This is a genomic window from Sphaerobacter sp., from assembly GCF_019683595.1.
GTDB lineage: Bacteria > Chloroflexota > Chloroflexia > Thermomicrobiales > Thermomicrobiaceae > Sphaerobacter.
Genome location: NZ_JADGHZ010000005.1, coordinates 1 through 50,537 on the forward strand (window position 1 = coordinate 1; position 50,537 = coordinate 50,537).

Below are 50,537 nucleotides of genomic sequence, written 5' to 3' on the forward strand. Positions count from 1 at the left end.
CACGCAGCGGGGAGATCCTTCGCTGCGCCGAGGGCGGCTGGCCGCCGCCCCCGGCTCCGCTCAGGATGACAACGCGGGGGCGCGGACGGCTGTCGCGTTCACCGGATTAATTCGACACAGTTCATCAGCCCCGGGCCCATGCCGGGCGTCGGGGACCCAACGCCGTAGTGCGAGCCCATTCCCCGAGCCGGCTGAGGCGAGCGGGAGACGGGGCGCCCGGCATACGAGCGTCGTCGGTCAACGTCCAGCACGTGTCTGCCTGAGTTGGGTTGGACACGTCCCGCAGGGATGGACAGAGAACCCCGCCCGTGGCGTATACCGCCACGGGCGGGGTTTCGTACGCAGTGCCATGTGAGAAAGCGAGGCCCGCACTCCCAGAATGAGCCTTCCGGGTAGTGCGAGCCTACGCCGTCCCGCTGCGGCGGTCCTCGACCATCCGCCGCACGCGCTGGTAGGCACCGGTCATCGCCCGGCGCACGCGCTCCCGCTGCTGCGGGTTCAGCACGCCGAAGTACACCACGGCGCTCAGCGCACCGGCCCAGAAGAGAATCAACGCGGACTCGGTCGTCGCCGAGACGACACTAGCGCCGGCCCGCTGCACCGCGGCGCCACTGCGCTGCCGTACTCCCGGCTTGCGCGCTCGCTGCGACTGCCGGCGGCGCGACTCGATCGCTCCACTCAGCCGCGCCCCCAGTTGCTGCGCCGCCGCCGTGGCCGACCCGGCGGCCAGCCCGGCGAGCGCCGCGGCCCGCGCCCCGACCTGCGGCAGGTATTCCTCTGCTGACTCGCTCAAGTCGGCGGCCCGCTCCCGCGCCGCGGCCAGGATTTCCTCCGCCTCCGCGACGGCTTCCTGGGCCAGGGTGCGTGCGGCTGGCTGCACGTCGGTGCGCAGTCGCTCCGTCCCCTCTTCGCGGAGCCGCTCGGCTGCCCGCAGCGCTCGCTGCGTGGCCTCTTTGGTCAGCGGCGGCAGGTCCGTCCGCGCCGCCGCCACCAGCGGCTCCACCCGCCGCGCCAGCTCACGGCGCATCGCCTCCCGATCGGAGGACTCCACCGTCGCTTTCGCCTGCTCTAGCGCGGTCCGCGCCGTCTCCGCCACCGAGCGGACACGCGGATCTTCCATGAGCGCGGCCATGGACGGGATCGTGGCCGCCGGTTTGGGCTTGGGGCGCCTGCGTCGGAGCATGGCGGCGACCAGGCTCCCCACCCCTGCAGCAGCCGCAGCGGATACCGCCACAACCGCACCAATTGCCAGTGGATCAGGCTCGCGTTGCCTCATTGATGCACCTCCACTCCCGTGGGCGTCCCGCCGCGCTGCGGTCCCGGCCCACGCCTCCCATGTGGAGAGCGCTTCGCCAGTCCCAGTGCCCCCAACGGGCAGCCGCGACGGTGACGGCCGCCGCTGCGACCGCAAGAAGCGTGCGCGGCCGCGGAATTAGCACCAATGTCGATTGTCAGCGACCGGGCCGCACCCTATACTTCGCTGGCATAATGAGCGGATACACTGAACAGTTCGATGTCATTGTCATCGGAGCCGGCCACGCGGGCTGCGAAGCCGCGCTCGCCGCGGCGCGGGCGGGCTGCACGACCCTGGTCCTGACCCCGAACCTCGACCGGATCGGCTTTATGCCGTGTAACCCGTCCATCGGCGGTCCCGCGAAGGGCCACCTGGTGCGTGAGGTCGATGCCCTCGGGGGCGAGATGGGACGGGCCATCGACCGCACCGCCATCCAGATCCGCATGCTCAACACGAGCAAGGGCCCCGCGGTCCAGGCGCCACGGGCGCAGGCGGACAAGATGCTCTACCCCATGGCCATGAAGGAGGCGCTGGAGCGCCAGCCGCGGCTCACCCTGCGTCAGGAGGCCGTCACCGACATCGAGCTGGTCACCAACGGGGGACGGCACCGCGTCCAGGCCGTCCGCACCGACGCCGGGAACCGCTACCTGGCCGGTGCAGTCGTCGTCACCGCGGGCACCTTCCTCCGCGGCCGCATGATCGCGGGCGAGTGGCGCGCGACAGGCGGCCGGGCCGGCGACCCGGCAGCTACCGCCCTCTCGGCCTCGCTGAGCGACCTCGGCATCCGCCTCCGCCGGCTCAAGACCGGCACGCCGCCCCGCATCGACGCGCGCAGCATCGACTTCAGCAAGACGGAGCTGCAAACCGGGAGCGATCGTCCACTCTGGTTCAGCTTCGACGGCGCCAACGGCCAGATCGAGCGGCTGGAGCTGCCGCCGCTGCCGATCTACCCCGGCATCACGGACGGCTGGCGGGTCCAGATGCCCTGCTACCTGATCCACACCAACCCCGCCACCCACGACATCATCGCGGCCAACATCGACCGCGCGCCGATGTTCAACGGCACCATCCAGGCGGTCGGCACGCGCTACTGCCCCTCGATCGAGGACAAGATCGTCCGCTTCCGCGATAAGCCGTCCCACGGCCTCTTCCTGGAGCCGGAGGGGTGGCGGACGACCGAGGTCTACGTCCAGGGCGCCAACACCAGCCTTCCCCAGGACGTCCAGCTCGCGTTCCTGCGGACGATCCCGGCACTGGCCGAGGCGACGATTACCCGCTACGGCTACGCCGTCGAGTACGACGCGATCGACTCGTCCGAATTGACCCGTACCCTGGCCGCACGACGCGTCGACGGCCTCTTCTTCGCCGGGCAGGTCTGCGGCACCTCAGGCTACGAGGAGGCGGCGGGCCAGGGGATCGTGGCCGGCTTGAACGCCGCCTGCTTCACCCAGGGTGCTGAGCCGCTTGTGCTCCGACGCGATCAGAGCTACATCGGCGTGATGATCGACGACCTGACCACCCAGGAGTTCGTCGAGCCGTACCGGATGCTCACCTCTCGTGCCGAGCACCGCCTGCTCCTGCGCTGCGACAACGCCGAGGCCCGCCTGTCGGGCATCGCCTATCGCTTCGGCCTGATCTCGCGCGAGCGCTGGGAGGCCGTCCAAGCCGAGTGCCGCCTCATCACCGAGACCCTGGCGCGATTGGCCGCCTATCACCTGTCGATGAATCCACGCACCGCGGAGGCGCTGGAGCGAGCCGGGTTGCCGCCGCTGGCGCGGAACCAGACGGCGCTCGACTACCTCCGGCGGCCGGAGGTGCATTACGAGGCGCTGGCGGGCGTCCTGGAGGCGCTCGGCGGCGAGCATCTGGCCCTCCCGCCCCGCCTGGCCGAGCGGGTCGAGGTCGAGGCGCGTTATGAGGCCTACATCGAGAAGGAACTGGCGCGCGTCGAGCGCATACGCCACCTGGAGGAGCGTCCGATCCCCGATGGGATCGATTACGCGGCGCTGGCGGGCCTGCGCAACGAGGCGAAAGAGAAGCTGGCGCGCTTCCGCCCCGCGACGCTGGGCCAGGCCAGCCGTATCGCCGGTGTGACGCCCGGCGACGTGGCGGTGTTGATGGTGCACCTCGAACGGGGTGCGGCGAGCGTCGAGGAGCGACCTACGGCCTTCGCGCGGTAGCGTTCGCGGGAGCACAAGGATACCCGCATGCGGATCCTGATCATCTCAGACGTCCACGCCAACCTCGTCGCGCTCGAGACGGTCCTGAGTGACGCCGGGCGAGTGGACGACATCTGGTCCTTGGGTGACATCGTCGGCTATGGGCCGCGGCCGCGCGAGTGCGTGGAACTGGTGCGGGTGCTGGCGCCCAACATCAGCGTCATCGGCAACCACGACTGGGCGTGCATCGGGCGCCTCTCCCTGGACGAGTTCAACCCCGTCGCGCGTTTCGCCAGCTACTGGACCACCATGCAGCTCCAGGCCGAGCACCTTCAGTATCTGGAGTCACTCCCCAATCGCATGATCGACGGCGACTGGACCATCGTGCACGGCAGCCCGCGGCACCCGATCTGGGAGTACATCTACAACGCCCGCATCGCAGCACTGAACTTCTCCGCCTTCGACACGCAGTTGTGCTTCGTCGGCCACACGCATGTGCCCCTCTACATCAGGGAGGATGAGGCCCTGGCGAACATCGCGCCGCACCACCCCGACGACGGCGAGGTCCTCGATGTCTCTAGCGGCCGCTACATCATCAACCCGGGCGCGGTGGGGCAGCCGCGCGACGGCGACCCCCGCGCGTCGTACGCCATTTTCGAGCCGGAGGCTCGGCGGGTGACCTTCCACCGCGCTGAATACCGCATCGCCGACACGCAGGCGCAGATGCGCGAGGCGGGCTTGCCGGAGTCGCTGGTGATGCGCCTGGCCTCGGGGGTATGAGCCATGCGTTTACACGACATTACCGCCGTAGACCGCGTTGCGTAGCGTCGTGTAGTGGGGCATACTACCGGTCCACGGCGGCGCGAATTCTGCCGGCGCGGCGTTGACTGGTCTTGTGGAGGGTACACACCCTGGATCGCACCGTGGTCGTCCCTGTTGATGGGGGACCCGCTGACTTTCCCAGTATCGACCTGGCCTCGGCTCTAACGAACCGAACCGGCCGCATCCACCTGATCCTGGTGTACGTCGTGGAAGTTCCTCAGCGTTTTCCGCTCGATGCCGACCTCCCAGAGCTGATCGCGATCGGCGAGGAGGTGCTGCAGCGGGCTGAGGACCATGCCCGGGAGCGCGGGGGCCACCCTTGGGCGAGCGTAACCACGACGTTGCTCCAGGCCCGGTTAGCAGCAGCGGCAATCGTGGACGAGGCCATCGAGCGGGGCGCTGATACGATCGTTCTGGGGACGACCAACCAACGTCGCTACGGCCAATTGACTCAGGGGGACGTGGCACCCTACGTCCTCGACAATGCCCCGTGCGATGTCATCCTGCTGCGCATAGCCGGGGAGATTGGGGAGGCACGATGAGGATCCTCATCGTCGGCTGCGGGCGCGTCGGCTGGCGCCTCGCATCAGACTTCACGACCCGGGGACACGACGTCGTGGTGGTCGACATCAAGCCACATGCGTTTCGGCAGCTACCCGAGGAGTTTCCAGGGCGCGTGATCGTCGGCACCGGCATCGATGAGGACGTACTGCGCTCGGCCGGCATCGAGCACGCGGACGTGTTCGTCGCCGTCACCGACGACGACAACACCAACATCATGGCCGCCCAGATCGCTCAGAAGATCTACCACGTTCCCCGCGTCGTGCTGCGGGTCTATGACCCCGTGCGCGCGGAGATCTTCCGCGAGCTCGGGCTCACCGTGGTCTGCCCGACGACGACCGTCGCCAGCCTGATTGAGGAGCAGGTCCTGGCGGGCGCGGCGTCGCCGCAGGGCTAGCGCCGAGCGCGCAGACAGGCACAGGAGCGACACATGTACATCATCGTCGTCGGGGGCGGGAAGGTCGGCTACTACCTCACCAAGACCCTGGTGCACGAGGGCTACGAGGTCTTCCTGATCGAGAAGAACCCGATCAAGTGCCAGATCTACGCCGAGCGCTTCGGCGCCGTCGTCATGCAGGGCGACGGGGCCGAGGCCGCGATCCTGGAGGCCGCTGGAGCAGGGCGCGCCGACGTCGTCATCGCCGTCACCGGTGATGACGAAGACAACCTCGTCATCTGCCAGATGGCCAAGGAGCGCTTCGGCGTCGCGCGGGCCATCGCCCGGGTCAACAACCCCAAGAACGAGGAGCTGTTCCGCAAGCTCGGCATCGACGTGACCGTGAGCCAGACCAACGTCATCCTCAGCATCATCGAGCAGCAGATCCCGGAGCGACCGTTCGTCCACCTCCTCGCGCTGCGCCACGCCGACCTGGCCATCGTCGAAGCCAAGGTGTCCGACGACTCACCGGTGGTCGATCAACCGATCGAGCGCATCCAGTTCCCGCCGGAGGTCAACGTCACGGCCGTCCTCCGCGCCGGCGACCTCATCATCCCCACCGGCCAGACCGTCATCCGCGCTGGCGACGAGATCATCGCCGTCACCAAACGCGAGCGCGAAGAGGAACTCCGCCACCTCCTCGTGGACTGACGTGTCGGCTCACGAGCCCCAACTGGCGTCCGTGCCCGGCCCCGTGCGGCGGTACGGAACAACACCTCTCTTGGTCTGGGGGCTTGAGCGACCGTTCTGGCGGCGCGGCCCGTGCAAGGGGGTCATCGAGTTCGACGAAACATGAAATGTGTAGGTGTTCGCCGGTTGGCGCGTGCCCGGGGCTTATGGAGTTTGACGAATTACCATGGTACATGTACCGGTCACCGTCGTCTCGTCTTTGTCATCCTTCGCTGCGCCGGGTGCGGCTGGCCGCCGCCCCCGGCTCCCCGCGTGTCATCCTGAGCGGAGCCGGGGGCGGCTGGCGGGTTTACCGGGTTAATTCGTCAAACTCCATTAGCCCCGGGCACGTATCTGGACGTTGGCGACCGTATTGCCGAGATCAATGCCTCGTAGGGTTCCAGCCGGCTTTAGCCGGCTTTCCTTGTCAGCCCGGGGCTTGAGCCCCGGGCCCATGCCGGTACTTCAGCCCCACCGAGGCTCCTACCAGCCAGACCCTCGCTTCCCCGGCTACTCCGACACCACCGGCTCCGCATCGGGCGCCGCCAGGGCCGCCCAGGTGATGCCGGGTTCGAGGAGGTGGTCGATCTCGCCTGGCCGGCCATAGCGCGCGAATTGGGTGACGCCGAGCCAGTCCGGGAACTGGCGTACCAGCGGGTTTGGCCCGTCCACCTGGAGGCGGCCCGAGCGCATGGCCGCCCGTGGCTCCAACTCGCCGAGGATGATGCTGGCCAGCGTCGGGGTGTCCGCAGTCACCCACAGGTCGACGGCGAATCCCTCATCGCGGAAGCACAGCTCGACTCCCGTCGACCGCAGGATCAGCCACCACGCGTGCAGTGGGTCGTCGCGCAAGTCGACCCGGACCACAACCGTCTTCGCGGGGAGCCGGTCGACGCGGATGTACCGATGCAGGAACCACAACACCGACGGAGGATCCAGATCTTCGCCACGCAACTGCCCGAGCGCCCAGCGATAGCCCCAACCTCCCAGTAGCTCCACGACCGTCCCAAGTTCGCGCCCGGCCGGGGTCAGGTGGTACTCCGAGCCGCGACCATCCCGAGCCGGGCGGCGCTCGATGATCCCCTCCCGCTCCAGCGATCGGAGCCGGGTGGCCAGCAGGCTCTGCGACATGCGCGGTATCCCCCGCTGAATCTCAGCGAACCGGTGGCTGCCGCAGAGCAGCTCCCGCAGGATGAGCGGCGTCCAGCGTTCCGCGAAAATCTCGGCCCCCTTCGCGATCGGGCAGAACTGGCGGTAGCGCGTCATCGCTGGACCTCTCTCCCACCGCAGGCAGGACTTCAGAAATCGTACTAGTGTCCGCTCTAGTCTACTGTTATCACCACCATAGCCGCAATTCAGTTGCTCGTATTGAAGGAGAGCGTGCCATGACGACGAGGCGTGCAACTACCAGCGCTGACACGTCCCCGCCGAGTACACCGGCGACCAGCGCGCCCTGGGCAGTGCTCCAGGAGCACGTTCGGGGCGACGTGCTCCTGCCTGCGGCCCCCGGCTACGATGAGGCGCGCGCGCTCTGGAACGCCATGATCGACAAGCGACCGGCCGCGATCGTCCGCTGCACCGGGGTGGCGGATGTGCTCGCCACGCTGCGCTTCGCCCGCGAGCGGGACATCCCGCTGGCCGTGCGCGCTGGCGGCCACAACGTCGCTGGGACCGCCCTGCGGGACGACGGCCTGGTGCTGGATCTCTCACGCATGAAGGGGATTCGCGTGGATCCCGTGGCGCGTACGGTTCGCCTGCAACCGGGCATCCTCAACGGGGATCTCGACCACGAGACACAGGCGTTCGGCCTTGCAGTCACCAGCGGGATCGCGTCGACCACCGGCCTCTCGGGCCTGACCCTCGGCGGGGGCATCGGCTGGCTCATGCGTGCCTTCGGCCTCACCTGCGACAACCTCCGCGCCGCAGACGTCGTCACCGCCGATGGTGCCTTCATCACCGCCAGCGAGGAGGAACATCCCGACCTCTTCTGGGCACTCCGGGGCGGCGGCGGGAACTTCGGAGTCGTGACCTCGTTCACCTTCGACCTCCATCCGCTCGGCCCGACAGTCCTCGCCGGCGCGATCCTCTACCCCGCCAGCGCGGCAGGTGAGGTGTTGCGCTTCTACCGCGACTACATCGAAGGCGTACCGAATGCCTTGGGAACGATCGTGCTGCTCAGGTACGCACCGGAAGTCCCGTGGATCCCCGCCGCGCACTGGCGCCAGCCGGTGGTCGCCATTCTGGCATGCTACGCGGGAGACATCGCCGCGGGTGCCGAGGTGCTCAGGCCGCTGAAGGCATTCGGCTCACCCATCGCCGACATCATCGAGCCGAAGCCCTACACGCTCCACCAGCGGATGTTCGACGCATCGGCACCGCCGGGATTGCGCTACTACTGGAAGTCGCACTACCTGGGCGGCCTGAGCGACGATGCGATCGACACGCTGCTCGCGCGGGCGTGGCGCACGTCGTCGCTCCGCTCCTACACCATCATCGGCCGAATGGGCGGGGCGGTCGGCCGGGTGGATGCGTCCGCGACGGCCTTCGCCCACCGCGATGCGCAGCACGTGCTGAACATCAACGGGGTTTGGACCGAACCGGCGGAAGACGAGGTGCATGTCGAGTGGACGCGCGACCTGTTCACCGCGATGGAGCCTTTCTCCACCGGCGGGGTCTACGTGAACTTCCTGGGGAACGAGGGCGAGGATCGCGTGCGCGCCGCCTACGGAGCGAACTACGACCGGCTGGTTGAGGTCAAGCGGCGCTATGACCCCGACAACGTGTTCAACAGCAACCAGAACATCGTGCCGGGGTAGCGCTTGACCGCCCAGGTGGGGATCGGCTCGGCCAGGGAGGCGGCCGCGCCGCCCGGGCGAACGGGGGCGGCGCGGCTGCGGGATTCCTAGGGGTAGATCCCGCGGACGCGGGTGAACTCGGCGACGCGCTGGATCGCCCGGACCAGGGCCGCGGTGCGCAGTGGCACGTGGTACTGTTCGGACGCCTCATGGATCGCCATGAACGACTCGGTCATGATCCGCCGCAGGCGGTTGTTGACCTCGTCCTCCGTCCAGAGGAACGATTGCAGTGCCTGGACCCATTCGAAGTAGGACACCGTCACTCCGCCCGCGTTTGCGTAGATGTCGGGCAGCACGATGATGCCGCGGTCGTGGAGGATCCGGTCTGCGTCAGGCGTTGTCGGGCCGTTCGCCGCCTCGGCGATCAGGCGGGCCTGGATGCGCGGCGCGTTCTCCTCGGTGATCTGCTCCTCGAGCGCGGCCGGAACCAGGATGTCGCAGTCCAGCTCCAGTAGTTCCTCGTTCGTGACGTTCTCGGCTTCGGGGAAGTCGACCACGGACTGGGTCTGGCGCTTGTACGCCATCAGCGAGGGGATATCCAGCCCGTTCGGATTGTAGATCCCGCCGTGCGAGTCGCTCACACCGACGACGCGGCATCCCATCCCGTGCAGGATCTTGGCGACGGTTGAGCCTGCATTGCCGAACCCCTGGACGACGACCCGCGACGAAAGCAGGTCGATGTCGTAGGTCCGGCAGGCCTGCTCGATGGCGAACACGCAGCCACGGCCGGTCGCCTCAAACCGCCCGGCCGAACCACCGAGCAGCAACGGTTTGCCGGTCACCACTGCGGGAACCGCGACGCCGCCGTGGTGCATGCTGTAGGTGTCGAGGATCCAGGCCATGACCTGGGGGTTGGTGTTGACGTCCGGGGCCGGGATGTCGCTGTGCGGCCCCAGCATCATGGAGATTTCGGTGGTATAGCGGCGAGTCAGGTTCTGGAGCTCGTTCTGCGACAGCACCTTCGGGTTGACCTGCACGCCGCCCTTGGCACCGCCGTACGGCAGCCCGACCACGGCGCACTTCCAGGTCATCCACATCGCGAGCGCCTTGACCTCGTCAAGGGTGACATCGGGGTGGTACCGAATCCCGCCCTTCGACGGTCCCGGCGCAATGCTGTGCTGAACGCGATAGCCGGTGAACACCTGGACGGTCCCATCGTCCATCTCCACCGGGAAGTTGACCACCAGCTCCCGCTTGCACACGCTGAGGATGCGCCTCATGTCGTCATCCAGCCCGATGACATCCGCGGCCGTATTGAACTGCTCGACCGCGATGTCGAACAGGCTGGGAGCGGGCTGGTCGTGTGCGGGACTGTCAACTAGCACGTTCGTCCCTCCGTCCTTATGTCACAGCCTGGCACCGCACGCGACCTGCACCCGGACCCATCGGCAGACCGGATCACCGTCATCCCGACCGTCTGCGAACCATCACGCTTTGCGTCGGATCATGCGCTCCGCTGCGCCCAAGATGACAATGGCCCGATCCGTCCTATGTCCCGGTGCTGCTCGCCGGCGGGTCCAGGAGTTTGCCCCGCCGGTGCGTCCGGTCTGCGCGGTTCTTCCCCGTCCACTTATGCGGGCATATCCCGCACCGGCTTCCAATACGAAAGGCCGGGAAAACCCGGCCTTTCTAAACCCTATCCCTCATCCTCAAGAGCCTGCTCGAGCAGTTGCCTGGCTACCGCCGGGTTGGCAGTGCCGCGCATATGGCGCATGACCTGCCCGAGCAGGAACCCGATGGCCGCTTTCTTCCCTTTGCGGTAGTCCCCCACCGCCGCCGGGTTCTCGGCCAGGACGGTCTTGACGACCTCGGCCAACTGCGCGGCATCGCTCACCTGAGCCAGTCCCCGCTCCTCCACGATGGCGTCCGGATCCCGGCCGGTCTCGTGGATGGCGATGAGCACCTCTTTGGCCGACCGCATGGTGATCGTGCCGTCGGTGACCAGTGCGATCAACCGGCGCAACTGCTGCGGGCTGACGTTGATCTCGTCGATGAGCAGGTTCCGGTCGCGCATCAATGCGAAGATCTCGCCCGTGATCCAGTTGGCCGCGTCCCGTGCCAGGGATTGATTCCCGTCGACTACGGACTCGAAGTAGTCAGCGACCGCCCGCTCCTCCGTCAGCAGCGCCGCGTCGCTCTCGGAAAGCCCGTACTGCGCGACGAAGCGCGCCCGCCGCGCCGCCGGCAATTCCGGCATCCGCGCGCGGATCCCGGCGACATCGTCCTCAGTCAGGTAGAGCGGCGGCAGGTCGGGCTCGGGGAAGTAGCGGTAGTCTTCCGCGAACTCCTTGGTCCGCTGGGACACGGTGATGCCCTGGTCATCGAGCCAGCCCCGCGTCTCCTGGACGAGCGTCTCGCCGTTCCGGAGCGCCGCGCGCTGGCGCTCGATCTCGTAGCTCAGCGCGCGCTCGACCGCCCGGAAGCTGTTCATGTTCTTGATCTCGACCTTGGGACCGACAACGGTGCCGTCGGTGCTGCGCTGCGAGATGTTGGCGTCGCAGCGGAAGGCGCCCTCCTCCATGTTCCCGGTCGATACCCCAAGGTAGCGGAGCACCTGACGGAGCGCGACCAGAAAGCTCCGGGCTTCCTCCGGCGAGCGGAGGTCGGGCTCGGTGACGATCTCGATGAGCGGCACCCCGGAGCGGTTGGCGTCGACTAGGCTGTAGCTCCGCCCGTTGCTCGCACGGTGCACCAGTCGTGCCGTGTCCTCTTCGAGGTGCACGCGGCGAATGCTGACCCGGCCCGTGCCGTTGGCCGTCGGGAACTCGAAGACGCCGTTCACACACAGCGGCAAGTCGTACTGCGAGATCTGGTACCCCTTCATCAGGTCGGGGTACATGTAGTTCTTCCGGTCGAACTTGCTGTAGGAAGGGATGGAGCAGCCGAGCGACAGACCGGCCATGATCGTGTAGGCCACCGCTTCGCGGTTGATGACCGGAAGGGCGCCCGGGAGTCCGAGACACACCGGACAGACGTGTGTATTCGGCTCGGCCGCCTGGTACGCCGCCGAGCACCCACAGAACATCTTGGACCGGGTCAGAAGCTGCGCGTGAACCTCTAACCCGATGATGGTCTCAAATTCCACCTGGATCACCCCGCCCTGTTTGCGGTCCTGGGGACCACACCGGCGCGATTATAACACGGCCAATTCCACGGCAATGCGGCCTCAATGTCAAACTCCACGCCCCCCGGATGGCGGCGCACCGGAGCGCGGCGCCACCCACCGGTGATGCGCCCACGCCGCATCCGCGCGGAACTCGCCGGAGCCAGGAGGAGGTTCGCAACCCGCGCTGACGATGGCCCTGGTCGATCTCGTCAGGGGCTCAGGTCGAGGAACGGCCTAGGATCGACCGGGGTGCCGTTGATCCGGATTTCATAGTGGACGTGGGCACCGGTGGACCGGCCGGTGTTGCCGGAGAGCGCCACCACCTGGCCGCGCTCGACGCGCTGACCCGGACTCACCAGCACCGAGGAATTGTGCCCGTAGTAGGTGCTGATGCCGTTGCCGTGGTCGATCACCACCAGATTGCCATAGGCACCGGACGGCCCGGCGATCCGCACCACTCCCGGCCCGGTCGCGAGGACTGGCGTCCCCTGCGGGACGGAGAAGTCGATTCCGGTGTGCATCTCGGAAACAGCCTCGCTATCGCCACTGGCGAAGGGATTACTACGGACCCCGAAACCCGACGTAACCGGGCCGGACACGGGCTGGCCGCGCGGTACATCGGGAGAGAACGCGGCCACGGATGGGGAAAGCCCCACGCTCAACACGCCGCTCTGCTCCACCGCCGCCAACCGCGCCTGCGCGCGCGTGCTGATCTCGTCGAGGACAGCGTGCAACGCCTGCACCCGCTGCTGGGCGTACGCAATCCGAGCGCGGGCCGCCTCACCGGGATCACTCGGCAAGTCGGCCGGTACGGCGGGGCCACCCGACGCGTCATCGCCGTCGGGTGGCCCCACGAGTTGACGCATTCGCGCGGCCAGACTCTCGACGGTGTCGATTTGCTCTTCCAGCGCCGCGATCCGGCCCTCCAGATCTTGCACCTCGTGCGCGCGCGCCTGCTCGGCCGATTGCAGCGCGGCCTGGGTCTCCGACAACTCCGCCGCCTGCTCTCGCGACAGGTGGAACAGCATGCTGCTGTCCCGTTCGGCCTGCTCCAGGTCGGCGATCAACGAGGTGAGTTGCTCCTTCAACGCCGCGGCTTCCGCCGCCGCGGCCGAGGCGTCCGCGCTGGGGGCCGACGTGACCGCCGACGACTCGCTCGCCTCCGCTGCAACGTCGGGAGTGCGAGCTGTATCCCGGCTCGTGGCATGGACCAGGAGGCCGGTCGTACCGATCATGGTCAGCAGGAGGACAGCCAGCAGCCAGGAGGGCACGACCTGAGGCGCACGCAGCCACCGGAGCGCGGCGGCGATCGGATCTGCCGCCGGCGTCCGCTGCGTAGGCGACAATCGCCCCGCCTCCGCCGGTGAGGGCGGCGATAGCGGCCGGAATACGGTGGTGGAACGCGGCGCGTACGCCGGATCATTCACGACCATGACTTGACAATACGAAGCGCGCAATTTGTGAACAATGGTACACAGGTACCGGCTGGCTCACGGCCGAAAGCCTGTGGCGCCGGGACGCGCGTCCCACATCCACCCGGACTGCTGGGCTAACCGATGAGTCACGCCAGATCGCGGACTGTATTGCAACGCCGAGATTGTGAAAGCTTGCGCGTTCCTATGGTAAGATCAGGCTGCCGCTGGCCCGGACAATGCGGTCGCAGAGCATACGCGGCCGCACCGGTCCCGACCGGTGACCGGAACGGCGGCACCGCGCGACCGGACCCAGTCCGAGGCCGCGACTTCGGGGGACTGGGCAGCGAGGAGGCGAGACCAACGCCGTGGTCGTGAAGTCTGAAGCGAAGCTGGTCACCCTGAAGATCAACGATCAGGAAGTCACCGTCCCGGAGGGCACGACGATCCTCCAGGCGTGTCAGGCGGCAGGGATCGAAGTCCCCAACCTCTGTTATCAGCCGCTCCTGCGGCCCTGGGGCTCCTGCCGTATCTGCACCGTGGAGATTCTGGGCAGGCGGGGGGGCCTCGTCGAGTCGTGCGCGGCCCAGGTCCGCGAGGGCATGGAGGTCCGCACCCACTCGCCCGAGGTGCTGAAATCCCGCCAGTTCATCCTCCAGATGTACCTGATCGACCACGCACTCGACTGCCCCACCTGCGACAAGTCGGGTGAGTGCTACCTCCAGGACAACACCTACCTGCACAACGTCCACCTGAACCCGTATCGTCGCCCGAAGCTCGCCAAGCCGTACACGCACCTTAGCGACCTCATCGACTACAAGTGGGACCGCTGCATCATGTGTGCACGGTGCACCCGCGTCTGCGACGAGGTTATCGGCGTGACGGCGATCGGCGTGCTCAACCGGGGGCTCGAGGCCGAGATCGGGCCCGCCTACGGCACCGACCTGCGCGAGGGCACCTGCACGTCCTGCGGCATGTGCATCGCGGTCTGCCCGGTCGGCGCGCTGACCGACCGCCGCTTCGGCATGCACCCCTGGGAGCTGGACGCGTCGGAGACGATCTGCGGGTTCTGCGACGTCGGCTGCACGCTGAACGTCGAGCACAGCCGGGGGATCGTGCGGCGGGTGACCCACCTGTGGGACCGCGGCGTGAACCACGGCTACACCTGCGAGCGAGGCAAGTGGGGCTACGCGCAGGTCCAGCACCCGGACCGGCTGGAGAGCGCCTATATCCGACAGGGCGATGAATTCGTCACCGCCGACCTGGACGACGCGCTCGACCGCGTGGCCGAGGCCTTCCGCCGTTACCAGGGCGACCAGTTCGCCGCGCTCGCCTCGCCCGAGAACACGAACGAAGAGAACTACCTCCTGCAGCAATTCACCCGTGCCGTGATGGGCACCAACAACATCGACCGCCTGCGCCACAAGGGGCAGAGCGCGGTCAGCCAGGCGCTGCGGGATTCCTTCGGCCGCCCGGCAAGCACCAACTCGATGCAGGAGGCATTCACCGACACCCAGTGCATGCTGGTCGTCGGCCCCAACATCGGCGAAACCGCCCCGGTCGGGAGCTACTGGCTGTACTGGTCGCGGAACTACCGGGACGCGAAGACCGTCGTCATCAGCCACGACCACTTCCCGCTCTGCGACCGCGCCGAGGTCTGGATCAAGCCGCCGCGCGGTGCCGAGGCAAAGGTCATCGACGCCATGGCGCGCATCATCCTCGACGCCGGGCTGGCGCACCCGGCCAAGGACGCCAGTGCCGGGTTCGATGCCTGGCGGGAAGGCCTGGCCAAGGTCGATCCGGAGCAGGTCGCTGCGGAGGTCGGCATCGACATCGCCACGCTCCGCCGCGCGGCGATCCTGTACGCCACGGGCGGGGTTGGCGAGGTTGACGGCCGCGATCCGGCCGACTATCCGGCCAGCGCGATCTACCAGACGCTCGGCACCGACCGCGGTGCCGACGCCCACCCGGCCGCCGTGGCACTCAACAACCTGGCGCTGCTGACCGGCAACGTCGGACGCGCCGGTGGTGGCGTGATCGCCTTCCGTGGGTCGGCCAACTTCCAGGGCGCGACCGACATGGGGTGCGAGGCGGGCTACTTCCCCGGCTACCAGCCGGTCGACGACCCGGAGATCCGCCGGAAGTTCGAAGCGGCCTGGCTCCTACGCTGGAACGACGCGGCCGTGCCGCAGAACGGCTTCAAGCCGCTGCGCGAGCTCCCGGCCACGCCGGGCCTGGATCTCGACGGGATGATCGCCGCGATCGAAGCGGGCAAGATCAAGGCGATGTACATCGCCGCATCGAGCCACGAGTACAGCCCCGGGATCGACGAGCGGCTGCTGGCGGTCTTGCCGAAGCTGGAGTTCCTGGTCGTCGAGGATAGCTTCCCGAGCGATCTGGCGAAGCTCGCCCATGTGGTGCTGCCCGGCGCGATGTTCCTGGAGAAGGACGGCTCCTACACCAACGCGGACCGCACCATCCAGCGGCTGCGCTACGCCGTCGCCCCGCCGGGCGACGCCCAGCCGAGCTGGTGGTTCCTGCAGGAGATCGCCAAGCGGCTCGGCTACAACATGAACTACCGGCACCCGTCCTTCGTGCTCGAGGAGATCGCCCAGCTCACACCGATCTACCGCGGCGTTTCGCTGCCGCGGCTGGAGCGCGGCCCGCTCCAGTGGCCGGTGCAGCCGTTTGGCGCGGAGCCGTCGGTGTTCCTGGAGCTCGGCGACGGGCTGGCGCCCGAGGCGGTCCGCTTCGTCGCGGACTAAGCGACAACGAGCCGCGCGCGGGGCGACCGCGGGCAGCGGGCAAGAAGAGGATCGGCATCGCGATGCTCGACGAAGTCAAAGGTTTCTGGGTCACCTTCCGGCGACTCTTCACGCCGAACGTGACCATTCAGTACCCCGAGGAGAAGCGGCAGATGGCCCCGCGCTTCCGCGGGCTGCCGTCCCTCCGCGCCGACCCGGAGACGGGCGAGCCGCTGTGCGTCGCCTGCGGCCTGTGTGCCCGGATTTGTCCGACGAGCTGCCTGGAGATGACCGTGGTCCCGTCCGAAGAGGGTGATCGCGAGCTGGCCGAGTTCATCCTGCGCTCCGGCCGGTGCCTCTTCTGCGGGATGTGCGCGCAGGTCTGCCCGGTCGACGCGATCACCATGAGTGGCGAGTACGAGCTGGCCACCCTGCAGCGCGACGGGCTGATCTACACCAAGACCGAGCTGGCCGCCATCGGCGCCCAGAACCTCGGCTGGTGGGACGCGGACGCGCAGGACGCGCAGTAACCGCCCATTCCGGACATCACGCAACGCAACGTCACCGCCGGCCACATTGTGGCCGGCGGTTTTCGTTCGTCAGGCTGCACGGTCCATCCCACCGCGCCGTGGCCCGTACGGTAGTGGGTGGCGCGAGGCTCCCCGACCGGTGGCGGGATCCTTCGCACCACACATCTCGCATTTCAACGTCGGCGCGGAACCAACCCCGGCGCGCGGCCGCAGCCGCGCGATACCACAGCGGCGGTTCGGGCCGCCGCACTCCACAGCCGGCGTCAGCCGGCTTTTCTTGTCAGCCCGTTGGCTTTATCCCCGGGCACACGCTGACTGCGTACACTCACATTTTTCGTCAAATTCCATGATCCCCGGACACACACCGAACGATGGACACGGTCCCCGGGCCAGCACACGGATTGGGGAGCCGGGTCAGGGGACGGAAACGCCGGCCCGCGTCGGCGCGTTGACCCGTGCTAGGCCGGGGCATATCATCGCAGGCATGAGGTGCGCCGGGGGCGGCTGTGACCGCACACGCATCCCGGCTACCTGCGCGATGGGAGGGCAAGCGATGGCCAAGGAATATCGTTTCTACTGCGCCGGTGAGTGGCGCTCCTCCGACCAGCCACTCGACGTGATCAATCCGTACAACGGCGAAGTGGTCGGCACCACATCCTTCGCCACCGACCAGGACCTGGAAGACGCCATCACCGCCGCCGAGCGCGCCTTTGACGAGACTCGACGGCTTCAGAGCTACGAGCGCGCGGCCATCCTGGAGCGGCTCGCCGACGGGCTGGAAGCGCGCCAGGAGGAGTTCGCCCGCCTAATGGCGCAGGAGGCCGGCAAGCCGATCCGCGACGCCCGCACCGAGGTCGCCCGCGGCGTCTTCACGCTGCGGACAGCGGTCGAGGAAGCCAAGCGCATCGGCGGCGAGCTGATCCCGCTCGACTGGATGGCCAGCTCTCAGGGCCGCTTCGGTGTGACCCGTCGCTTCCCGATCGGCCCGATCGCCGGCATCTCGCCGTTCAACTTCCCGCTCAACCTCGCCTTGCACAAGCTGGCGCCGGCGATCGCCTCCGGCAACACGATCGTCCTCAAGCCGCCGACGCACGACCCGCTGACCATGCTGACCTTCGCCGAACTGGTGGATGAGGCGGGGCTCCCCAAGGGCGCGGTCAGCATCATGCCGATGGATCGCACGGTCGGTGACCGGTTGGTTACCGATCCTCGCTTCAAGATGCTATCCTTCACCGGCTCGCCGGCCGTCGGCTGGGACATGAAGGCCCGCGCCGGTAAGAAGAAGGTCGTGCTGGAGCTGGGTGGCAACGCGGGCGTCGTCGTCGACAAGAGCGCGAACCTGCCGCTGGCGGTCTCACGGGTGCGCGTTGGAGCGTTCGCCTACGCCGGGCAGGTGTGCATCTCGGTGCAGCGGGTCTATGTCCACCGCTCGCGCTTCGACGAGTTCGTGGAGAAGTTCGTGGCGGCGGTCAAGGAGATCAAGATCGGCGACCCGCTGGACGAGGCGACCGAACTCGGCCCGATGATCGACGAGAAGGCCGCCGCGCGCACGGAGGACTGGGTCAACACGGCCGTTTCCGAAGGCGCGCGCGTCCTGATCGGCGGGAAGGCCGAGGGGCGCTTCTTCCAGCCGACGGTGCTGGTCGATGTCCCGCCGAAGAGCTTCGTCTGCTCCCGCGAGGCATTCGCACCGCTGGTCAACCTCTTCCCGTTCGACGACTTCGAGGAGGCGCTGGCGGCGGTCAACGACTCCGAATACGGGTTGCAGGCCGGCGTGTTCACCAACCGGCTGGAGCACGCGCTCCGCGCCTGGGAGGTGCTGGAGGTCGGCGGCGTGATCATCAACGACATCCCGACCTACCGCATCGACCACATGCCGTACGGCGGCGTGAAGGACTCCGGCCTGAGCCGCGAGGGGCTGCGCTACGCGATAGAAGACATGACGGAACCGCGGCTCATGGTCGTCAATCGGGTACCGGACGAAGACTAGCGGCCTGTCGGGCCCGGTTGAACGGAACGGCCGGGCCCGACGCCTTGGCATACTGCGCGCGAAGACATGCCGCCGGGCAAGCTTGAGCACAGGCGGCAAGGAGCATCACCAGTATGGAGACAAGAACCCGGAACCGTGCGGCGCTCATCGCCGCGACGGGCGTGCCGTTAGCTTTGCTCGCGGCGCGCCGCCGCCGTGCTCCGCACCGGGCACAGGCCACCGGCGACCGACGTGCATCCGTCGTAGTCGCCGGGGCGGGCTTCGGCGGTATCGCGGTCCTGAACGCGCTGCGGGATGCGGGGCTGGACGGAGCCGACATCCTCCTGATTGATCAGCACAACTACCATCTCTTCACCCCGCTGCTGTACCAGGTCGCAACCGGGTCGGTGGATGACCAGCACATCGCCTACCCCCTGCGCCCGTTCTGTGCCGGGGTGCCGGCCGATTTCCTCTGCACCGCGATCCGCGGGGTGAACCTGGTCGATCAGGTCGTGGAGACCGACGCCGGCCGAATCCACTATGACTACCTCGTCCTCGCCCTCGGCAGCCAGACGAACTACTTCGGGATGCACGAGGTGGAACGCGCGGCGCTCGGGCTCAAGACCATCCCCGCCGCCAGCTCGATCCGGGCACGTATCCTCGACTCCGTCGAGCGCGCAGCCGTGGCATCGAGTCCCGAGGAGCGCCGCTGGCTTCTCACCTTCGCCGTTGTCGGCGCCGGTGCCACCGGCGTGGAGCTAGTCGCATCGCTCGACGACCTGCTGCGGAACAACCTACTGCCCTACTACCCGAGCCTTCGCGGCGAGGAGCCGCACATCGTTCTGATCGAGGCGATGGATACGATCCTCCCGGGCACCACACCCCGGATGCGCGCCATCGCCGAGCGGCGCCTCAAGGCCCTGGGCATCGATATCCGGCTCAAGACTGCCGTTGCCGGCGTGCGCAACGGTGCTCTGGTCACCCGCGGGGGTGACGAGATCGCCGCCGCGACGCTCATCTGGACGGCCGGGATCCGGCCGAACCCGGTCGCAGCGTCGCTGCCGGTCGAGAAGAGCCGGGACGGCCGAATCGTGGTCGATGAGTACCTGCGCATCCCGAGCGCGCCCAACGTCTTCGCGCTCGGCGACAACGCCTTCGTTCCTGACCACAAGAGCGGCGCGCCGCTGCCCGCCAACGCCTCCGTCGCCGTGCGGGAAGGGGCCGCCGTCGGTCGCAACCTGGCCCGGCTGCTGACCGGCCAGCCACTCGAGCCCTTCGTCTTCCGCTCGCCGGGCGAGATGATCGCCCTCGGGCGCGGACATGCGGCGGCCACCATCGGCCCGGTGGCGTTCGGCGGCCTGCCGGCCTGGCTCGTCTGGCGTGTGTTCCACCTGTCGCAGATCATGGGTGTGCGCAGCCGGCTCGGCGTCACGCTCGACTGGACCGCAGCGATGCTCTCCCGGCGCTACATCGCCAACACCGAGGTGTGAAGATACGGCCCTCACCCCCTAACCCCCTCTCCCAAAGTTGGGAGAGGGGGAACAAAGGCCGCGAGTGTCTCCCCTCTCCCAGGGTTGGGAGAGGGGTCGGGGTGAGGGCCGTCGCTCCTACCCCTTCCGCGCCCCGAGCACGAGGATCGCCGGGATGACCGACAGGCGACGGACGGTGGCATCCGGGAAGCGTTCTGCGAACGCGTCGTCGGGGTAGGCCTCATCGAGCGCATCGATCAGCAGTCCATTCGCCGTCAACTGGAGGGCGTACCAGGAGAGCGGGCGATGGTAGTTCATCGTCGGAGCGGGCTGCCCGCTCTTGGCAATGGTGGACGCCGCGAAGGGCTCTCGATACCGCCAGACCCGCACTGAGATCCATTGTTCGTCGGTCACGTCCTGCTCGATCAGCCAGCTTGACCCTTCCGGGATCTGGAAGCAGGGGTGGAACAGCGTCGCGACGAAGCGCCCACCGGGGCGGAGGAGGCGGGCCACTTCCCGGATCGTCCCTTCGGCGTCCTCGATGTCCATCAGGACCATGCTGGCAGTGATGCGATCGAAGCTCGCGTCGGCCAGGTCCGGCAGATGCGCGGCATCACCGACCAGATAGCGCACCCCACGCGGTCGTGCGGCCTCCCGCTGGCGCGCCAACTCGATCAGGCGCGCGGAGACATCCACACCGGTGACCCGCGCGCCGAGGTCGGCCAGCGCGCGGCTGGTCGCGCCGTTGGCACATCCCAGGTCAAGCACGTCCAGGCCGGAAACGTCGCCCAGCACCCGCAGCAGCGCCGGCCGAACCAGCAGCCGGTGAAAGTCGTCGCCCTCCTCGCCGACCTGCTCGTCCCAGAAGTCCGCGATCGCCTCGAAGCTCCCGCCGTTCGTCATGCCCTACTCCTCCGGACGCGGCGCACCGACCAGGCTCCGCAGCCGCGCCAGGTTTTCCGCGTCCTCATGCAGATCGTCACTCTTGGGGGTTTCCAGCAGCCCCGGCAGGCCCTCCAGCCGCGGGTCGTTCACGACATTGTGGAACCCCGCAAGTCCGATCATCCCGGCTCCGATGTGGTCGTGGCGATCAACGCGGGAGCCGAGGTCGCGCTTGGAGTCGTTCAGGTGGAGCGCCCGCAGGTTCGCCAGCCCCAGGATGCGATCGAACGCGTCCATCGTCTCGGCGTACCCCTCGGGCGTGCGCAGCTCATAGCCCGCCGCGAAGGCGTGGCAGGTGTCGAAGCAGTAGCCGACCCGCTCCGGCTCTGCCACGCGATCGACGATGGCCCGGAGCTGCTCAAAGCGGTAGCCGAGCGCGGAGCCCTGCCCCGCCGTGATCTCCAGCAGCGTCATCACCCGGTAGCCGGGCAAATCGGCGTGGATCCGGTTGAGCGCATCGGCCACGCGCTGGATGCCGAACTCCTCGCCCGCGCCGGTGTGCGACCCGGGGTGCGTCACCAGGTAGGGCACACCCAGGAGCGCGCAGCGCTCCAGCTCCACGCGGAATGCGTCGATCGACTTTTCCCACAGCGCATCGTCGGGCGAGGCGAGGTTGATCAGATACGAATCGTGCGCCACCACCGCGCGGATGCCCGCTTCCTCCTGCCGCTGCTGGAACCGTTCCACCTGCTCCGGCGGGATCGGCTTGGCGTTCCACTGGTTGTTGTTCTTGGTGAAGATCTGCACGGCGTCGCAGTCGACCTTCTCGGCACGGTCGATCGCCTTGTCGACTCCACCCGCGATCGACATATGCGCCCCGAAGAGCAGCATGCTCCGCTCCATCTCTCCGCTATACACGCGCCGTCCTCGACTGCCGGCGCTAATCCATCTTGTCAGTCCCGAACAGCGCGTCCAAACGCTTCCGGTCGAACCCGAGGGCGCTCCCCTCGGGCGTCAGCAGCAGCGGACGCCGCAAGAGCGTCGGCTCCGCGACCATGAGGTCCAGCAGCTCGTCGTCCGACACCTCGCGCTCGGCAAGGCCCAGATCCCGGTAGGCCCGGCTGCGCTTCGACAGCGCCTCGCGGGGCGTCAGCCCCGCGCGCCGCAGCACGTCGGCCAACTCCTCACGCGTGAAGCGCTCCTTGAAATAGTCGCGCCGCACGTACTCGACCCCTCGCTGCTCAAGATACTCCTGAGCCTTGCGACAACTCGTTCACGTCGGATGGACATAGATCTCGACCTCGCTCGCCACGCCCGACCCCCTTCCATCAGGTTCCATCCCCTGCCCGACATGGTAACAGCCCGGCGCCGCCCGCGCCCGAATCGTGGCCACGGGATCCGGCTGCTTCGGGCCGGTCACACTGCCGGCCCTACCGGACGCGCGGCCACGCGGTGTACACTCGGCGCCGAGGAGAGGAGGAGCGGTTTGCGGATCCTCGTGACCGGCGGATCGGGGCAGGTGGGACGCGCCCTGCAGCGGCTGGCACCTCCTGGGTATGTCGTCGTCGCGCCCGGCTCCGACCGCTGCGACGTGACCGACTTCGAGGGAGTTATCCGCCTGGTAGCAGATGAGCGGCCCGATGTGATCGTGCACGCGGGCGCCATGACCGACGTCGACGGTTGCGAGCGCGATCCGCAGCGTGCCTTCCGAATCAACGCGACCGGGACCCAGCACGTCGCCGCAGCCGCGCAGCAGTTCGGCGCGGCCCTCGTCTACCTCTCCACCAACTACGTCTTCGACGGTGAGGCCGCCGAGCCCTACCACGAGTTCGCCGAGCCGCGGCCGATCAGCGTCTACGGCCGCTCCAAACTCGCCGGCGAGGAGGCTGTCCGTGCGCTGGCCCCGCGCCACTACATCGTCCGCACGGCGATGGTTTACGACGAGACGGGCCGGAACTTCGTCAACACGATGCTGCGGGCCGCCGCCGAGCGTCCTTCGCTCACCGTCGTCGCCGATCAGCGGGGCAACCCGACGTACGCAGGCGACCTCGCCGCCGCGATCTACCGCCTGATCGAGCAACCCGCCTACGGCACCTACCACCTCGTGAACGAGGGCAGCGCCTCCTGGTACGAGTGGGCGGTTGAGATCTTCCGCCTCGCTGGAATCGAGACGCAAGTCGAGCCGATCCCGGCCTCGGCGTGGCAGCGCGCGGCCCGACCTCCCGCCAACGGTGTGCTCGCCAACACCGCCGCGGCGACGCTCGGCATTATCCTCCCGCCGTGGCAGGACGCACTCGCGCGCTGCCTCGCCCGGCGAGCGGTGCTGCAGCCGGCATGACCACCCCGCGCGTCGACATCATCATCCCGACTTACAACGGCCGCGACCTCCTGGCCGTCTGCCTGCCGGCTCTCGCCCGCCAGACCTACCGCGACTTCCACGTCGTCGTCGTGGACGATGCCTCTACCGACGACACAGCCGGCCTCGTCCGCAGCCTCCTGCCGGAGGCGACGTTGCTGCGGCTGCCGAGGAACAGCGGGCTTGCCGTGGCGATCAATCGCGCCCTGGCCAGCACCCGCGGGGAGTTGGTCGCCTTCCTCAACAACGACACCGAGCCGGAGCCGGGCTGGCTCGCGGCTCTGGTCGCCGCGCTCGACCGCCACCCGGACGCCGCGGCCGTCGCCAGCAAGCTGCGCCTGTTCGACCGGCGCGACGTGCTCCACTCGGCAGGGGACACCTTCTCCCGGCGCGGCGTGCCGAACAGCCGCGGCGTCTGGGAGGTTGACCGGGGCCAGTACGACCATGAGGAGGAGGTCTTCAGCGCCTGCGGCGGCGCGGCGCTCTACCGGCGGAGCACCCTGGAGGCCGTGGCCGCCATCGACGGCCACGTGCTCGATCCCGACTTCTTCATGTACTGCGAGGACGTCGATCTCTCCTGGCGGCTGCGCCTGCTCGGCTACCGGATCATCTTCGCGCCCGACGCCGTCGTCTACCACCGGCTCTCGGCCACCGGCGGCGGCCCGCTGGCGTCGTATTATGTCGCGCGCAACACGCTGGCGGTGCTGGTGAAGGACGTGCCCGGCCCGATCCTGCGGCGAAACCTCGCGCGCATCGCGGCTCAACAGGCCCGCCTGCTCCTCGGTACCCTGCCCCACCTCCGCGAGCCGGCCGCGCGGGCGCGTCTCCGCGGGCTCCTGGCCGCCCCGGGACTCTGGCCCCGGATGCTCGCCAAGCGCCGCCGCATCCAAGCAGCCCGGCGCGTCCCCATCGAGGCGATCGAGCGGTTGCTCACGGATTAGGCGTTTCCACCGCCCCACCGCTCGGGGGCCGCTCAGACATACAACCCTGCGTCTGGTTCCTCAGGCAGGAAGCCCCCGATAAGGACCAGGATCCAGAAGATCGCGCCGACGACGATCACGATCCACTCGATTGGATGGACGCGCGGCGTGACGGTCCGGTCGGGGAGACTCTGGAAGTAGGCGTTCAGGCCGCGCTGCCCGTGGACGACCATGACGGCAGCGCACGCAGTTGCGACGAGCGCGAGCGGCACCCAGACGACGGCAGGGATATCCTCCCGGACAATTCGATTCAGCACCCCGAAGAGCACCACGAGGACGACCATCGCACCCGGGCGGAGACGGAGACTGGCACCGGCAGCCGCGAGCATCGTGTTGATGGTGGCGTAGTGGGCATGGACCCGAAACTGGCCGTAGATCGGGACGATCATCGAGACGGCGTGCCAGAACGGGTGCATCCCCTCGTCGCGGAGTTCGCGCTTCATCTCCGCCCAGCTCGCGCCGATCCACCAGAGCAGGTAGAGCCCGAAGGTGCACACGCTGAGGGTCGCCACCGCCCAGAGCGGGCGCTGGCGCTGGGACTCGGGCGGGGCAGCGACCAACACGCCTCCGGTGTGCGGCACGCTCCAGGCAGCGGGTCGAGGTGGCGCAGCGACCGATCCGATGCGTATCGTGTCAGGAACCGCCGACGCCGCCGAGCGGGACTCACCGAACTCCGGTGCGCCGCCATTCGCGGCAGATACCTCGGCTGGGTACGCCGCACCACACGCGTAGCAGAAACGGTCTTCGGCCGCGCGGCGCGGCGCGCCACAGGCCGCGCAGTACCGAACCGTGACCACCGATCCCCTCCTCCCCTTTCCGCGGTGCTCGACCACTGAGGATCTTAACCGGTTGGCGGGAATGCAGTCATTCCCGTCACGCGATAGTTCGCATCCTGGGTTGATCATAGACGTCGGGCGAAGCGTATCAGATGCATCAGTGACCTGCACGCACCGTCGCGGAGAAGGCACAACGAGGGCACGGCTGGCCGTGCCCTCGTCTCTGCTTTCTCGGCTACGGGAATCGTCGCGCTACCGGTTTAGCTCAGCAATGATCGCGTCGGTCATCTCGGTGGTGCTGGCCGCCTTGGTGCGGTCGCGGTCGGGGCGCAGGTCGTAGGTCACATGCTTGCCCTCGGCGATGACGGTCGCCACCGCCCGGTCGACCGCTTCCGCCGCCTCGATCTCGCCGATGTGGCGGAGCAGCATGACACCGCTGAGCAGCATGGCGACGGGGTTGGCGACGTTCTGCCCGGCGTAAGACGGGGCACTACCGTGGATCGCCTCGAACACCGCGGCCTTATCGCCGATGTTCGCGCTCGGCGCGACGCCCAACCCGCCGATCATCCCGGCGGTCAGGTCGCTCAGGATGTCACCGTACAGGTTCGGCATGACCAGCACGTCGTACAGCTCCGGCTTCTGCACGAGCTGCATGCACATGTTGTCGACGATGCGGTCGTTGAACTCGATGCTGGGGTAGTCCTTGGCCACCTCCTGCGCCACCCGCAGGAAGAGGCCGTCGGTGAACTTCATGATGTTGGCCTTGTGCACGGCCGTGACCAGCCGCCGGCCGTTCTTGACCGCGTAGTCGAAGGCGAAGCGCACGATCCGCTCGGAGTTCTCCGGGGTGATCGCCTTGATGGAGATCGCCGCGTTCTCGGCCACTTTCTTCTCGCTGCACTGGTTGATCGCAGCGATGACCTCCTTAGCCTCGGGCGTCCCGGTGTCGAACTCGACCCCGGCGTAGAGGTCCTCCATGTTCTCGCGGACCACGACCAGGTCGACATCCTCGTATGGGCTCTGCACGCCCTTGTAGGTACGTGCGGGGCGCAGGTTCACGTAGAGGTCGAGCATCTGCCGGAGCGCCACGTTGACGCTGCGGAAGCCGCCGCCGACCGGGGTCGTGAGCGGGCCCTTCAGTGCGAGACCGTTGCGCCGGATCGACTCGATCACCGAGTCGGGCAGGACGTCCCCGTACTTCTCCAGGGCGGTCATCCCTGCTTCCTGGACGTCCCACTCGAACGGCACGCCAGTAGCCTCGAGGACGCGGCGCGCGGCCGACGACACTTCCGGCCCGATGCCGTCCCCCGGAATAAACGTGACCTGATATGCCATCGGCTGCTTCCACTCCTCTACTTCGTCACCAGCCGTCCCCCAACCAGCCCCGCATTCTAGGCTGGGTCAAGAACGGGTGTCAAACAGTGCAGACCTGACAGACGCCCTCCTGGTACGTACAATGCCGGGGACGAGCCGGCCCAGCGAGGGAGGGGACTCGTGCGGAGCCTGCGTGAGCGTCTCGCCGCCCTGCAACCCAGCCCGGCACGCCCAGCCCGCCCAAGACCGGCGGGCGTGCCGATCGATGCCGTCGTACCCGGGAGCTATCTCCCCGGCCGGATCGGTGAGGTCTTCGTCGTCGAACGGGCGCGTGAGGAGGATGACGTACGCCGCCTGCTGGAGCACACCCCACTGGCGCCGTCGCTCTTCGTGCCCGGCGCGCCGGCCGTCCACCCGGAGGAGATCGTCTTCCTCGACACCGAGACGACGGGGCTGGCCGGCGGGACCGGTACCCACGTCTTCCTGATCGGGCTCGGCCACTTTGAGGCCGGCCGGCTGGTGGTGCGGCAGTTCTTCATGCGCGGGCCGAATGAGGAGCCGGCCCTGCTCGACGCACTGCACGAGGCGCTGGCACCCTTCCGCCTGCTCGTGAGCTTCAACGGGCGCGCCTTCGACTGGCCGTTGATCGAGGGGCGCTTCATCCTCCACGGCTATCGCCCGCGCTTCGACTTCGCCCACCTCGACATCCTGCACCCCGCCCGGCGCGTCTGGCGCCACCGGCTGGCCAACTGCACGCTCAGCAACCTGGAGGCGAGCCTCTTCGGCGTCCGGCGATCCGAGGACGTGCCGGGCTGGCTGATCCCGCAGATGTACTTCGACTACCTCCGCGACGGCGATGCCCGCCGCCTGCGGCCCGTCTTCGCCCACAACCACGAGGATATCGCCACCCTGGTGCGCCTGACCGACCTGCTGGTCCGCGCCACGGCCGCGCCGGAGTCAGTGCTGGACCACCCGGCGGACCGTGCGGGGCTCGCGCTGCTGCTGCTCAACCGGGGCGAACTCATGCGGGGGATCGATCTCCTGGCCGACGCACTGGAGGACGGCGACCAGATCGACCCGACGCTCCGCCGCCGCGCCGAAATGGAGCTGGGCCGCTGGCTCAAGCGGCTCGACCGGACGCCCGAGGCCGTGCCGCTCTGGCGCAAGATGTGCGACAGAGCCGCGCGGCGCCGCCCGCTCGACCTCTACCCGTTCGAGGAGCTGGCCAAGTACTACGAGCATCAGGCCCGCGATCTCGTGGCGGCCGAGGCCGTCGTCGAGCGGGCGCTCCGGCTCCTCGACCTGCATGGGGAGTATCATGGCAGGAGCAGCCTGCTCCACCGCCTGGAGCGCATCCGGCGGAAGCAGGCACGCGCCCGGGCACGAGTCCGGTCGCGCGAGACCGGCCCGACCGCCGGGCCGGTGGGATAGAGCACGTCAGCGAGTGGAGGGTGGAATGGCGTACCGGCCGGTCGTGCTGGTGATCATGGACGGCTGGGCGAATGGGCCGGACTTTCCCGGCAATGCGGTGCGAGCCGCGCAGACCCCGGTGATGGACCGCCTCACCGCGGTCTACCCGACGACCGAACTCCGCTGCTCGGGACGCGATGTCGGGCTCCCCGACGGGCAGATGGGCAACTCCGAGGTCGGCCACCTCAACCTCGGCGCGGGCTTCGTCGTCTACCAGTGGATCACCCGGATCGATGCCGCGATCGAGGACGGGAGCTTCTACGAGAACCCCGCGCTGCTCGGGGCCATCGAGCACGCCCGCCGGCGCGGCAGCAAGCTCCACCTCATGGGCCTGGTCAGTGACGGCGGCGTCCACAGCCATCAGCGCCACCTCTACGCGCTGCTCGACCTGGCACACCGCCACGGCCTGGAGCAGGTCTTCATCCACGTCTTCACCGACGGGCGCGACACGCCGCCCGACTCCGGCGCCGGTTTCGTCCAGCAACTGCTCGACGAGGCCGCTCGCATCGGCACCGGGCGGGTCGCCACCATCAGCGGGCGCTACTACGCCATGGACCGCGACAAGCGCTGGGAGCGAACCCAGAAGGCGTACCAGGCCATCGTCTCCGGGATCGGCGTGCCCCGCTACGATCCGGTGCAGGCCATCCGCGCCTCGTACGACACCGGCGTGACCGACGAGTTCATCGTGCCGGCGGTGCTCATGGACGAGGGACGGCCGGTCGCCACGCTGGACGACGGCGATGCCGTCATCTTCTTCAACTTCCGGGCCGACCGCGCCCGCCAGTTGACCGAGGCGATCACCGACCCCGAGTTCACCGGATTCGCCCGTGACAAGGTCCCCCAGGACGTCTACTTCGTGACCATGACTGAGTACGAGCGGGACTTCGGCCTGCCGATCGCCTTCCCGCCCCAGGACGTGGTCCGCCCACTCGCGCGCGTCATCGCCGATGCCGGCCTGCGGCAGTACCACACCGCGGAGACCGAGAAGTACGCCCACGTGACCTACTTCTTCAACGGGGGCCGGGAGGAGCCCTTCCCGGGTGAGGACCGCGTGCTCATCCCGTCGCCCAAGGTCGCGACCTACGACCTGCAACCCGAGATGAGCGCGCTACCGCTGACGGACGCCACGCTGGAGGCGATCGCGAGCGACCAGTACGACTTCATCATCATCAACTACGCCAACGCCGACATGGTGGGCCACACCGGGAGCTTCGAGGCCGCGGTCAAGGCCGTCGAGACCGTCGACGCCTGCGTCGGGCGTCTCGTCGAGGCGACCCTCGCCCGGGGCGGCGTCGCGCTGGTAACCGCGGACCACGGCAACGCCGACGAGATGCTGATTCCCGGCACGCAGGAAGTCTGGACCGCCCACACGACGAATCCGGTGCCGTTCGTGCTCGTGGCCCCGGATGGCTCGCCGTTGCGCACAGTGAGCCTGCGCACGGGCGGGCGGCTGGCCGACGTCGCGCCGACCGTGCTGGACGTGATGGAAATCCCGCAGCCGGAGGAGATGACCGGCCGCTCGCTCATCCTCCGGCCAGGGGAGTGATCCTCCGCCGATCTGCCCCAGCACCGGCCCACTGGACCTTTCTGCCGGAGGGCGTATGATGGGGCCACAGGGCGAGGAGGACCGTGGCCAGGCGGGCAGGGCAGCCATCGGCCGATGACGCCGGGCTGAGCGGGTCAGGCTGCGTCCTACCCCCGGTTCGTCCATCACGGAAGGGAGATGCCGTGGTTCGGGACTTCGTAGACATGGAGACCGAGGAGCGCGTCCGGCGGTACGACCGCGCGCACGTGTTCCACTCCTGGTCGGCACAGGGCAAGATCGATCCGCTCCCGATCGCGGGCGGAAAAGGCTGCGAGTTCTGGGACTTCGAGGGCAAGCGCTACCTCGACTTCGCGTCCCAGTTGGTCTACACCAACCTCGGCCACCAGCACCCGAAGGTCGTCGCCGCGATCAAGGAGCAGGCTGAGCGCCTCTGCGTCATCCAGCCGGCTTTCGCCTCCCAGCCGACCGCGGAACTGGCCCACGCCATCGCCGAGCTGGCCCCAGGCGACCTCGAGATGGTGTTCTTCACTAACGGCGGCGCCGAGGCGAACGAGAACGCCATCCGCCTGGCGCGGATGTACACCGGCCGGCATAAGATCCTGGCGGCGTACCGCTCCTATCACGGCGCCACGCACGGCGCGATCACGATCACCGGTGACCCGCGCCGCTGGGCCTCGGAACCGGCCATTAGCGGCGTCGTCCACTTCTGCGGCCCCTACGCGTATCGCTCCTCCTTCTTCGCCAAGGACGAGCAAGAGGAGTGCGAGCGGGCGCTGGCCCACCTGGAGGAGATCATCCAGTACGAAGGGCCGCACACCATCGCCGGGATCATCCTGGAGACGATCGTGGGCACCAACGGCATCCTGGTGCCACCCGACGGCTATCTCCAGGGCGTCCGGGAAATCTGTGACAAGCACGGGATCGTGATGATCCTGGACGAGGTCATGACCGGCTTCGGGCGCACCGGCTACTGGTTCGGCTGCGAGGGCTTCGGCGTCACCCCGGACCTGATGACCTGCGCCAAGGGCATCACCAGCGGCATGGTTCCGCTCGGCGCCGTCGTGATCTCGCGCAAGATCGCCGATGCCTTCCAGGACCGGGTCTTCTACGGCGGCCTGACCTACTCCGGCCATCCGCTGGCCTGCGCCGCGGGGCTGGCGGCGGTCACGGCGATGAAGGAGGAGGGCGTCGTCGAGAACGCCAAGATGATCGGCGACGAGGTCCTCGGCCCCGGCCTGCGTGAGCTCATGGAGAAGCATCCCTCGATCGGCCACGTGCGCGGGCGCGGCTGCTTCTGGGGCATCGAACTGGTCAAGAACCGTGAGACGCGGGAGATGCTCGTCCCGTTCAACGCCTCGGGGGCAGAAATGGGGCCGGTCGGAGAGTTGGGCCGCGCGGCGATGAACCGCGGGCTCTCGCTGATGATCCACTGGAACGTCATCATGATCGCTCCGCCGCTGATCATCACCCCGGACGAGGCCCGGCGCGGCCTCGCCATCCTCGACGAGGTGCTGGAGATCACCGACCGGGCCGTCAGCTAGTCATGTCAGCACCAGGGGCGACGCGCGTCGCCCCTGGTATCCGGCGGTCGAGAAGCGCGGGCGTCGTCACTGACGCCCGCGCTCGTTCTTGGCGGATGCGGCTAATTGCCGGTTGTCGTGCCCTCCTGAACAGCCCGTGTCTCATCCTGAGCGCAGCGAAGGATCTCGCAGTGGGGTGGCTGCACTCGCCAGAGATCCTTCGCTGCGCTCAGGATGACACGCACCGCTTAGAATCACATGCACCGCTCAGGATGTCGTACCAGAGCGCCTACCCGCGTTGGCTGTGACGGGTACCGGCCCCGCTGTACTGCGCCTTAACGCACTTCTCATGATTCATTGTGATCCGATACCTTGACACAGAACGAGTCATGTTGTATTAACTGAGGTGGATAGCGGCCGATGGCCGGCCGCAGAGCAAACGGCAGGTTGAACAGTATGGATCAGGAGGTGAGGTGCACATGATGGTGCGCTGGAGCCCGATGATCGAGGTCGCTCGACTGTTCAACGAGGTTGATCGCCTGCTCGACGAAGTGACCAGCACCATGATGAACCGGAACGGGCTGACGTCGGTGACGACGATCCGCCCGGCGGTGGATCTGTACGACAACGGCGACGCGCTTGTGCTCAGGGCGCTGGTGCCGGGTGCGCAGCCCGGGTCGCTGGACGTGCAAATCGAGCAGAACACGGTGCGCATCAAGGGTCGCTTCGGCGCTGAGGTCGACGAGGACGAGGCCAAGGGTTGGACCTGGTACCGCCGGGAGATCGGCAGTGGCGAGTTCTCCCACACCATGACCCTGCCGGTGCCGGTGGACAGCGAGCGCGCTGAGGCGTCGTACCACGACGGCATCTTGACCCTGACGATGCCCAAGGCGGAGCAGGCCCGGGCGCGCAAGATCGAGGTCCGCACGCCGAAGGCGCTCGCCAGCAGCGTCAACTAGCGATCGACCCAGCAGGCGAAAAAACCCGCCCGGGTGATCCGGGCGGGTTTGTGTTTTCGCGTGCGCCGAGGGCTACAGGCTCCGTCCCTTCAACCCCGCGAAGGCACGACGCCCGGCATACTCGGCCTGCGTGCCGAGCTCTTCCTCGATCCGCAGCAGTTGGTTGTACTTCTCCACCCGGTCCATGCGCGACGGCGCGCCGGTCTTGATCTGACCAGCGTTCGTCGCCACCGCCAGGTCCGCGACGAAGGAGTCGGCCGTCTCGCCGCTGCGGTGCGAGATGACGGCCGTGTAGCCCGCCCGGTGCGCCATCGCGATCGCGTCGAACGTCTCCGAGAGGGTGCCGATCTGGTTCACCTTGACGAGGATCGAGTTCCCGACGCCCAGCTCGATGCCCCGGGCCAGGCGCTGCGTGTTGGTCACGAAGAGGTCATCCCCGACAAGCTGCACGCGGTCACCCAGGCGCCGGGTCAGCTCGGCCCAGCCGTCCCAGTCGTCCTCGGCCAGGCCGTCCTCGATCGAGATGATCGGGTAGCGATCGACCCACTCCGCCCAAAAATCCACCATCTCGGCGGTGGTGAGGGTCCGCCCCTCGCCGCGCAGGACGTAGCGACCGTCCTGGTACAGCTCGGTCGACGCCGGGTCGAGCGCGAGCAAGACATCCTCGCCCGGGCGATACCCGGCCTGCTCGATCGCCTGGGTGATATACGCCAGCGCCTCCTGATTGCTCTTCAGACTCGGCGCGTACCCTCCTTCGTCACCCACGCCGGTGGCGTACCCGGCGCTGGCGAGCACCTTCTTGAGCGTGTGGAAGATCTCCGCGCCCCAGCGGAGCCCCTCGCGGAAGCTGGGGGCACCGACCGGCATGACCATGAACTCCTGCATATCCACGGTGGAGCCCTCGGCGTGCTTGCCGCCGTTGAGGATGTTCATCATGGGCACCGGCAGCACGTGCGCCGACGGCCCGCCGAGGTACTGGTAGAGGGGCAGCCCGGCCGCCGCGGCGGCGGCCCGCGCCGTCGCCAGCGACACACCCAGGATCGCATTGGCACCGAGGCGCGACTTGTTCGGCGTCCCGTCCAGCTCGATCATCGCCAGGTCGATCGCCCGCTGATCCCGAGCGTCCATCCCGAGCAGCACCCCGGCGATCGGTCCATTCACGTTGTCAACCGCAGTGCGGACGCCCTTGCCGCCGTAGCGCTGGTCCTTATCGCGCAGCTCCACCGCCTCGTACGCCCCGGTCGATGCACCCGAGGGCACTGCGGCCCGGCCCCACGCACCGCCGGCCAGGCGCACGTCCACCTCGACCGTCGGGTTCCCGCGCGAGTCAAGGATCTCGCGCGCGTGCACCGCCTCGATCGTCGTGCTTGCCATGCGGAATTCTCCTTCTCTCCTGTGTGCCACGCTCCAGCCAACAGCCGGAGGGCATTATAGGCCAGGCCCACCCGTATCCCGTCGCCGCCGCAAGCGCCGGGCCTTAGCGCCACCCAGCGGTGATTGCATGGAGTGTGACGAATGAGCGTGCTCCACCGGAGCCGACCCCGTCGCCTGATCGCTGTCATCCTGAGCGGAGCCGGGGCCGGCGGCCAGCCGCGCCCGGCGCAGCGAAGGATCTCTCCGCGGCGTGGCCGATCCGACGCGAGATCCTTCGCTGCGCTCAGGATGGCAGCAGCGCGGGAGCGGGTGGCAGGTAGACGAGATTAGTTCGCCAAACTCCATGCTATACTGAGCACGACAATCGATCTCGGGAACGGCGACGATGGAGAGGAGTACCCGCGTCGAAGCCGGCAGGGAGGGGAAGCCGTAGACTGAAAGCTTCCCTCGGGAGAAGCGCGGGGAAGTTCGCTCCGGAGCCGAGCGGTGAACGGTGGGCCCACGCGTCCACCCAGTAGTCGCCTCTGGTCGCTCCCCATTATCGGAGCAGGTGCTGCCGCCGCGAGCGGCGCGCCACTGAGATCGCCGGCGCTGCCGGTGAAACAGGGTGGTACCGCGTGGAGACCCCTCGCCCCTGGGCGACGGGGTTTTTTTCTTGCCGCAGGCAGCCACGGGGGGAGGTTGAGCGGTGAACGACGAGCTGGAACAGATTCGTCAGCGAGCGGAACAGGATCTGACCGCCGCGAGCGACAGCCAGGCGCTGGCGGCCTGGTACGCGCAGTACCTCGGCCGCAAGGGCGAGGTGACCTCGCTCACGCGCCGCCTCGGCGCGCTGCCGCCCGAGGAGCGCCCGGCCTTCGGTCAGGCGGTCAACGCCCTGAAGACCGCGCTGCAGGAGTCCTTCGACCGGCGGCAAGAAGAGGTGCGTCGCGCCGAGCTCACCCAGCGCCTGGAGGCCGAGGCGGTCGACGTCACCCTGCCCGGCCGCGCGCCGGACATCGGCACGCTGCACCCGGTGACCCAGATGATTCGCGAGGTAACCGACATCTTCGCTCACCTCGGATTCCAGACGGTCGAGGGACCAGAGGTCGAGGACGCCTACTACGCGTTCGACGCGCTCAACATCCCGAAGGAACACCCAGCGCGCGACGTGTGGGACACGATCTTCATCCAGAGCGCCTCGCGCGAGATCGTGCTGCGCCCCCACACCTCGCCGATGCAGATCCGGACCATGGAGCAAAGCACGCCTCCGGTGCGCGTCGTCGTCCCCGGCCGCTGCTACCGGTACGAGGCACTCGACGCCACCCACGAGTGGCACTTCCACCAGATCGAGGGGCTGGCCGTCGACGAGCGCATCACCATGAGCGACCTGAAGGGCGTCCTGGCCGAGTTCGCCCGCCAGATCTTCGGGCGCGAGCGCAAGGTCCGCTTCCGCTGCGACTACTTCCCCTTCGTCGAGCCTGGCGTCGACTTCGCCATCGACTGCATGGTGTGCAAGGGCGTGGGCTGCCGGGTGTGCAAGGGCACCGGTTGGATCGAGATCCTGGGCGCCGGGATGGTCCACCCGAACCTGCTCATCAACGTCGGCTACGACCCGGACCGCTACACCGGCTTCGCCTTCGGCATGGGCGTCGAACGGCTGGTCATGCTCAAGTACGGGGTGCAGGACATCCGCGCCTTCTACCAGGGCGACGTTCGCTTCCTGGCGCAGTTCAACCGCGCGGCGGCGTGAGGTACGGGTCGAGAGGGGGGTGATGAGCGCATGAAGGTTCCCGTCCGTTGGCTGAAGGAGTTGGTGCCGAACGACTTGCCGCCGGCTGAGATCGCGCAGCGCCTCACCATGGCCGGCCTCGAAGCCGAGGGGATCAGCGAAATCGGCGCCACCTGGGACCGCGTCTACGTCGGCGTCGTGGAGCGGGTGGAGCCGCACCCGAATGCCGACCGCCTGGTGCTGGCGACGGTCAATGCCGGCGAGCACCACCTGACGGTCGTCACCGGCGCACCCAACATCCGCGAGGGTCAGAAGGTTCCCCTGGCGCTGACCGGCGCCCGCCTGATCGACGGCTACTCCGACGAGTTCCGGATGATCACGCTCAAGCCGAGCACCATCCGCGGCGTCCGCTCCGAGGGCATGGTCTGCTCGGAGAAGGAGCTGGGACTCTCGGACGAGCACGAGGGCATCCTGGTTCTCGATCCCGACGCCCCGGTCGGCGTACCACTCCGGGACTACCTGGGCGAGTCGGTCATTGAGTTCGAAATCACGCCGAACCTGGTGCACGCCTTCTCCATGGTCGGGATCGCTCGGGAGTTGGGAGCGTTGATCGACGCCCCGGTGCTCCTGCCGGAGCTGGCAGATCTTGAGGCCGTGCCGCGCGACCCAGGCCTGGTCACGGTGGAGGCGCCGGACCTTTGCCCGCGCTACGTCGGTGTCGTGATCGAGAACGTCCGGGTCGAGCCGTCGCCCGAGTGGCTGCAGCGACGACTGGCATCCGCGGGCGTCCGCCCGATCTCGAACATCGTCGACATCACCAACTACGTCATGCTGGAGTGGGGTCAGCCGCTCCACGCTTTCGACCGGCGTTTCCTCCACGAGGGCCGCATCGTCGTGCGCCGGGCGCGCCCGGGCGAGCGGATTGAGACGCTCGACCACGTCGATCGCGAGTTGACGCCCGACATGCTGGTGATCGCCGACGCCGACCGGGCCGTGGCCATCGCCGGGGTGATGGGCGGCCTCGACTCCGAGATCCGCGATGACACCACGACCATCCTGCTGGAGGCGGCCAACTTCAACATGCTCAACATCCGGCACACCGCGCGGGCCCAGCGGCTGCGGACAGAGGCCTCGTCCCGCTTCGAGCGCGGCCTGGACCCGAATCTGGTCTGGACCGCCACCCAGCGCGCGGTGGCGCTCATCCTCCAGCTCAACCCCGAGGCCCGCGTCACCGTTCTGGCCGACGCTTACGCCGAGCCACGCTACCCGAAGACCGTCGTCATGCCGCGCGCCGAGATCCCGCGCCTGCTGGGGATCGACTACCCCGACGAGGTGGTCCTCGACGTGCTGAGCCGGTTGGAGCTCCAGCCGGAGATCCGCGACGTCGATGGCGTCCGCTCCGTCGTCGTGCAGGTGCCGACCTACCGGAGCGACATCAACATCCCAGCCGATGTGGTTGAGGAGGTCGCACGCATCGTCGGCTACGAGTCGCTGCCGGAGACCCTCCCCTGGGGCCAGACGCCGCACGTCACGCGCGACCCGATGCGGCGACTGATCGCCGACACGCAGGATCTGCTGGTCGCTGCCGGCATGACCGAGATCATCACCTACCCGATGGTGAGCGACGACGACTTGCGGGCACTCGCCCCGGGTGCCGAGGCCGCGCCTGACCGCTACGGCTTCTTCGCGCGGCCGGAGCTCGATCTGGTAACGGCGCGCAACCCGCTGCGCTCCGAGTGGACCATGATGCGGCCGACGCTGTTGCCGGCCTGGCTCAAGAACGTGGCCGAGAACCTGAAGCACTCGCCCGGCGTCGCCGTCTTCGAAACCGGGCGGGTCTATCTGCCGCGCGGGGTCGACGAGTTGCCCGACGAGCGCCCCACCCTCTGCCTCGGCTTCGCCGGGGAGCGCCACGCGGCGGACCTCTACCATCGGGCCCGGCCGGTGGACTACTTCGACGTCAAGGGCGTCGTCGATGCGCTCCTCCCCCGCCTTGGCGCGGTCGACATCGTCGTGCGGCCGATCACGCACCCCAGCCTGCACCCCGGCCGCGCGGCCGAGATCACGGTCAAACGCCAGCCGGTCGGCATCATGGGCGAGGTCCATCCGGTGGTGGCGGAGCAGTTCGGCATCCCGGCGGGCCAGCGCGTCGCGGTGGCGGAGATCGACCTGAAGGCGCTCTTCAACACCGGCCTGAGCGACGTGGAGCTGCGCCCCGTGTCGCGCTATCAGCCGGTGGAGCAGGACTTCGCGGTGGTAGTCGATGAGGCCGTCCCAGCCGACGCGGTGGAAGCGGCGCTCCGTGCCGGCGCCGGCCCGTTGGCGACATCCGTGCGCCTGTTCGACATCTACCGCGGCCCGGCGATCGATGCGGGCAAGAAGAGCCTCGCCTACCGGGTGACTCTGTCGGCCCCGGACCGGGAGCTCTCGGAGAACGAGATCCAGCGCATCCGCGGCCGCATCGAGCGCCAGCTCGCGCGCCAGGTGTCCGGCACCCTCCGGGGTTAGCGACGCAGGCTTACCGGCCGGAGCCGGGATCCCGGCTCCGGCCCCCTCAATACCCCAGGAGCGAGGGTGTCGTGCCCGTCCCTACCGCTCGGACCTGCCGCCAAACAGCACCGCCAGCCCCAGGCCGATCAGCAGGATCGGCCAGACGTAGACGACCCGGAAGTCGATCGTGCCCAGGCGGTCGAGCAGGAACAGCCCGCCCAACACGATAAAGACGAGGCCGCTGATCACCGCGCCTCGGTCCACACCCTGCTCCATCATCGGCTCACCTCGATGTTCCCGACACCGACGCTCAGATCGAGCAGCAGGCGCCGCGACGCGGCGTCATACCCATCCGACACATAGGTTTCCTCGACATCTGCACCCGAGTAGCGTCGCTCAAAGACGTCGGCGTTGCCCGCGCCGATCTGGATGTCGGCCCGCACCGCCACATCGTCCGGAACCCGCAGGACAAGCTCCCCGATCCCCACGCTGGCCACGATGCGTGTCTCGCCAGCCTCGAAGTTCACCTGGCGCAGGTCGATCGTCTGCTTCCCGACCGTCAACGAGTACTCGCTGCTCAGGTCGGCCGCGGTCGTCGGGGTCACGGTGCGGTCGCCGACACCGCCGCTGAAGCTGATCGGGGTGATGGAGGTCAGCACCAGCGCCAGCGTCAGAACGACGCCGAGGAAGACCAATCCGCCGTGGTCCCGGCCGCGGGCCGTCACTACCAGCGCCGCGCCGACGAGGATCAGCGCCGAGGGCAGCAGCAGATCCCAGCCGAGGTCGAACACACCGATCGACCGGAGCAACCAGACCAGGCCGGCCACTACGAGGAGCAATCCGAGGGCAATCTGAGCCGCGGAGGGGCCGCCGCCCCCGTAGCGGCGCTCGCGCATTTCGACCGTCATCGCTGCATCCCCCGGAAGATCACCGCTGCGCCGATAGCGATCAGCACGAGCGCCCAGACCACCGTTGAGTCGAACCAGGGAAGAATCCGCTCGAACAGGATGATGGCGCCGAGCGCGACCAGGACGCCGCCCACGATCAGGCGCGCCGTGTCGGCGTTCGCGGACGGCGCCGCCCTTAGCGGTTCATCGGCATCCGCCTCCGGGATCACGATCCACGACACGAAGTACAGCAGGATGCCGGCGCCGCCGGCGAACACCAGCGCCACAAAGGCAAGGCGGAGCAAGATGGGATCGATCCCGAGGTAGTGGCCCAGGCCGCCACAGACCCCGGCGACAACGCGGTCGGTCCGGCTGCGACGCAGCAGCCGTTGCTGACCCGACCCGAGCGCGTCCGATGCACCTGGGACGTACGCGCCACGTTCCTCTCCGGGTTCATCTCGATGCTGCGCTGTCATGGCAACTCCTCTCGCGGCAATCGAGCCTCAATGGGACGGTATATGACGCTGCATCGCAAGCGCATCGATTGATCCCGCGCAGTACAACACTCACGTCACAATCGTTCTGCGCTCCGCAGCCACCGCATCCCTCATTCCGAGATTCGCCCATTCGGGACGAAGGAACGCCGCTCTCCTGGACAGGGAGCGACCCGTCCGACCGGCCCAGGCCTGTGTGATAGACTCGACCAGCGGAATTCCCGCGGCTTCCCGCGGCCGGAATGTCGCGCCCGGCCGCGCTGCCGCGCCGAGCGAGTGAGGCAGCAGCCATTGAACGACCAACGACCCTCTCCCCGCGCCAGCCGCGCCGCGATCGAGCGCCTGCGCGGTATGGTCGACGTCGATCCCAGCCGGTACCAGGCCCGTCGCGTGGCGCTGGAACGCATCCTCGAGACGTTCGACCGCCACGGCTACCGCCCGATCGAGACGCCGGTCGTTGAGCCGACCGAGCTTTTCCTCCGGAAGTCCGGCGGCGAGCGGGTCGCGCAGATGTACGCGTTCCACTACCGCGACCGGGAGATCGCCCTACGCCCGGAGCACACCGCCTCCGTGCTCCGCATGTACGCCGACAGCATGCAGAGGGAGCCGCTGCCGCTTCGCCTGAGCTACGCCGGGCCGGTCTTCCGCTACGAAAAGCCGCAGGCGGGACGAACCCGCCAGTTCACCGAGGTGGGCTGCGAGCTGCTGGGCGCGGAGGGGCCCGTCGCCGACGCCGAGGTCATTCACCTGGCGCTGGAAGGGCTCCGGGCCGCCGGAGTCGAGGGCCGCCTGGTCCTGGGACACATCGGCATCGTGCTCGACTTCCTCAACCGCCTGCCGCTGCGGCAGCGTGCCCGCGACTGGCTCGTCTGGAGCATGGAGCGGCTGCGCAAGGGCCAGGAGGTCGATTTGGAGGCTGCGCTGGCGGGCCTGGTGGCGGGCGACCCCCTCGCCAGCATCTTCACCGAGATGAGCGACACCCTGCACGACATCCCGCCGGACCGGCTCGAGGGTTGGATCCTGGCGGTGCTCCGGGAGGTCGGTGTCCAGGTGCAGGGCGGCACCCGCACGCCGGAGGAGATCGTCGCCGGGTTGATCGCCAAGATGAACCGGCAGAGCGACGCCGCCGACGTGCGCCGAGCCTTCGACTTCGTGCGCGAGCTGGCCGCGATTCAAGGCCCGCCGGGCGAAGTCCTCCCTGCGGTGCGCGCCCTCACCCGGCGGCACGGGCTGCACGACGAGCCGATCGCACGTCTGGAAGAAGTCCTCGACCTGCTCGCCGCCTACGGGCACGCCGTCGATACCATTGAGCTGAGCCTCGGCCTCGGCCGGGGGCTCCACTACTACACCGGCATGCTGTTCGAGATCTATGCGCCGGATCGCCCGGGGCTCCAGCTCTGCGGCGGCGGGCGCTACGACGACCTGGCGCAGATGCTCGGGACGCGCCAACCGCTCCCGGCCTGCGGCTTCTCGTACGGCCTGGAACGGGTCGTCGAGGTGGCCGGGATCACCGCCGAGCCCCCTGCTCCCGAGGTTCTGGTGGTCCCCAGCAGCAGCGCCGCCAGCGCCGCCGCGATCCGGGTGAGCGAGCGGCTCCGCGCGGAGGGGCGGCGGGTCGAGATCGACGTCCGCGGCCGGTCGGTGCACGCCAGTCGCAAGTATGCGCTGCGGCGGGGTATCGCGGAGGTGATGGTGGTCGACGAGACCGGCGGCGTGACCGTCGAGCCGGCGTCCCGGCACGAGGGTACGGTCGCGGCGACGGAGGGGGACGATGACTGAGCCGCTGCGACTCGCCCTCAGCTCCAAGGGCGCCTACGAGGGCGCTACCATGCAGTTCCTGGAGCGCGCCGGACTTTCCGTGTGGCGGCCGAACCCGCGGCAGTACGTCGGGCGCATCAGCGGGCTGCCGAACGTCGAGGTGCTGTTCCAGCGCACGGAGGATATCGTCCACAAGGTCGTCGACGGAAGCGCCGACCTCGGCATCACCGGCTACGACCTGGTGGCCGAGCACGGCGGCGACGCGCCCAACCTGCACGTCGTGATCGAGGATTTGGGTTTCCGCCGCTGTGAGCTGGTCCTGGCCGTGCCCGAGGGGTGGCTCGACATTACGACCGTCGCCGACCTGGCCGACCTCTCGGTCGACCTGCGCCGCACCGGTCGCACCCTGCGCGTGGCGACCAAGTTCCCGAACCTGACGCGCGACTTCCTCTACCGCCACGGGGTCAACTACTTCTCGCTGGTCGACGCCCACGGCGCGCTCGAAGCCGCCCCGACCCTGGGCTACGCCGACATCATCGCCGACCTGAGCGAAACCGGGGTGACCCTGCGCGACAACCGCCTCCGCGTGCTCGACGGCGGGGTGATCCTGCGTGCCCAGGCCTGCCTGATCGCCTCGCGGCGGACGCTGCGGGACCAGCCGGACAAGCTCGAAGCGGCACGCACGATCATCGAGTTGTGCGAGGCGCGGCTTCGAACGCGCCAGTTCCGCCTCATCACTGCCAACGTGCAGGGGGAGTCGGCCGAGGCGGTGGCCCGGCACGTCATCAGCCAGATGGAGACGGCGGGCGAGCAGGGGCCGACCATCGCCGACATCTACCCCAAGCACGGCACCGTCGACGGCGGCCCGCGCTGGTTCGGCGTCACGATCATCGTGCCCGCGCACCTGCTGCTGCCCGCGGTTGACCACCTGCGCCGCGCGGGCAGCAGCGGTATCACCGTTACGTCGCCGGACTACGTCTTCGACGCCTGCTCGCCGGCCTACGAGCGTTTGCTGCGTTCCCTGGAGGAGTGTCGATGACCAGCACCGTGACCGTCCGCGTGCTGCACGACCCTGTCGCCGCGCGGGAGTTCCTGCTGCGGCAGCGCCGCCTGGAGGCGACCGAGCTCCCGGAGCGGGTGCGGGCCGGGATTCGCACGATCTTCGGCGCCGACCTCACGGCGGGGGAAGTGGTGGACCGAATTATCGCCGATGTCCGCCAGGACGGGGATGCAGCCCTGCGCCGCTACACACGCCTCCTCGACGGCGCAGAGCTTGACCGCCTGGAGGTCGCGCCGGAGGAGATCGCGGAGGCCATCGCTGCCGTGCCCGCTGATGTTCTGGAGGCGCTGCGCTTCGCTCGCGATCGGATCGACGCCTTCCACCGCCGCCAGCTTCGCTCCTCCTGGATGCACTTCGACGAGGACGGTGCGCTCGGGCAAATCCTCCGGCCGCTGGAGCGGGTCGGGATCTACACCCCTGGAGGCCGGGCGCCCTACCCCTCTTCGCTCCTGATGTCCGCCGTGCCCGCCCGTGTGGCGGGTGTCGAGGAGATCATCGTCTGCGCCCCGCCCGAGCGAGACGGCCGCATCTCGCCGCTGATCCTTGCGGCAGCCGACATCGCCGGGGTCGATCGGGTCTTCAAGGTCGGCGGGGCGCAGGCCATCGCGGCGATGGCGTACGGCACCGAAAGCGTGCCGCGCGTCGACAAGATCCTTGGTCCCGGCAACATCTTCGTGGTGCTGGCGAAGCGGCGCGTCTACGGCGAGGTCGATATCGACCAGCTTCCGGGACCGACCGAAACGCTTCTGATCGCCGATGAGAGCGCTGACCCGGCGCTGTGCGCCGCCGACCTGCTGGCCCAGGCCGAGCACGACCCGCTCGCGAGCCCGATCCTGCTCACGACCTCGGCTCAACTTGCCGAGGCGGTGAAGCAGGAGCTGGCTTCCCAGCTCCCGACACTGGAGCGGGCCGAGATCGCCGGCGAGGCGCTGGCGAACAACGGACTGATCGCGGTCGTGCCGGACCTTCCCACCGCGTTCGACCTGGCCAACGCCTACGCCCCGGAGCACCTCTGCCTGCTCCTGGCCGAGCCGTGGGCGCACCTCGACAAGGTGCGGCACGCCGGTGGGGTCTTCCTCGGTGAGTCGTCGCCCGAGGTCCTGGGCGACTACACCGCCGGGCCGAGCCACGTCATGCCGACCGGGCAGACCGCTCGATTCTCCTCGCCGATCAACGTCGAGGAGTTCCTGAAGATCATCAGCGTCGTCGGAATCAACCGTGAGGGGCTTACGCGACTCGGCCCCGCGGCCGTCACCCTGGCCCGCGCCGAGGGTCTGACCGCCCACGCACGCGCCATCGAGCGCCGCCTGGGGACATAGCGGGGATGTGGCGGCGCGCTACTGCGCCCCCCGCACTGTCCCATCCTCCTCGTCCGATCCGGACAGCGCCCGCTCGGTGCCGATGCCGCGCAGCAGCACATCGACCAGCAGTTCGTCCTCGCCCGGCTTTGGCTGCCGCCGAATATGCCCACGCTGGCCGAGGCCCATGACCATGCCGACGAACATCGCGGTAACCGGCTCCACGTCCATCGGCCGCATCTCTCCGGCCGCGATCGCGCGCCGGAACAGTCCGTCGAGTGCCGCCTCCGGCGTCGGATGCTCGGTGAAGATCTCCTGTTCGACCTCCGGCGGCAGGTGGCGGTGCACATCCTCAAGCAGGGACATGGAGACGGTCGTCACCGACTCGCGCACGAAGCGGGCAATGGCCTCGAGGGTCGCACGGAGCGGCTGACCGCTCTCAGCGATCGCGATGATCCCGGCCCAGAAGTCGTTGATCGCCCGGCGCACCACCTCCGCGAACAGCTCCTCCTTGCTGCGGAAGTGGTAATAGAGGGCGGCCTTGGTGATGCCCATTGCATCCGCGATCTCCTGCATCGAGACATCGGCATAGCCCCGAGCAGCGAATCGTTCCGCCGCCACCTCCAGGATGCGCTCCCGGGTCTCGCCACGCGCCGGCGGCACCGGCGCGTGTGGTGCACCACTTGACACAGGGTCTCCTCCGTGCTAACTTACCGACCGGTTGGTAAGTACTTACCGTCCGGTCAGTAGGATTGTAGCACGCCCGCCCCCGCGGGTCGATCTGTGACAGGAGACACCGCCTATGGGTGCACACTCGCCAGCAATCCTCGCCCGCGGCGTCGTCAAGCGCTTCGGCACCACCCAGGCCCTCGCCGGACTGGATTTGACTGCTGAGCCGGGTACGATCCTCGGTGTCCTCGGTCCGAACGGCGCCGGAAAGACGACCGCCGTCCGCATCCTGACCACCCTGCTCCGGCCGGATGCCGGTCGCGTCGAAGTAGCCGGGTTCGACGTCGTGCGGCAGCCGGACCAGGTCCGGACCCGCATCGGCCTGGCCGGTCAGTACGCCACGGTCGATGAGCTCCTCTCCGGCCGGGAAAACCTGGTCATGGTCGGGCGGCTCTTCCACCTGCCGCGCGCGGAGGCGCGCCGGCGTGCCGACGCGCTGCTCGAACGATTCGGCCTGACCGATGTGGCCCATCGCCCGGTCAAGACTTACTCCGGCGGCATGCGCCGGCGGCTGGACCTCGCGGCCAGTCTCGTCACCGAGCCGCAGGTCCTCTTCCTAGATGAGCCGACCACCGGCCTCGATCCCCGCAGCCGGCTGACGCTGTGGGAGATCATCCGCGAGCAGGCGGCGCGCGGCGCCACCGTGCTGCTCACCACGCAGTACCTCGATGAGGCCGATCAACTCGCCGACACCATCGTGGTGATCGACCACGGGCGAGTCATCGCCTCGGGGACCGCCGACGAGCTGAAGGATCAGGTCGGCGGCGACCGCCTCGACGTGACCGTTGCAGCGGAGAGCGATCTCGAGGACGCGGTCCGCGCGCTGGAGCGGCACGCCACCGGCCCCGCCCACGTCGACGTCGCGCAGCGACAGGTGAGCGTCCCGATCCGCAACGTCCCCGGTCTGCTCGCCGCCGTGGTGCGCGACCTCGATGCTCGGAACGTGCGCCCGCTCGACTTCCGGCTGCGGCGGCCCACCCTGGATGACGTCTTCCTGGCCCTGACCAGTGCCCCGGCTGGGCCTGCCGGGGACGAGTGCGAGGAGGCCGCATGAACACCACAGCAATGACCGTCGATCCCGTGCCGGTGTACCGCCGGTTGTACTGGGCACTCGCCGATGCCTGGGTCGTCACCCGGCGGCACCTGCTGCACATCCCGCAGCAGCACGAGCAGTGGATCTCCGCCACCGTGCAGCCCATCATCTTCGTGCTGCTCTTCCGCTACGTCTTCGGCGGTGCGATCGTGACGCCGGAAGCGTCCTACATCAACTTCCTGATGGCCGGGATCTTCGTCCAGTCGGTCGTCATGGAGGGGATGACGGGCGGCATCGGCCTCGCTCACGACCTGAAGCGCGGCATCATCGACCGCTTCCGCACTCTGCCGATGGCGCCCTCCGCGGTGCTGGCCGGTCCGATCGTCGCGGACACGCTGCGCAACCTGTTCATCATCGGGGTGATGCTCGCGCTGGGGCTCGCGGTCGGATTCCGGCCGGAGGCAAGCGCCCTCGCCTGGTGCGGGGCCATCGGCCTCCTCCTCGCCACCAGCTTCGCCGTCTCCTGGATCGGCTCCGTCGTGGCGCTGCTCGTTCGGGATCCGGAGGCGGTGCAGGTCATGGCGTTCGTGGTGATGATGCCGCTCGCCTTCGCCAGCAGCGCGTTCGTGCCGGTGGAGACGATGCCGAGCTGGCTCCAGCCGATCGTGCGTCATCAGCCGGTGACCGTCATCGTCGACGCGGTGCGGGGCCTCCTGCTCGCCCACACGACCGGCGCCGCGCCCTGGCAGGCCCTGGCCTGGTGCGCGGGCATCGTCGCCGTCTGTGCGCCGCTGTCGGTGGTGCTGTACCGCCGGCTGGCCCGCGAGTAGTGGGCCATGCGCCGGTCTGGCTGGCCCGGCGGTCGGCCAGCCCGGCGCCTTCCCGGATCACTCCCCTCAGGAGCGGGCAAGCGACTGCAACGCCGCGTAGACGCGCTCTTCGACCGTCTGTCCCTCGCGGCGTTCGACGCGAGCCAGGGCGTCGCGAGCCTCGGGCGCGGTATAGCCGAGTGCCATGAGCGCCTCCATCGCCTCAGCGTCGGCCGCCGCGAGGGCCTGCCCTTGCATGCCGGCCGGTTCGGGCAGCTTGCCGCGAAGCTCCAGGATGATCCGGCTGGCGGTCTTCCTACCGATGCCCGGCACCCGGCTGAGGGAGGCGATGTCCTCCGACTCGATGACCCGGTGCACCTCCTCCGGCCGGGCACTCGAGAGGATGTTCAGCGCCACCCGTGGCCCGACGCCGGTCACGCTCATGAGCAACTCGAAGAGCTGCAACTCTTCCGGCGTGCTGAAGCCGTAGAGCGTGATGTCGTCCTCGCGCACGCGGAGGTGCGTGTAGAGCTCGGCGTGGTCGCCAACCTCACCGAGGTCGTCGACGGTCGTCTGCGACGTGAGCACGCGGATGATGAGCCCATGGAGGTCGATGAGCACGATCCCCGGGTACTTGGCGTGGATCGGACCCCGAACGCCACTGATCATTGGGCATCCCCGCCGGGGAGGTTGTAGACACGGATCGCGTTGCCGCCGAGCACGGGGCCCACCTCCTCCTCGCGCAGGTTCGCATCGCGCACCCGCCGCAGGAAGCGATCCTGCCGCAGCACCGGATAGTCCGACGCCATCAGCACGCGCTCAGGTCCGACGATGTCCAGCACCGTCCGGAAGACGTCGAAGCGGTACAGGTACGTCGACGCGGCCGAGTCGTACGCCACGTTGCGCGCCAGCGACGCGACCTCCGGCATCAACTCATAGAAGGGCAGTCCGCCACCCCAGTGCGCCGCGACCACCCGGAGATCGGGATAGGCCGCCAGGAAGTGGACGAGCTTCTCGGGCGTCGCGGTGCCCTTGCCGGGGTAGATATGCCCCACCGGCTCGCTGACGTGGAACATCACCGGACGGTCGTGCTGCACACAGACGTCGACCAGCGCGGCCAGCGGTTCCGGCTCGCGGAAGTCAAACCCCTGCGCGTCGGCATTCAACTCCCCGATCCCGACGGCGCCGAGGGCGAAGCAGCGGGCGGCCTCCTCGGCGGCGTTGGGCGCGGTCGGCACCACCGTCGCCAGCCAGCTCAACCGGTCGGGGTACGTCGCGGCGGCCGCCGCCATGTAGTCGTTGTGCATCCGGCAGAGGGCCGGGTCGCGCCACGGGAACCCGGCGATGATGGAACGGTCGATCCCCGCGGCGTCCATGCTGGCGATCAGGTCCTCGGCAGTCACCAGCGCCGCGCGCGGGTTTGAATAGAGGTGCTCAAACCAGGGATCACGCGCTACGTATGCCGCACGGTCCCGGCAGATCTCCGGGGAAAAGACGTGCGTGTGCGCGTCGACGACCACCACCGACGGCCACTCCCATGCCCGCGGCATCCGTGCGGGCGGGGCCGGCGCTCCTAGGCCCCGCCACCCATGAACAGGATGACCGCGACGATCGCGATGAAGACGAGGAGGCCGATCAGCACCAGCACCGGGACCAGCCACGCAGCGCGCCCGGCGGCCTCCGCCTCCACCGGCTGCGGCTCCAGCGTCGCACCGGCCGGCATCATCCAGGCGACCACCGCGCTGACGTTGTCGTTGGACGAACGCGCCAGTGCGGTCTGGACGAGCTCCCGCGCGGCCTGCTCGGGCGGTGAGCTGAGCACAATGCGCGCGAGATCCTCCTCCTCGACGTAGTCATGGACACCGTCGGTCGTCAGGACCAACCGGTCGTCTGCCAGCAAGCGGATCTCGAAGATATCGACATCGACGCGCGGCCGGTGTCCAAGCGCGCGGGTAATGATGTTGCGGTGCTGGCTTTCGCGCGCCTCCTGCTCGGTCATCGCGCCGGCTGCGACCTGCTCCGCCACCAGGGAGTGGTCCCGCGTGACCTGCGTCGCCCGGTTCGCCCGGATTAGGTAGGCACGGCTGTCGCCGACATTGCCGATCGTCAGGTCATTCCCCCGGATGACCGCGGCGACCAGCGTCGTGCCCATCATGTTCTCGTCGCCGTTGGCCGAGCCGTTTTGATAGATCAGCTCGTTGGCGTGGCGGAAGGCCTGCTTCAGGCGCTGCGGGACCTCAGTCGGGCCGATCTCCGACCCGTAGTAGTCCTCGCGCAGCGTATCGACCGCGATCTGTGCCGCGACTTCGCCCCGCTGGTAGCCGCCCATGCCGTCGGCGACGGCCAGGAGCACCCCGTGGCTCTGGGCCAACTCCCCTTCCGGATCGGCGACGAAGACGCTGTCCTCGTTTTCCTCCCGGACGGTCCCGGTGTCGGTCGCAGCACCGACCGCCACCCGCATTTCATCCACGTGATCGCGCCCTTACCCTCGGTACCGTTCTATTCCCCCGGAACTGCGAACATTCCCCGGTTCTGGCTGCGAAATCGTAGCACAGCGGAGCGTCCCTGGCCACGCTCGCCACTCCGCGTCCGTTCACGCGCCTATGTTACGATTGCGCTGTTTCGACGGTGCTCGGGATGGAGACACGAACAGATGCGATGGGTCCCACTGCTACGACTCATGCCGGTACTCCTCCTCATGGCGGGGCTGGTGCTCGCCTGCGGTGGGTCCGACGAGGAACCAACCTCGACACCCTCGCCCCAGAGCCTAATCGACGCCGCTGCGGCCCGGTTCAACGAGCTCGATTCGGCCCACTACACGTTGACGATCGACGGGGATGTCTACCTCGATTCGCAGGGGATGCTCGCTCTCCGCGGCGCTGAGGGCGACCTCCAGCGCCCCGACCGCGCCACCGCCAAGGCCGACATCGGCTTCGCCGGCACGACGCTCTCGGTGAACGTGGTCGCCCTGGGCCAGGAGCAATACATGACCAATTTCCTGACCGGCCGGTGGGAGCGCGCCCCAGAGGATCTGGACTACAACCCGGCCGTGGTGTTCGACCCCGAGCGCGGCATCCCGGGCGTGCTCCGTGACACGCGCGACGTGACGCTGGTCGGTGAGGAAAACCTCGACGGCGCGTCGGCCTACCACCTGCGGGGCGTCGTCCCGCAAGCCGCGGTCGCGCCGATGACCGGCAACGCCTTCCAGGGCGACCCGATCGACTTCGACCTGTGGATCGACCGCGAGACATCCGACATTCGCAAGGTTGTGCTCCACGACACGGCCGCCGCGCAGGGAGCGACACCGGCGACATGGACCCTCGTCCTGAGCAAGCACAACGAGCCGGTCACCATCGAGAAGCCGGCGACCTAGCACCGGCAGCGGTCCCCGGCGCGCACAGCCCGGGGCGACTGCTCGTGCCGGTCCTGATCATCGTCGTCGTCGCTGCCCTGGACCTGACGGTCATCGCCCCGATCCTCCCCGCCGTCCTGGTCGACCTGCGCGTCAACACCGCGGAGGCCGACCGCTACGTGTGGATCGTCAGCGGCTACCTCCTGGCCTATACGCTCACGATTCCCCTGATGGGTCGGCTCTCTGATATCGTCGGCCGGCGAGCGACCTTCCTCGCAGCACTGGGCATCTTCCTTGCCGGCTCGGCGGCCTGCGCGGCCGCGCACACACTCCCAGCCATCATCGCCGCGCGAGTCGTCCAGGGCTTCGGCGGTGGCGCCATGGTGCCGGTCGCGATGGCGGTGGTCGGCGACCTGCTGCCTCCGGCACGGCGAGCGGGCGCACTCGGCGTCGTCGCCGCGGCCGATACGCTCGGCTGGGTGCTTGGGCCGCTCTGGGGCGCGGCCATCGAACAGCTCACCGGCGACTGGCGCTGGATCTTCCTCCTCAACCTGCCGATCGGCCTCACGGCCGGCGCGGTCCTGGTGGTGCGCTGGCGCGACCTGCCACTGGGAGGGCGCCAACACATGGCCCTCGACCTCCCCGGCGCGCTGCTCCTGGCAGTCGGCCTTCTGGGGTTGAGCCTGGGAGTGTCGGTCGGTGCCGAGCCGATGCCGGGAGGCGGCAGCCGCGCACTCGGGGCAGCGCCGAACCCCCTGGCCGCCTACCGCTTGCCGCTGGTCGTCGTCGGCATCGTCGCGCTGGCGCTGCTGGTCGTGGTCGAGCGGCGAGCCCGGCACCCGCTCATTCCCCTCGGCATCTTCCGTGAGCGCCTCTTCGCCGCCGCGAACGGGACGAACTTCCTCATCGGCGCGGCACTGATGGTGGCGATGGTGAACGTCCCGCTGCTGACCGCGCTCCTGGTCGAAGAGGACCGCGTCAGCCTCGTCAGTGCCGAGCTGCTGGGCGCCTTTTCGCTGGCGATGGGAATCGGTGCCCTGGCAGGCGGGCGCGTCGCGGAGCGCTTTGGCTACGTCGGGGTGACTCTGGCCGGCCTGCTCGTCGCCGCGGCCGGGTTCTGGCGCATGAGCGGGTGGGGCAACACGCTGGAGATGTCGCGCATGGGCCTCGACCTCGCGGTCACCGGGGTCGGTGTGGGCCTGGTCATCGCGCCCATCGCCGCGGCGGCCATCAACGCCGCGCGCCGTTCCGACCTCGGCATCGCCTCGGGACTCGTGATCGTCATGCGCCTGCTCGGCATGACCCTCGGCATCTCCGCGCTGACCGCCTGGGGCGTTGCCCGCTTGAACGAGGCGCTGACCAGCTTACCACCCGTCATCCAGCAACCGGGCGAATCGCTGGCCGACTACCTGGCGCGCCAGCAGCAAGTGGCGGTGGAGCAGGCCATCCCGGCGACCATCGAGGTCATCCGCGACACGTTCGGCGCCGCCGCCCTCATCTGCCTGCTGGCCATCCTCCCCGCGCTCTTCCTCTCCCAGCGCCCGCGCCGGGAGCGAGAGTGATACGCCTTGCGTCATGCGTCATACGTCCCCCTCACCCCCGGCCCCTCTCCCACCAGGGGAGAGGGGAGTAGGACGGACCACGGAACACGCAATACACAATACCCATCCCGCATGACGGTTGACGCATGACGCATCACGCCTCCCCCAACGC

43 protein-coding genes are annotated in these 50,537 nt (G+C 68.6%); 25 read left to right on the plus strand and 18 right to left on the minus strand.

Translation table 11 applies throughout. The features are described from left to right. Positions 1–403: 403 nt before the first annotated feature. Entirely contained in the window at positions 404–1,183 is a 780-nt protein-coding gene (locus IRZ30_RS01100) for a hypothetical protein (protein ID WP_294082021.1), read from the minus strand. A 305-nt stretch (positions 1,184–1,488) separates the two neighbouring features. On the opposite strand from IRZ30_RS01100, the gene mnmG reads away from it, so the two are divergent. The 5 genes from mnmG to IRZ30_RS01125 all read left to right on the plus strand — a co-directional run bounded on the left by mnmG (position 1,489) and on the right by IRZ30_RS01125 (position 5,923). Next, entirely contained in the window at positions 1,489–3,474 is a 1,986-nt protein-coding gene (gene mnmG / locus IRZ30_RS01105; RefSeq protein ID WP_294082023.1) for a tRNA uridine-5-carboxymethylaminomethyl(34) synthesis enzyme MnmG, read from the plus strand. Between the two features lie 27 nt (positions 3,475–3,501). Beyond that, on the plus strand, positions 3,502–4,233 hold the full coding sequence (locus tag IRZ30_RS01110) for a metallophosphoesterase family protein (protein ID WP_294082025.1): 732 nt from the start codon (positions 3,502–3,504) through the stop codon (positions 4,231–4,233). Positions 4,234–4,376: 143 nt separating this feature from the next. Beyond that, on the plus strand, positions 4,377–4,817 hold the full coding sequence (locus IRZ30_RS01115; protein ID WP_294082027.1) for a universal stress protein: 441 nt from the start codon (positions 4,377–4,379) through the stop codon (positions 4,815–4,817). Next, complete coding sequence (locus IRZ30_RS01120; RefSeq protein ID WP_294082029.1) at positions 4,814–5,233, plus strand: TrkA family potassium uptake protein; 420 nt, start codon at positions 4,814–4,816, stop codon at positions 5,231–5,233. Before IRZ30_RS01115 ends, IRZ30_RS01120 begins: the two co-directional genes overlap by 4 nt. A 33-nt stretch (positions 5,234–5,266) precedes the next feature. After that, positions 5,267–5,923, plus strand: a complete 657-nt coding sequence (locus IRZ30_RS01125; protein WP_294082031.1) for a TrkA family potassium uptake protein — start codon at positions 5,267–5,269, stop codon at positions 5,921–5,923. A 528-nt stretch (positions 5,924–6,451) separates the two neighbouring features. Here the strand turns inward: IRZ30_RS01125 and IRZ30_RS01130 are convergent. Further along, positions 6,452–7,207, minus strand: coding sequence for a winged helix-turn-helix transcriptional regulator (locus IRZ30_RS01130; protein WP_294082033.1), 756 nt, complete (start codon positions 7,205–7,207; stop codon positions 6,452–6,454). A 119-nt stretch (positions 7,208–7,326) separates the two neighbouring features. On the opposite strand from IRZ30_RS01130, the gene IRZ30_RS01135 reads away from it, so the two are divergent. Further along, the gene (locus IRZ30_RS01135) at positions 7,327–8,757 is read left to right on the plus strand and encodes an FAD-binding oxidoreductase (RefSeq protein WP_294082034.1); all 1,431 of its coding nucleotides are present in this window, start codon (positions 7,327–7,329) and stop codon (positions 8,755–8,757) included. An 86-nt stretch (positions 8,758–8,843) separates the two neighbouring features. Here IRZ30_RS01135 and IRZ30_RS01140 read toward each other — a convergent pair whose 3' ends face one another. From IRZ30_RS01140 to IRZ30_RS01150, 3 genes are all read right to left on the minus strand, one after another. Then, the gene (locus IRZ30_RS01140; RefSeq protein WP_294082036.1) at positions 8,844–10,121 is read right to left on the minus strand and encodes a Glu/Leu/Phe/Val dehydrogenase; all 1,278 of its coding nucleotides are present in this window, start codon (positions 10,119–10,121) and stop codon (positions 8,844–8,846) included. Between the two features lie 311 nt (positions 10,122–10,432). Then, positions 10,433–11,881, minus strand: a complete 1,449-nt coding sequence (gene gatB, locus IRZ30_RS01145) for an Asp-tRNA(Asn)/Glu-tRNA(Gln) amidotransferase subunit GatB (protein WP_294082038.1) — start codon at positions 11,879–11,881, stop codon at positions 10,433–10,435. 230 nt (positions 11,882–12,111) lie between these two features. After that, the gene (locus tag IRZ30_RS01150) at positions 12,112–13,248 is read right to left on the minus strand and encodes a peptidoglycan DD-metalloendopeptidase family protein (protein ID WP_294082040.1); all 1,137 of its coding nucleotides are present in this window, start codon (positions 13,246–13,248) and stop codon (positions 12,112–12,114) included. Positions 13,249–13,682: 434 nt separating this feature from the next. Here IRZ30_RS01150 and IRZ30_RS01155 point away from each other — a divergent pair, with 434 nt between their 5' ends. The 4 genes from IRZ30_RS01155 to IRZ30_RS01170 all read left to right on the plus strand — a co-directional run bounded on the left by IRZ30_RS01155 (position 13,683) and on the right by IRZ30_RS01170 (position 20,047). Beyond that, a complete protein-coding gene (locus IRZ30_RS01155; protein WP_294082042.1) occupies positions 13,683–16,079 on the plus strand; it encodes a molybdopterin-dependent oxidoreductase in 2,397 nt (798 codons plus the stop codon). Between the two features lie 62 nt (positions 16,080–16,141). After that, a complete protein-coding gene (locus IRZ30_RS01160; RefSeq protein ID WP_294082044.1) occupies positions 16,142–16,588 on the plus strand; it encodes an NADH-quinone oxidoreductase subunit I in 447 nt (148 codons plus the stop codon). Positions 16,589–17,141: 553 nt separating this feature from the next. After that, positions 17,142–18,578 (plus strand): aldehyde dehydrogenase family protein, encoded by a 1,437-nt coding sequence (locus tag IRZ30_RS01165; protein ID WP_294082047.1) that lies wholly within the window; start codon positions 17,142–17,144, stop codon positions 18,576–18,578. 113 nt (positions 18,579–18,691) lie between these two features. Further along, positions 18,692–20,047 (plus strand): NAD(P)/FAD-dependent oxidoreductase, encoded by a 1,356-nt coding sequence (locus tag IRZ30_RS01170; RefSeq protein ID WP_294082049.1) that lies wholly within the window; start codon positions 18,692–18,694, stop codon positions 20,045–20,047. A 117-nt stretch (positions 20,048–20,164) separates the two neighbouring features. Here the strand turns inward: IRZ30_RS01170 and IRZ30_RS01175 are convergent, their stop codons facing one another. From IRZ30_RS01175 to IRZ30_RS01185, 3 genes are read right to left on the minus strand one after another with little or no spacing between them, the layout of a single operon-like run. Beyond that, on the minus strand, positions 20,165–20,929 hold the full coding sequence (locus tag IRZ30_RS01175; protein ID WP_294082051.1) for a class I SAM-dependent methyltransferase: 765 nt from the start codon (positions 20,927–20,929) through the stop codon (positions 20,165–20,167). A 3-nt stretch (positions 20,930–20,932) separates the two neighbouring features. Continuing rightward, on the minus strand, positions 20,933–21,799 hold the full coding sequence (locus IRZ30_RS01180; RefSeq protein ID WP_366945300.1) for a deoxyribonuclease IV: 867 nt from the start codon (positions 21,797–21,799) through the stop codon (positions 20,933–20,935). 49 nt (positions 21,800–21,848) lie between these two features. Next, a complete protein-coding gene (locus tag IRZ30_RS01185; protein ID WP_334223677.1) occupies positions 21,849–22,220 on the minus strand; it encodes a Spx/MgsR family RNA polymerase-binding regulatory protein in 372 nt (123 codons plus the stop codon). A 174-nt stretch (positions 22,221–22,394) separates the two neighbouring features. Between IRZ30_RS01185 and rfbD the strand changes: the two genes are divergently transcribed. Both rfbD and IRZ30_RS01195 read left to right on the plus strand, forming a co-directional pair. Beyond that, positions 22,395–23,246: a dTDP-4-dehydrorhamnose reductase gene (rfbD, locus tag IRZ30_RS01190; protein ID WP_294082055.1), complete on the plus strand. Its 852-nt coding sequence runs from the start codon at positions 22,395–22,397 to the stop codon at positions 23,244–23,246. After that, positions 23,243–24,205 carry a glycosyltransferase family 2 protein gene (locus IRZ30_RS01195; protein WP_294082057.1) on the plus strand — a complete coding sequence of 321 codons (963 nt, stop codon included), beginning with the start codon at positions 23,243–23,245 and terminating at the stop codon, positions 24,203–24,205. The genes rfbD and IRZ30_RS01195 overlap by 4 nt, the downstream gene beginning before the upstream one ends. Positions 24,206–24,237: 32 nt before the next feature. On the opposite strand, the gene IRZ30_RS01200 is transcribed toward IRZ30_RS01195, so the two are convergent. After that, entirely contained in the window at positions 24,238–25,041 is an 804-nt protein-coding gene (locus tag IRZ30_RS01200; RefSeq protein ID WP_294082059.1) for a hypothetical protein, read from the minus strand. 231 nt (positions 25,042–25,272) lie between these two features. Further along, positions 25,273–26,355, minus strand: a complete 1,083-nt coding sequence (locus IRZ30_RS01205) for an isocitrate/isopropylmalate dehydrogenase family protein (protein WP_294082061.1) — start codon at positions 26,353–26,355, stop codon at positions 25,273–25,275. Between the two features lie 159 nt (positions 26,356–26,514). Here IRZ30_RS01205 and IRZ30_RS01210 point away from each other — a divergent pair, with 159 nt between their 5' ends. From IRZ30_RS01210 to IRZ30_RS01225, 4 genes are all read left to right on the plus strand, one after another. Beyond that, positions 26,515–27,765, plus strand: a complete 1,251-nt coding sequence (locus IRZ30_RS01210; RefSeq protein ID WP_294082063.1) for a ribonuclease H-like domain-containing protein — start codon at positions 26,515–26,517, stop codon at positions 27,763–27,765. 25 nt (positions 27,766–27,790) lie between these two features. Beyond that, entirely contained in the window at positions 27,791–29,350 is a 1,560-nt protein-coding gene (gpmI, locus tag IRZ30_RS01215) for a 2,3-bisphosphoglycerate-independent phosphoglycerate mutase (protein WP_294082065.1), read from the plus strand. A gap of 203 nt (positions 29,351–29,553) precedes the next feature. Continuing rightward, on the plus strand, positions 29,554–30,891 hold the full coding sequence (locus IRZ30_RS01220) for an aspartate aminotransferase family protein (protein WP_366945301.1): 1,338 nt from the start codon (positions 29,554–29,556) through the stop codon (positions 30,889–30,891). A gap of 458 nt (positions 30,892–31,349) precedes the next feature. Further along, positions 31,350–31,829, plus strand: coding sequence for an Hsp20/alpha crystallin family protein (locus IRZ30_RS01225; protein ID WP_294082069.1), 480 nt, complete (start codon positions 31,350–31,352; stop codon positions 31,827–31,829). A gap of 72 nt (positions 31,830–31,901) precedes the next feature. On the opposite strand, the gene eno is transcribed toward IRZ30_RS01225, so the two are convergent. Continuing rightward, positions 31,902–33,203, minus strand: a complete 1,302-nt coding sequence (gene eno, locus IRZ30_RS01230) for a phosphopyruvate hydratase (RefSeq protein WP_294082071.1) — start codon at positions 33,201–33,203, stop codon at positions 31,902–31,904. Positions 33,204–33,891: 688 nt separating this feature from the next. Here eno and pheS point away from each other — a divergent pair. Together pheS and pheT are read left to right on the plus strand one after the other, a co-directional pair. Then, positions 33,892–34,935: a phenylalanine--tRNA ligase subunit alpha gene (gene pheS, locus IRZ30_RS01235; RefSeq protein ID WP_294082073.1), complete on the plus strand. Its 1,044-nt coding sequence runs from the start codon at positions 33,892–33,894 to the stop codon at positions 34,933–34,935. 30 nt (positions 34,936–34,965) lie between these two features. Then, on the plus strand, positions 34,966–37,422 hold the full coding sequence (pheT, locus tag IRZ30_RS01240) for a phenylalanine--tRNA ligase subunit beta (RefSeq protein ID WP_294082075.1): 2,457 nt from the start codon (positions 34,966–34,968) through the stop codon (positions 37,420–37,422). A gap of 81 nt (positions 37,423–37,503) precedes the next feature. On the opposite strand, the gene IRZ30_RS01245 is transcribed toward pheT, so the two are convergent. The 3 genes from IRZ30_RS01245 to IRZ30_RS01255 are packed head-to-tail and all read right to left on the minus strand — an operon-like array spanning position 37,504 to position 38,767. Further along, positions 37,504–37,683, minus strand: coding sequence for a DUF5668 domain-containing protein (locus IRZ30_RS01245; RefSeq protein WP_294082077.1), 180 nt, complete (start codon positions 37,681–37,683; stop codon positions 37,504–37,506). Next, the gene (locus IRZ30_RS01250; protein ID WP_294082079.1) at positions 37,680–38,312 is read right to left on the minus strand and encodes a LiaF domain-containing protein; all 633 of its coding nucleotides are present in this window, start codon (positions 38,310–38,312) and stop codon (positions 37,680–37,682) included. The genes IRZ30_RS01245 and IRZ30_RS01250 overlap by 4 nt, the downstream gene beginning before the upstream one ends. Then, positions 38,309–38,767 carry a PspC domain-containing protein gene (locus IRZ30_RS01255; RefSeq protein WP_294082080.1) on the minus strand — a complete coding sequence of 153 codons (459 nt, stop codon included), beginning with the start codon at positions 38,765–38,767 and terminating at the stop codon, positions 38,309–38,311. Before IRZ30_RS01255 ends, IRZ30_RS01250 begins: the two co-directional genes overlap by 4 nt. Positions 38,768–39,076: 309 nt before the next feature. On the opposite strand from IRZ30_RS01255, the gene hisZ reads away from it, so the two are divergent. From hisZ to hisD, 3 genes are read left to right on the plus strand one after another with little or no spacing between them, the layout of a single operon-like run. Beyond that, on the plus strand, positions 39,077–40,564 hold the full coding sequence (hisZ, locus tag IRZ30_RS01260) for an ATP phosphoribosyltransferase regulatory subunit (protein WP_294082082.1): 1,488 nt from the start codon (positions 39,077–39,079) through the stop codon (positions 40,562–40,564). Next, on the plus strand, positions 40,557–41,582 hold the full coding sequence (gene hisG / locus IRZ30_RS01265; protein ID WP_294082084.1) for an ATP phosphoribosyltransferase: 1,026 nt from the start codon (positions 40,557–40,559) through the stop codon (positions 41,580–41,582). Before hisZ ends, hisG begins: the two co-directional genes overlap by 8 nt. Then, on the plus strand, positions 41,579–42,922 hold the full coding sequence (gene hisD, locus IRZ30_RS01270; RefSeq protein ID WP_294082086.1) for a histidinol dehydrogenase: 1,344 nt from the start codon (positions 41,579–41,581) through the stop codon (positions 42,920–42,922). Before hisG ends, hisD begins: the two co-directional genes overlap by 4 nt. Positions 42,923–42,940: 18 nt before the next feature. On the opposite strand, the gene IRZ30_RS01275 is transcribed toward hisD, so the two are convergent. Continuing rightward, positions 42,941–43,591, minus strand: a complete 651-nt coding sequence (locus IRZ30_RS01275; RefSeq protein WP_294082088.1) for a TetR/AcrR family transcriptional regulator — start codon at positions 43,589–43,591, stop codon at positions 42,941–42,943. Positions 43,592–43,703: 112 nt separating this feature from the next. On the opposite strand from IRZ30_RS01275, the gene IRZ30_RS01280 reads away from it, so the two are divergent. Together IRZ30_RS01280 and IRZ30_RS01285 are read left to right on the plus strand one after the other, a co-directional pair. Then, on the plus strand, positions 43,704–44,684 hold the full coding sequence (locus tag IRZ30_RS01280; RefSeq protein WP_294082091.1) for an ATP-binding cassette domain-containing protein: 981 nt from the start codon (positions 43,704–43,706) through the stop codon (positions 44,682–44,684). Further along, positions 44,681–45,493, plus strand: coding sequence for an ABC transporter permease (locus IRZ30_RS01285; protein WP_294082093.1), 813 nt, complete (start codon positions 44,681–44,683; stop codon positions 45,491–45,493). Before IRZ30_RS01280 ends, IRZ30_RS01285 begins: the two co-directional genes overlap by 4 nt. A 66-nt stretch (positions 45,494–45,559) precedes the next feature. On the opposite strand, the gene ruvA is transcribed toward IRZ30_RS01285, so the two are convergent. From ruvA to IRZ30_RS01300, 3 genes are read right to left on the minus strand one after another with little or no spacing between them, the layout of a single operon-like run. Beyond that, complete coding sequence (ruvA, locus tag IRZ30_RS01290) at positions 45,560–46,141, minus strand: Holliday junction branch migration protein RuvA (RefSeq protein ID WP_294082095.1); 582 nt, start codon at positions 46,139–46,141, stop codon at positions 45,560–45,562. Continuing rightward, positions 46,138–46,995, minus strand: coding sequence for an amidohydrolase family protein (locus IRZ30_RS01295; protein WP_294082097.1), 858 nt, complete (start codon positions 46,993–46,995; stop codon positions 46,138–46,140). Before IRZ30_RS01295 ends, ruvA begins: the two co-directional genes overlap by 4 nt. 50 nt (positions 46,996–47,045) lie before the next feature. Continuing rightward, positions 47,046–47,933, minus strand: coding sequence for a Stp1/IreP family PP2C-type Ser/Thr phosphatase (locus IRZ30_RS01300; RefSeq protein ID WP_294082103.1), 888 nt, complete (start codon positions 47,931–47,933; stop codon positions 47,046–47,048). A gap of 192 nt (positions 47,934–48,125) precedes the next feature. On the opposite strand from IRZ30_RS01300, the gene IRZ30_RS01305 reads away from it, so the two are divergent. Then, positions 48,126–48,845 carry an LppX_LprAFG lipoprotein gene (locus IRZ30_RS01305; RefSeq protein ID WP_294082099.1) on the plus strand — a complete coding sequence of 240 codons (720 nt, stop codon included), beginning with the start codon at positions 48,126–48,128 and terminating at the stop codon, positions 48,843–48,845. A gap of 44 nt (positions 48,846–48,889) precedes the next feature. Continuing rightward, the gene (locus IRZ30_RS01310; RefSeq protein ID WP_294082101.1) at positions 48,890–50,386 is read left to right on the plus strand and encodes an MFS transporter; all 1,497 of its coding nucleotides are present in this window, start codon (positions 48,890–48,892) and stop codon (positions 50,384–50,386) included. Positions 50,387–50,537: the final 151 nt, after the last annotated feature.

Coding starts and splice junctions, on each gene's coding strand:
- IRZ30_RS01205 (WP_294082061.1), bottom strand. CDS start 26,355: ATGGCATATCAGGTCACGTTTATTCCGGGGGACGGCATCGGGCCGGAA.
- IRZ30_RS01250 (WP_294082079.1), bottom strand. CDS start 38,312: ATGACGGTCGAAATGCGCGAGCGCCGCTACGGGGGCGGCGGCCCCTCC.
- IRZ30_RS01280 (WP_294082091.1), top strand. CDS start 43,704: ATGGGTGCACACTCGCCAGCAATCCTCGCCCGCGGCGTCGTCAAGCGC.
- IRZ30_RS01160 (WP_294082044.1), top strand. CDS start 16,142: ATGCTCGACGAAGTCAAAGGTTTCTGGGTCACCTTCCGGCGACTCTTC.
- IRZ30_RS01305 (WP_294082099.1), top strand. CDS start 48,126: ATGCGATGGGTCCCACTGCTACGACTCATGCCGGTACTCCTCCTCATG.
- IRZ30_RS01165 (WP_294082047.1), top strand. CDS start 17,142: ATGGCCAAGGAATATCGTTTCTACTGCGCCGGTGAGTGGCGCTCCTCC.
- eno (WP_294082071.1), bottom strand. CDS start 33,203: ATGGCAAGCACGACGATCGAGGCGGTGCACGCGCGCGAGATCCTTGAC.
- mnmG (WP_294082023.1), top strand. CDS start 1,489: ATGAGCGGATACACTGAACAGTTCGATGTCATTGTCATCGGAGCCGGC.
- IRZ30_RS01100 (WP_294082021.1), bottom strand. CDS start 1,183: ATGCTCCGACGCAGGCGCCCCAAGCCCAAACCGGCGGCCACGATCCCG.
- IRZ30_RS01175 (WP_294082051.1), bottom strand. CDS start 20,929: ATGACGAACGGCGGGAGCTTCGAGGCGATCGCGGACTTCTGGGACGAG.
- gpmI (WP_294082065.1), top strand. CDS start 27,791: ATGGCGTACCGGCCGGTCGTGCTGGTGATCATGGACGGCTGGGCGAAT.
- hisD (WP_294082086.1), top strand. CDS start 41,579: ATGACCAGCACCGTGACCGTCCGCGTGCTGCACGACCCTGTCGCCGCG.
- ruvA (WP_294082095.1), bottom strand. CDS start 46,141: ATGATCAGTGGCGTTCGGGGTCCGATCCACGCCAAGTACCCGGGGATC.
- IRZ30_RS01180 (WP_366945300.1), bottom strand. CDS start 21,799: ATGCTGCTCTTCGGGGCGCATATGTCGATCGCGGGTGGAGTCGACAAG.
- IRZ30_RS01170 (WP_294082049.1), top strand. CDS start 18,692: ATGGAGACAAGAACCCGGAACCGTGCGGCGCTCATCGCCGCGACGGGC.
- IRZ30_RS01220 (WP_366945301.1), top strand. CDS start 29,554: ATGGAGACCGAGGAGCGCGTCCGGCGGTACGACCGCGCGCACGTGTTC.
- IRZ30_RS01125 (WP_294082031.1), top strand. CDS start 5,267: ATGTACATCATCGTCGTCGGGGGCGGGAAGGTCGGCTACTACCTCACC.
- IRZ30_RS01120 (WP_294082029.1), top strand. CDS start 4,814: ATGAGGATCCTCATCGTCGGCTGCGGGCGCGTCGGCTGGCGCCTCGCA.
- IRZ30_RS01300 (WP_294082103.1), bottom strand. CDS start 47,933: ATGCGGGTGGCGGTCGGTGCTGCGACCGACACCGGGACCGTCCGGGAG.
- IRZ30_RS01195 (WP_294082057.1), top strand. CDS start 23,243: ATGACCACCCCGCGCGTCGACATCATCATCCCGACTTACAACGGCCGC.
- IRZ30_RS01225 (WP_294082069.1), top strand. CDS start 31,350: ATGATGGTGCGCTGGAGCCCGATGATCGAGGTCGCTCGACTGTTCAAC.
- IRZ30_RS01130 (WP_294082033.1), bottom strand. CDS start 7,207: ATGACGCGCTACCGCCAGTTCTGCCCGATCGCGAAGGGGGCCGAGATT.
- IRZ30_RS01245 (WP_294082077.1), bottom strand. CDS start 37,683: ATGATGGAGCAGGGTGTGGACCGAGGCGCGGTGATCAGCGGCCTCGTC.
- IRZ30_RS01285 (WP_294082093.1), top strand. CDS start 44,681: ATGAACACCACAGCAATGACCGTCGATCCCGTGCCGGTGTACCGCCGG.
- hisG (WP_294082084.1), top strand. CDS start 40,557: ATGACTGAGCCGCTGCGACTCGCCCTCAGCTCCAAGGGCGCCTACGAG.
- pheT (WP_294082075.1), top strand. CDS start 34,966: ATGAAGGTTCCCGTCCGTTGGCTGAAGGAGTTGGTGCCGAACGACTTG.
- IRZ30_RS01255 (WP_294082080.1), bottom strand. CDS start 38,767: ATGACAGCGCAGCATCGAGATGAACCCGGAGAGGAACGTGGCGCGTAC.
- IRZ30_RS01110 (WP_294082025.1), top strand. CDS start 3,502: ATGCGGATCCTGATCATCTCAGACGTCCACGCCAACCTCGTCGCGCTC.
- IRZ30_RS01135 (WP_294082034.1), top strand. CDS start 7,327: ATGACGACGAGGCGTGCAACTACCAGCGCTGACACGTCCCCGCCGAGT.